58 protein-coding genes (1 of these 58 running past the window's edge) are annotated in these 57671 nt (G+C 44.4%); 24 read left to right on the forward strand and 34 right to left on the reverse strand.

The window, feature by feature from the left end; genetic code table 11:
* Both JKP82_RS05920 and zapE read right to left on the reverse strand, forming a co-directional pair.
* A protein-coding gene (locus tag JKP82_RS05920) for a YebC/PmpR family DNA-binding transcriptional regulator (RefSeq protein WP_159528847.1) crosses the window boundary here: on the reverse strand, positions 1-529 show its 5' portion. The gene continues 194 nt to the left of window position 1, outside the view; 529 of the gene's 723 nt are visible here — the first part of the coding sequence; the start codon lies at positions 527-529; its stop codon lies off the left edge, out of view.
* A 120-nt stretch (positions 530-649) separates the two neighbouring features.
* Positions 650-1747: a cell division protein ZapE gene (gene zapE, locus JKP82_RS05925; RefSeq protein ID WP_159528845.1), complete on the reverse strand. Its 1098-nt coding sequence runs from the start codon at positions 1745-1747 to the stop codon at positions 650-652.
* Between the two features lie 263 nt (positions 1748-2010).
* On the opposite strand from zapE, the gene JKP82_RS05930 reads away from it, so the two are divergent.
* The 3 genes from JKP82_RS05930 to JKP82_RS05940 all read left to right on the forward strand — a co-directional run bounded on the left by JKP82_RS05930 (position 2011) and on the right by JKP82_RS05940 (position 5221).
* Entirely contained in the window at positions 2011-2448 is a 438-nt protein-coding gene (locus JKP82_RS05930) for a ZapG family protein (protein WP_159528843.1), read from the forward strand.
* A gap of 86 nt (positions 2449-2534) precedes the next feature.
* Positions 2535-3896, forward strand: coding sequence for a DegQ family serine endoprotease (locus tag JKP82_RS05935; protein WP_373996586.1), 1362 nt, complete (start codon positions 2535-2537; stop codon positions 3894-3896).
* A gap of 254 nt (positions 3897-4150) precedes the next feature.
* Positions 4151-5221 (forward strand): trypsin-like peptidase domain-containing protein, encoded by a 1071-nt coding sequence (locus tag JKP82_RS05940; RefSeq protein ID WP_159528839.1) that lies wholly within the window; start codon positions 4151-4153, stop codon positions 5219-5221.
* A gap of 150 nt (positions 5222-5371) precedes the next feature.
* Here JKP82_RS05940 and murA read toward each other — a convergent pair whose 3' ends face one another.
* The 7 genes from murA to mlaF form a co-directional block, all read right to left on the reverse strand.
* Positions 5372-6634: a UDP-N-acetylglucosamine 1-carboxyvinyltransferase gene (murA, locus tag JKP82_RS05945; RefSeq protein WP_159528837.1), complete on the reverse strand. Its 1263-nt coding sequence runs from the start codon at positions 6632-6634 to the stop codon at positions 5372-5374.
* A 14-nt stretch (positions 6635-6648) separates the two neighbouring features.
* On the reverse strand, positions 6649-6906 hold the full coding sequence (locus JKP82_RS05950) for a BolA family protein (RefSeq protein ID WP_126872504.1): 258 nt from the start codon (positions 6904-6906) through the stop codon (positions 6649-6651).
* Positions 6907-6950: 44 nt separating this feature from the next.
* Entirely contained in the window at positions 6951-7259 is a 309-nt protein-coding gene (locus JKP82_RS05955; protein ID WP_159528835.1) for an STAS domain-containing protein, read from the reverse strand.
* Complete coding sequence (locus JKP82_RS05960) at positions 7256-7909, reverse strand: MlaC/ttg2D family ABC transporter substrate-binding protein (protein ID WP_373996587.1); 654 nt, start codon at positions 7907-7909, stop codon at positions 7256-7258. The genes JKP82_RS05955 and JKP82_RS05960 overlap by 4 nt, the downstream gene beginning before the upstream one ends.
* Positions 7910-8019: 110 nt before the next feature.
* Positions 8020-8493: an outer membrane lipid asymmetry maintenance protein MlaD gene (mlaD, locus tag JKP82_RS05965; RefSeq protein WP_159528831.1), complete on the reverse strand. Its 474-nt coding sequence runs from the start codon at positions 8491-8493 to the stop codon at positions 8020-8022.
* Between the two features lie 9 nt (positions 8494-8502).
* A complete protein-coding gene (gene mlaE / locus JKP82_RS05970) occupies positions 8503-9279 on the reverse strand; it encodes a lipid asymmetry maintenance ABC transporter permease subunit MlaE (protein ID WP_013785352.1) in 777 nt (258 codons plus the stop codon).
* Entirely contained in the window at positions 9276-10076 is an 801-nt protein-coding gene (mlaF, locus tag JKP82_RS05975; RefSeq protein ID WP_159534367.1) for a phospholipid ABC transporter ATP-binding protein MlaF, read from the reverse strand. The genes mlaE and mlaF overlap by 4 nt, the downstream gene beginning before the upstream one ends.
* Before the next feature lie 416 nt (positions 10077-10492).
* Here mlaF and JKP82_RS05980 point away from each other — a divergent pair, with 416 nt between their 5' ends.
* The 12 genes from JKP82_RS05980 (at position 10493) to mgtE (ending at position 19826) form a co-directional block, all read left to right on the forward strand.
* On the forward strand, positions 10493-11449 hold the full coding sequence (locus JKP82_RS05980) for a calcium/sodium antiporter (protein WP_159534365.1): 957 nt from the start codon (positions 10493-10495) through the stop codon (positions 11447-11449).
* Positions 11449-12423 carry a KpsF/GutQ family sugar-phosphate isomerase gene (locus JKP82_RS05985; protein ID WP_159528829.1) on the forward strand — a complete coding sequence of 325 codons (975 nt, stop codon included), beginning with the start codon at positions 11449-11451 and terminating at the stop codon, positions 12421-12423. Before JKP82_RS05980 ends, JKP82_RS05985 begins: the two co-directional genes overlap by 1 nt.
* A complete protein-coding gene (gene kdsC / locus JKP82_RS05990) occupies positions 12423-12989 on the forward strand; it encodes a 3-deoxy-manno-octulosonate-8-phosphatase KdsC (RefSeq protein ID WP_159528827.1) in 567 nt (188 codons plus the stop codon). The genes JKP82_RS05985 and kdsC overlap by 1 nt, the downstream gene beginning before the upstream one ends.
* Positions 12986-13564: an LPS export ABC transporter periplasmic protein LptC gene (gene lptC, locus JKP82_RS05995; RefSeq protein WP_159528825.1), complete on the forward strand. Its 579-nt coding sequence runs from the start codon at positions 12986-12988 to the stop codon at positions 13562-13564. The genes kdsC and lptC overlap by 4 nt, the downstream gene beginning before the upstream one ends.
* On the forward strand, positions 13533-14096 hold the full coding sequence (gene lptA, locus JKP82_RS06000; protein WP_159528823.1) for a lipopolysaccharide transport periplasmic protein LptA: 564 nt from the start codon (positions 13533-13535) through the stop codon (positions 14094-14096). Before lptC ends, lptA begins: the two co-directional genes overlap by 32 nt.
* Positions 14097-14098: 2 nt before the next feature.
* Entirely contained in the window at positions 14099-14824 is a 726-nt protein-coding gene (gene lptB / locus JKP82_RS06005; RefSeq protein ID WP_057793757.1) for an LPS export ABC transporter ATP-binding protein, read from the forward strand.
* 75 nt (positions 14825-14899) lie between these two features.
* A complete protein-coding gene (locus JKP82_RS06010) occupies positions 14900-16384 on the forward strand; it encodes an RNA polymerase factor sigma-54 (RefSeq protein WP_159528821.1) in 1485 nt (494 codons plus the stop codon).
* Positions 16385-16413: 29 nt separating this feature from the next.
* A complete protein-coding gene (hpf, locus tag JKP82_RS06015) occupies positions 16414-16701 on the forward strand; it encodes a ribosome hibernation promoting factor (protein ID WP_013785361.1) in 288 nt (95 codons plus the stop codon).
* 8 nt (positions 16702-16709) lie between these two features.
* Positions 16710-17153, forward strand: coding sequence for a PTS IIA-like nitrogen regulatory protein PtsN (gene ptsN, locus JKP82_RS06020; protein ID WP_159528819.1), 444 nt, complete (start codon positions 16710-16712; stop codon positions 17151-17153).
* Positions 17154-17191: 38 nt separating this feature from the next.
* Complete coding sequence (gene rapZ / locus JKP82_RS06025) at positions 17192-18037, forward strand: RNase adapter RapZ (protein WP_041453031.1); 846 nt, start codon at positions 17192-17194, stop codon at positions 18035-18037.
* Complete coding sequence (locus tag JKP82_RS06030; RefSeq protein ID WP_013785364.1) at positions 18037-18309, forward strand: HPr family phosphocarrier protein; 273 nt, start codon at positions 18037-18039, stop codon at positions 18307-18309. Before rapZ ends, JKP82_RS06030 begins: the two co-directional genes overlap by 1 nt.
* Positions 18310-18467: 158 nt before the next feature.
* Positions 18468-19826: a magnesium transporter gene (gene mgtE, locus JKP82_RS06035; protein WP_159528817.1), complete on the forward strand. Its 1359-nt coding sequence runs from the start codon at positions 18468-18470 to the stop codon at positions 19824-19826.
* Between the two features lie 37 nt (positions 19827-19863).
* Here the strand turns inward: mgtE and JKP82_RS06040 are convergent, their stop codons facing one another.
* The 10 genes from JKP82_RS06040 to rplM form a co-directional block, all read right to left on the reverse strand.
* The gene (locus JKP82_RS06040; RefSeq protein ID WP_218396219.1) at positions 19864-21882 is read right to left on the reverse strand and encodes a cache domain-containing protein; all 2019 of its coding nucleotides are present in this window, start codon (positions 21880-21882) and stop codon (positions 19864-19866) included.
* A gap of 187 nt (positions 21883-22069) precedes the next feature.
* Positions 22070-22963: an AraC family transcriptional regulator gene (locus JKP82_RS06045; RefSeq protein WP_159528814.1), complete on the reverse strand. Its 894-nt coding sequence runs from the start codon at positions 22961-22963 to the stop codon at positions 22070-22072.
* A gap of 232 nt (positions 22964-23195) precedes the next feature.
* Positions 23196-23549: a tRNA-binding protein gene (locus JKP82_RS06050; protein WP_159528812.1), complete on the reverse strand. Its 354-nt coding sequence runs from the start codon at positions 23547-23549 to the stop codon at positions 23196-23198.
* Between the two features lie 222 nt (positions 23550-23771).
* Positions 23772-24227: a ClpXP protease specificity-enhancing factor gene (locus JKP82_RS06055; protein WP_218396221.1), complete on the reverse strand. Its 456-nt coding sequence runs from the start codon at positions 24225-24227 to the stop codon at positions 23772-23774.
* Positions 24224-24856 carry a stringent starvation protein SspA gene (sspA, locus tag JKP82_RS06060; RefSeq protein ID WP_013785368.1) on the reverse strand — a complete coding sequence of 211 codons (633 nt, stop codon included), beginning with the start codon at positions 24854-24856 and terminating at the stop codon, positions 24224-24226. Before sspA ends, JKP82_RS06055 begins: the two co-directional genes overlap by 4 nt.
* Positions 24857-24965: 109 nt before the next feature.
* Complete coding sequence (locus JKP82_RS06065) at positions 24966-25700, reverse strand: cytochrome c1 (RefSeq protein WP_126872493.1); 735 nt, start codon at positions 25698-25700, stop codon at positions 24966-24968.
* Entirely contained in the window at positions 25700-26962 is a 1263-nt protein-coding gene (locus JKP82_RS06070; protein WP_013785370.1) for a cytochrome b, read from the reverse strand. The genes JKP82_RS06065 and JKP82_RS06070 overlap by 1 nt, the downstream gene beginning before the upstream one ends.
* A gap of 1 nt (position 26963) precedes the next feature.
* The gene (petA, locus tag JKP82_RS06075) at positions 26964-27596 is read right to left on the reverse strand and encodes a ubiquinol-cytochrome c reductase iron-sulfur subunit (RefSeq protein WP_013785371.1); all 633 of its coding nucleotides are present in this window, start codon (positions 27594-27596) and stop codon (positions 26964-26966) included.
* 484 nt (positions 27597-28080) lie between these two features.
* Positions 28081-28473, reverse strand: coding sequence for a 30S ribosomal protein S9 (rpsI, locus tag JKP82_RS06080; protein WP_013785377.1), 393 nt, complete (start codon positions 28471-28473; stop codon positions 28081-28083).
* A gap of 12 nt (positions 28474-28485) precedes the next feature.
* Positions 28486-28914 carry a 50S ribosomal protein L13 gene (gene rplM, locus JKP82_RS06085; protein WP_013785378.1) on the reverse strand — a complete coding sequence of 143 codons (429 nt, stop codon included), beginning with the start codon at positions 28912-28914 and terminating at the stop codon, positions 28486-28488.
* Between the two features lie 286 nt (positions 28915-29200).
* Here rplM and JKP82_RS06090 point away from each other — a divergent pair, with 286 nt between their 5' ends.
* Both JKP82_RS06090 and JKP82_RS06095 read left to right on the forward strand, forming a co-directional pair.
* Positions 29201-30091 (forward strand): transporter substrate-binding domain-containing protein, encoded by an 891-nt coding sequence (locus JKP82_RS06090; protein ID WP_159528808.1) that lies wholly within the window; start codon positions 29201-29203, stop codon positions 30089-30091.
* A gap of 93 nt (positions 30092-30184) precedes the next feature.
* Positions 30185-30829, forward strand: coding sequence for a tetratricopeptide repeat protein (locus tag JKP82_RS06095; RefSeq protein ID WP_218396223.1), 645 nt, complete (start codon positions 30185-30187; stop codon positions 30827-30829).
* A gap of 30 nt (positions 30830-30859) precedes the next feature.
* Here JKP82_RS06095 and mazG read toward each other — a convergent pair whose 3' ends face one another.
* The 11 genes from mazG to djlA all read right to left on the reverse strand — a co-directional run bounded on the left by mazG (position 30860) and on the right by djlA (position 42418).
* Positions 30860-31816, reverse strand: coding sequence for a nucleoside triphosphate pyrophosphohydrolase (gene mazG / locus JKP82_RS06100; protein WP_218396225.1), 957 nt, complete (start codon positions 31814-31816; stop codon positions 30860-30862).
* Entirely contained in the window at positions 31794-33977 is a 2184-nt protein-coding gene (relA, locus tag JKP82_RS06105) for a GTP diphosphokinase (RefSeq protein ID WP_218396227.1), read from the reverse strand. Before relA ends, mazG begins: the two co-directional genes overlap by 23 nt.
* A gap of 12 nt (positions 33978-33989) precedes the next feature.
* The gene (gene rlmD / locus JKP82_RS06110; RefSeq protein ID WP_159528800.1) at positions 33990-35411 is read right to left on the reverse strand and encodes a 23S rRNA (uracil(1939)-C(5))-methyltransferase RlmD; all 1422 of its coding nucleotides are present in this window, start codon (positions 35409-35411) and stop codon (positions 33990-33992) included.
* A 17-nt stretch (positions 35412-35428) separates the two neighbouring features.
* Positions 35429-35806: a holo-ACP synthase gene (acpS, locus tag JKP82_RS06115; RefSeq protein WP_159528798.1), complete on the reverse strand. Its 378-nt coding sequence runs from the start codon at positions 35804-35806 to the stop codon at positions 35429-35431.
* A 54-nt stretch (positions 35807-35860) separates the two neighbouring features.
* On the reverse strand, positions 35861-36598 hold the full coding sequence (gene pdxJ / locus JKP82_RS06120) for a pyridoxine 5'-phosphate synthase (RefSeq protein ID WP_159528796.1): 738 nt from the start codon (positions 36596-36598) through the stop codon (positions 35861-35863).
* A 155-nt stretch (positions 36599-36753) separates the two neighbouring features.
* Positions 36754-37467, reverse strand: a complete 714-nt coding sequence (recO, locus tag JKP82_RS06125) for a DNA repair protein RecO (protein WP_218396229.1) — start codon at positions 37465-37467, stop codon at positions 36754-36756.
* A gap of 84 nt (positions 37468-37551) precedes the next feature.
* Positions 37552-37827, reverse strand: a complete 276-nt coding sequence (locus JKP82_RS06130; protein WP_159528792.1) for a hypothetical protein — start codon at positions 37825-37827, stop codon at positions 37552-37554.
* Between the two features lie 41 nt (positions 37828-37868).
* A complete protein-coding gene (recJ, locus tag JKP82_RS06135) occupies positions 37869-39590 on the reverse strand; it encodes a single-stranded-DNA-specific exonuclease RecJ (protein ID WP_218396287.1) in 1722 nt (573 codons plus the stop codon).
* 138 nt (positions 39591-39728) lie between these two features.
* A complete protein-coding gene (dsbC, locus tag JKP82_RS06140; RefSeq protein ID WP_159528790.1) occupies positions 39729-40451 on the reverse strand; it encodes a bifunctional protein-disulfide isomerase/oxidoreductase DsbC in 723 nt (240 codons plus the stop codon).
* Positions 40452-40634: 183 nt separating this feature from the next.
* Positions 40635-41552: a site-specific tyrosine recombinase XerD gene (xerD, locus tag JKP82_RS06145; protein WP_159528788.1), complete on the reverse strand. Its 918-nt coding sequence runs from the start codon at positions 41550-41552 to the stop codon at positions 40635-40637.
* The gene (gene djlA, locus JKP82_RS06150; protein WP_159528786.1) at positions 41552-42418 is read right to left on the reverse strand and encodes a co-chaperone DjlA; all 867 of its coding nucleotides are present in this window, start codon (positions 42416-42418) and stop codon (positions 41552-41554) included. The genes xerD and djlA overlap by 1 nt, the downstream gene beginning before the upstream one ends.
* 440 nt (positions 42419-42858) lie before the next feature.
* Here djlA and JKP82_RS06155 point away from each other — a divergent pair, with 440 nt between their 5' ends.
* From JKP82_RS06155 to JKP82_RS06185, 7 genes are all read left to right on the forward strand, one after another.
* A complete protein-coding gene (locus JKP82_RS06155) occupies positions 42859-45093 on the forward strand; it encodes an LPS-assembly protein LptD (protein WP_218396231.1) in 2235 nt (744 codons plus the stop codon).
* A 54-nt stretch (positions 45094-45147) separates the two neighbouring features.
* Positions 45148-46434: a peptidylprolyl isomerase SurA gene (gene surA / locus JKP82_RS06160; RefSeq protein ID WP_269748487.1), complete on the forward strand. Its 1287-nt coding sequence runs from the start codon at positions 45148-45150 to the stop codon at positions 46432-46434.
* 15 nt (positions 46435-46449) lie between these two features.
* The gene (pdxA, locus tag JKP82_RS06165) at positions 46450-47433 is read left to right on the forward strand and encodes a 4-hydroxythreonine-4-phosphate dehydrogenase PdxA (protein ID WP_013785394.1); all 984 of its coding nucleotides are present in this window, start codon (positions 46450-46452) and stop codon (positions 47431-47433) included.
* Positions 47430-48257 carry a 16S rRNA (adenine(1518)-N(6)/adenine(1519)-N(6))-dimethyltransferase RsmA gene (gene rsmA / locus JKP82_RS06170; RefSeq protein WP_218396233.1) on the forward strand — a complete coding sequence of 276 codons (828 nt, stop codon included), beginning with the start codon at positions 47430-47432 and terminating at the stop codon, positions 48255-48257. Before pdxA ends, rsmA begins: the two co-directional genes overlap by 4 nt.
* 9 nt (positions 48258-48266) lie before the next feature.
* Positions 48267-48641, forward strand: a complete 375-nt coding sequence (apaG, locus tag JKP82_RS06175; RefSeq protein WP_013785396.1) for a Co2+/Mg2+ efflux facilitator ApaG/CorD — start codon at positions 48267-48269, stop codon at positions 48639-48641.
* 12 nt (positions 48642-48653) lie between these two features.
* Positions 48654-49469 (forward strand): symmetrical bis(5'-nucleosyl)-tetraphosphatase, encoded by an 816-nt coding sequence (locus JKP82_RS06180; RefSeq protein WP_218396235.1) that lies wholly within the window; start codon positions 48654-48656, stop codon positions 49467-49469.
* A gap of 226 nt (positions 49470-49695) precedes the next feature.
* Positions 49696-51720 carry a HAMP domain-containing methyl-accepting chemotaxis protein gene (locus tag JKP82_RS06185; protein ID WP_218396237.1) on the forward strand — a complete coding sequence of 675 codons (2025 nt, stop codon included), beginning with the start codon at positions 49696-49698 and terminating at the stop codon, positions 51718-51720.
* Positions 51721-51819: 99 nt separating this feature from the next.
* On the opposite strand, the gene lysC is transcribed toward JKP82_RS06185, so the two are convergent.
* From lysC to JKP82_RS06205, 4 genes are all read right to left on the reverse strand, one after another.
* Positions 51820-53184: a lysine-sensitive aspartokinase 3 gene (gene lysC, locus JKP82_RS06190; protein WP_218396239.1), complete on the reverse strand. Its 1365-nt coding sequence runs from the start codon at positions 53182-53184 to the stop codon at positions 51820-51822.
* 72 nt (positions 53185-53256) lie between these two features.
* Complete coding sequence (locus JKP82_RS06195) at positions 53257-53706, reverse strand: DUF192 domain-containing protein (protein ID WP_159528772.1); 450 nt, start codon at positions 53704-53706, stop codon at positions 53257-53259.
* A 70-nt stretch (positions 53707-53776) separates the two neighbouring features.
* A complete protein-coding gene (acnB, locus tag JKP82_RS06200; RefSeq protein WP_218396240.1) occupies positions 53777-56389 on the reverse strand; it encodes a bifunctional aconitate hydratase 2/2-methylisocitrate dehydratase in 2613 nt (870 codons plus the stop codon).
* 324 nt (positions 56390-56713) lie between these two features.
* Positions 56714-57634 carry a DNA ligase gene (locus JKP82_RS06205; RefSeq protein ID WP_218396242.1) on the reverse strand — a complete coding sequence of 307 codons (921 nt, stop codon included), beginning with the start codon at positions 57632-57634 and terminating at the stop codon, positions 56714-56716.
* Positions 57635-57671 lie beyond the last annotated feature (37 nt).

The following is a 57671-nucleotide window of genomic DNA, read 5'->3' on the forward strand; positions in this document are numbered from 1 at the left end:
ACTCAGTATGCGGTGCATAAACGGTAATTTTTCCGTTTTCGCCTTCCACTTCAGTCACATCAACATCCGCTTCCATTAAGACTTCCAAAATAGCGTCTTCGTCGTCACCATCAAACTGGAATACGGCTTGATGATCGAACATGTGCGATACCGCACCTTGAGCGCCAAGCTTTGCATTAGTCTTCGTAAAGCAGTTACGTACTTCAGTAATAGTTCTGTTAGCGTTGTCAGAAAGACAATCCACAATTACCATACAGTTGCCCGGGCCAAAGCCTTCATAACGCATTGGTTGGAAGTCTTCACCTGCGCCACCAGCGGCTTTATCAATAGCTTTATCGATAACGTGACCGGGTACTTGGTCTTTTTTCGCTTTTTCCATTAAACGGCGAAGCGAAAGGTTAGTATCTGGATCGGCGCCGCCGTTTTTAGCGCACACGTAAATTTCTTTACCGTACTTAGAATAAACTTTAGTTTTCGCGCCAGCGGTCTTGGCCATGGCGGCTTTTCTTACTTCGAATGCTCTTCCCATCTTAAGATTCTCTTTTTTACAAATGGAGTTCTGCCATCAGTAGCAGAAAAAATTGGGCAAATTCTACCGATTTTATGCCCAACAATACAGTGCCACGGGCACTCTCGCTGTTTTTATTGGTTAAGGTAAGTGCTCAGTAGCTAAGTATTCGTGCGATTGCATTTCACTTAAACGGCTTAAACAGCGCCTAAATTCAAAGTTAAGCACCCCCTCACCGTACAAATTCTCCATCGCAACTTCGGCAGAAATAATCAGCTTTACATGGCGTTCGTAAAATTCATCTACCATGGCAATAAAGCGGCGTGCAACATCATCATTGTGTTGCCCCATTTCTTTTACGTTTGCCACTAACACCGAATGGTAACAACGACTTAGCTCTATATAGTCGCTTTGGCTTCGCGGCCCACCACATAGTGCATTAAACTCTATCATTAACACGCCATCGGCATCTCTAAGCGTGTCTATTTGTCTATTATTAACTTCTATCGTTTCGTTTTCAGAACCCGCTTCAGGCGCCAACTGTACAAAGTAACTATGCAAATTCTTAATCGCATCCCCATCAAGGGGGTAATGATAAATTTCAGCTTGTTCAAGGGTTCGAAGACGATAGTCCACACCGCTATCTACGTTTATTACTCGTGTATTTTGATTTATTAAATCGATAGCAGGCAAAAAGCGTGCTCGCTGAAGGCCATTTTTGTATAAGTCATCCGGTATAATATTTGATGTAGCCACCAACACGATGCCATAACCGAAAAGTTCTTCCATTAGCGTGCCTAAAATCATGGCATCGGTAATGTCTGATACAAAAAACTCATCAAAACAAATCACCTTAGTTTCTTTCGCTAACTTGGCGGCAATCGTTTTTAACGGGTCTTGTGCGTTAGTAAGCTGCTTGAGCTCGTCATGAATGCGGTGCATAAACCGGTGAAAGTGCACGCGCATTTTATTTTCAAATGGCAGGCAATCGTAAAAGGTATCTACCAAGTAGGTTTTCCCTCTGCCTACGCCGCCATAAAAATAAATACCTTGAATGCCTGCGTTCTTTTGACCCTTACCAAACGCCGACTTAAGCTTTACCCGCCACGTATGTTTTTTCTCTGGCTGGGTTAACTCCTCATATAAACGCTGTAATTCTTTAACTGCATTTTCTTGTGCTGCATCGTACTGAAACTCAGGCGACGTCAAATCTGCTTGATATTTTTCCCATGGCGTCATCGCCTATTCCACTCCCGCAAAATGTCAATAGTGGCCGTGGCTGCACCGACCTGCTTGAAATTATCAATTATGACCTTAATTTTAATGGAAATCACGGTAGAATCGTACCTAGTTAATTTGCATAGCTCGTATAAACACAATTAATGCGATCTCTATGCGCTTTTCATACCGGCTCTTGCTATATTCAAGTAATGGTCGAATGCATTAAGTGGCACGTATCAAGGTCTACTTAATGTGAGTAGTACGTTAATTCGGAGAATAGAATGGAACTGTTAGTGTCTCTTGCTTTACTAGTGGTGGGGTTAATCATTGGCTTTTTTATAGGTCGTTTTGTACAAACCAAAACGGGTGGGAATAATGCGGCTCAAACTGAGCAGCAAGTGAAAGAGATATTAGCTCAGCAAGCTCAACATCACATTCATCAAACTCGTCAAAGCCTAGAAGGTATTGAAAGTCAGTGCGAAACGCTGAAGCAACAAATTGAAGAGTACGAAGCACTGCTTTCGCAAAGTAGTGACAATGAAGATGCCAAAGTGCCCTTCTATGGTGAACAGGCAACCTCTTACCTTCGCAACAATTTGAAAAGTTCTGAAAAGTCTAAAGTGAAAAAAGTATCCGACACCCAACCAAAGGATTTTGCAAATTCAGGGTCGGGTCTATTCGTCGGCGGTTCTGAGCAATCTACCGCAGATAAGTCATAACTTAGGAACTTTTTCAGTTATTTCAGAGTCTTTAATTAAATGATTCAATATCGCAATAACCTGAAGGAGTATAAGCGAGCATGAAAGTGTCTTTTCGTCAGTATGTCGTGGCGTCTGCAGTATTAGTAAGTTCTCTTGGCTTTAGCGTGAACTCTTATGCGGCGTTGCCGTTTTTTTCAGATAAAAAGGATGAGGTGCCGTCTCTAGCCCCAATGCTAGAAGAAGCAACACCCGCAGTTGTAAGCATTGCCGTTGAGGGAACCCAAACTTCTCGTCAACAAGTGCCAGAAATGTTTCAGTATTTTTTCGGCGCACCGCAAGAACAGGTTCAAGAGCGACCGTTTAGGGGCCTAGGCTCAGGTGTTATTATTGATGCGGATAAAGGCTATGTGGTAACCAATAATCACGTTGTCGATAATGCCGATGAAATTACTGTCAAGCTTACCGATGGCCGTGAGTTTAAAGCGAAAAAGCTCGGTTCTGATGAACAAAGCGATATTGCATTGTTAAAAATTGATTCCGATAACCTCACTGCATTACCGTTGGCCGATTCAGATGCATTACGAGTGGGTGATTTTGTGGTAGCAATTGGTAACCCCTTTGGTCTGTCACAAACGGTTACGTCAGGAATTGTTAGCGCGCTTGGCCGCTCTGGTTTAAACATTGGTGGCTATGAAGACTTTATTCAAACCGATGCCGCTATTAACCGAGGAAACTCCGGTGGGGCCTTAGTCAGTTTGCGCGGCGAACTCGTCGGTATAAACACCGCAATTTTTGGCCCTAATGGCGGTAACGTGGGAATTGGCTTCGCTATTCCTAGCAATATGATGAAAAGCTTAGTTGATCAAATTGCTGAATATGGTGAAGTTCGCCGTGGCTTACTCGGTATTCTGGGCAGCGATATAGATGCAGGCCTTGCAGAAGCCATGAACGCTGATGTTAATATTGGTGCGTTTGTAAGTGAAGTAACCCCAGACTCCGCTGCTGACAAAGCAGGCATTCAAGCGGGTGATATTATTACTGGTATTAATGGTAGAAACTTGCATAGCTTCCAAGAATTACGAGCTAAAATATCTAGCATGGGCGCGGGTGCTGAAGTTGAACTTACCATCATGCGCAAAGGCAAGAAGATGGATATGGATGTTGTGCTTGGCGATGCCACACAATCAACCGTCACGGCTGCGCAAATTCACCCTGCATTGGAAGGCGCTACATTAACCAATGGCAGTGATGAAGCGGGCAATGCTGGCGTGGTTATCTCTGAACTGGCTAATGGCAGCCCTGCTGCGCGTATTGGCTTGAAGCCTGATGATATTGTTATGGGTGTGAACCGTTTACGTACCCCTTCAGTGGCTGAGTTTAGAGATGCGTTAGATAAAGCAAAAGGGGTTATTGCCCTTAATGTTAAACGTGGAAACTCAACGCTTTACCTATTGATTCGTCAATAGCTGTCATAAAGCTATACATTAAAACAGCGCCTTTAGGCGCTGTTTTTTTATGCGTAATTTACTGAAAGTGTAGGTCTACCGTAAAATGCCTATGCCCAATCGGATTAAAGACGACAGATTGACGGATAAGGTGATATCCTTTAACTTAATCAAATAAAAAATACCATCAACACAAAGCCTTATTTTGCCAACTATCTTGGCTCAAATTTGTGGGCTTAAGTGCTTTGGCATTAAAAACAATGTAAGTGTGGCTTGTGACTGGCAGCTCGATAGTTAATTTCATTATAAAATCAATATTTCTTGGAACAATAGTAGCCTTGCTTCTGTTGTTTTTACTGCCGGATTTACGTCAAGGTAGCGGCCTTACACAAGGACTTTTCACCGAGCCCTCTGTGAGTGCTAGCCGTGAAAGCTATTTTGCCCCCTTAAGCCGCTCTGCCCCTGCGGTAGTGAATATTTATAGTGTCAGTATCGAGAACGACACTGGCTTGTTCCGCAATCAGCCCAGAGAGCGCGCCAGTCTAGGTTCAGGCGTCATCATGACGGAAAACGGCTACATTCTTACTTGTCACCATGTAGTAGAAAATGCTGATAGTATTTATGTTGCGGTGCAAGACGGAAGAATTCTTGAAGCCCAGATTGTTGGTAACGACCCCCTTACCGATTTAGCGGTATTGAAAGTTACAGCAGATAACTTACACATTATTCCCCAAGTTTCTGAGCCAGATATTCACGTAGGTGATGTGGTAATGGCTATCGGTAACCCCTTCGATTTAGGCCAAACGATTACTCAAGGTATTGTGAGTCGCGCTGGACGCAACGGTCTATCTAACTATGTTGATTTTATTCAAACCGATGCCGTGCTGAACCAAGGGAATTCGGGCGGTGCACTGGTTGATAGCAACGGTATATTACTGGGTATTACCAACGCGAATTTCCAAGTACGTGATTCTCGTAATCGTGTTCGTAATGTAGATGGCATTAACTTCGCGGTACCTTACGAGCTCGCCAAGCGCGTGATGGACAAAATTATCAATAACGGCCGTGTTATTCGTGGTCAGTTAGGATTTATTGGTGGTGAGTATCGCAACCGTCCCGGTATTGAAGTAACGGCGGTAGCTAACGGTAGCGCTGCAGATGAAGCTGGCTTGCAACCAGGTGATATAATATTGGCCATTGACGGTATTCGTTTGGAAAGTGCATCCAAAACACTTGATATGATTGCAGAAACCACTCCGGGTACTACCTTAGAGCTGGAAATCAGCCGTGGTGGAAACCCGCTTACTATTCATGCATTAGTTGCTGAGCTGCGTGCCCAAGAATAAAGCGCTGTAGCGCAAGCGAACGCTAACGAGTAAGAGCATTGGTATCGAGCATAAAAAAGCGCCTTATGATAAATAATCATAAGGCGCTTTTTTCATGGGGAGTCGATAAGCCGCAAACTCGCTTAGCTTTTCGCTCTTTATTCCAGATTTCTATTCTTTTACGCGTTCGATGTTGGCACCAAGTGCACCTAACTTTTCTTCAATTGCCTCGTAACCGCGATCCAAATGATAGATACGGTTTACGTGAGTTTCCCCATCAGCAATAAGCCCAGCTATCACAAGGCTTGCAGAGGCACGTAAATCGGTTGCCATTACAGGTGCGCCCTTAAGCGCAGAACTGCCTTTAGACATCGCAGAGTTACCTTCAAGGGCAATTTCAGCGCCCATGCGTTGTAGCTCTGGTACGTGCATAAAGCGGTTTTCAAAGATAGTTTCGGTAATCACACCAGTGCCTTCAGCTACGCAGTTTAGCGTAACGAACTGTGCTTGCATGTCGGTGGGGAATGCAGGGTGTGGCGCGGTTTTAACACGCACAGCTTTAGGCTGCTTTCCTTGCATATCTAGTTCAATCCAGTCTTCACCTAAGGTGATAACCGCACCGGCTTGCTCAAGCTTGTCGATAACCGCATCTAACGTTTCTGGTGCAGCGTGAGTACAACGAATTTTACCGCCAGTTACCGCTGCAGCTACTAGGAACGTTCCTGTTTCGATTCGATCTGGCAGAACACGGTAGTCACAACCATTTAGGGTTTCTACCCCTTCGATAGTAATTTTATCAGTTCCCGCGCCAGAAATAACCGCGCCCATCTGAATAAGACAGTTAGCTAAATCGACAATTTCAGGCTCACGCGCAGCGTTTTCTAACACGGTTGTACCGTCTGCCAACGCAGCTGCCATCATCAAGTTTTCGGTAGCACCAACGCTAACCATGTCCATGAAGATGCGTGCACCTTTCAAGCGACCATCAACTTCAGCGCGAATATACCCTTCATCTACTTCAATTTTAGCGCCCATTTTTTCAAGGCCGGTTAAATGAAGATTAACGGGTCTTGCCCCTATAGCGCAGCCACCAGGAAGCGATACGTTTGCCTTACCTTGCTTTGCAAGCAAAGGGCCAAGCACTAGGATTGAGGCACGCATGGTGCGTACTAACTCGTATGAAGCTGTAATGCTTTGCAGCGTACTTGAGTCTAAGACCACATCGTTCAGTGCAGGTTGCGCTACTTCAACGCCTAACTCTCGTAATAGTGCCACTGTGGTATTAATATCACGCAGTCGAGGTACGTTGGTATAACGACATGGCTGGTCGCTAAGCAAACTGGTCATTAACAATGGTAATGCAGCATTTTTAGCACCGGAAATACGCACGGTTCCCTGTAGTGCAGGGCCTTTCTTTATAACAAGTTTATCCACGAAAAAAGACCCGCTTACTGAGGAATGTGAAACTGGCGCTCACGCTCCCAGTCTTTTACTGAAAAGGTTTTGATGGTAATGGCATGCATAGAACCATCGGCAATCTTATCTGATAAGGGTGCATAAACGGCTTGTTGGCGCTTAACACGGCTCATTTCATTAAATATATCGCCAACGGCGATAATGTTGAAATGAGATCCTTCGCCTTTAACATGAACTTCGTGAAGCTCTAAGGCGTCGGTGAGAATTTTTTCAATTTCGGACAATTCCATAACTTACTTCTTTACCTGCTTGTTCTTTACCTAGCTAATTAGGATCATTCTACTGGTAAAAAGCCATCAACGTCGCTTATTTTAGCCAGTTTACGTAATTTTTCTGGGGGTTCACGCAAGCTAACATTAATCCCCTCACGCTTTCCATCTCTAATTGCGTTTAATATCCACGCTAACCCAGCACTGTCTACTCGCTCAACATCGCCTAAATCTATACAACACATGCCTGCTTTGGCCAAGACGGCGCTTTGCGATGAGGTTAAACTTTCCCAAAAGTTTTTAGTCAGCGTGTCACGATCTAAATGACCATGTACACTGACTTGGGCGTTATCGTTAACCTGAAAAAGGCTCACGCAGCATCTCCGTCGAAATCGATAGGTTCATCTTGGTTTAGCTCAACAGGCTTACCAATCTTATCTCTCATTAATGCAATGACGGCATCAATACCGTCTTGACGAAGAATAGATTCAAACTCACTGCGCTTACTATTTAGCATGCTGATACCTTCAGCTACCATGTCGTATGCTTTCCACTCATTTGTTTTTGAGTCTTTACGTACTTTAAACGCAATTTTAATTTCGGGGCGCTTTGGATCTTGTACTACAGCACGAACCGTCACTGATTTTTTATCATCAAACGACGACTCAGGCTCAAACTGAACCGTTTGGTTATCGTAGTAACCCATCGCAACCGCGTAAGACGTAATTAGGTATTGTCTGAATACGGTTATGTATTCACCCATTTTTTCTTGTGGAACCGATTTGAAGTGCTTGCCTAATACCATGAAAGCAGCAAATTTATAGTCGATATGAGGTACTAGCTCTTCTTCCATAATAGTGCGCAACATTTCAGGGTCCGCTTTAACCGCTTCTTGGTTCGCTTTAATTCTATCGAAGGTTTTAGAAGCAACGCCTTTAACCAACTCATACGGGTTTTGCTCGTTGATTTCTTGAGCTTGTGCCACTCCGACTAAAGAGAGCATCCATACACTCATTATTACCATTAATTTTTTCAATGCTTATCTCCTGAAACTAAATTCTTATTACAACAGACCTGACAATTCCCTTTTTGGTTTCATCAGGTCTTTATTAATTCTAATTAACGTTTGTATTCTTACTCTTCGTCACTCCCGCGACTAAATAAGAATTGTCCTATCAAATCTTCTAAAACCAACGCCGATTTTGTGTCTTGTAAGTAATCGCCGTCTTTGAGGTTTGCGACCCCGTCAAACGAGAACCCAGGCTGGAAGCCTACGTATTGCTCGCCCAGCAGGCCAGAGGTCAGTATGGAAACCGAGCTGGTTTCTGGAAAGCCGTCGTAGCTTTTCAAAATTGACAACTCTACTACGGGCGTGAAGTCTTCTTGATCAAGTGTGATAGAAGTAACACGACCCACGTTTACGCCCCCCACCTTCACCGATGAACGTGCTTTCAAGCCACCGATGTTATCGAACTTAGCGTACAAGGTGTAGGTATCACCATCTCCACCAACCGATTGATTTGCCACTTTCAATGCCAGTAACATCACAGCAGCAATGGTTAATACAACGAACATGCCAACCAATACTTCAGATTTATATTTATTCATGACTTAACCCTACTCAATGCCGAACATAAGGGCGGTAAGCACGAAGTCCAGCCCTAATACTGCTAATGAAGAATACACTACAGTTTCTGTAGTAGCTTTGCTGATCCCTTCCGACGTTGGAATAGAATCGTAACCCTTAAATATGGCTATCCAGGTGACAACCAAGGCAAAAACAAGGCTTTTAATGATGCCGTTTACCACATCTTCGCCCCATTCCACCGTAGACTGCATAATTGACCAATAACTGCCAACATCTACACCTAACCAATCAACGCCCACTAGGTGACCGCCCAGAATACCTACTGCACTGAATATCAGCGCTAGCATTGGCATTGAAATGATGCCCGCCCAAAAGCGAGGCGCGACAATACGCCTTAGCGGGTCAACCGCCATCATCTCTAAACTGCTAATTTGTTCAGTTGCCTTCATTAAGCCAATTTCTGCGGTTAGTGCAGAACCAGCTCTACCAGCAAACAATAATGCGGTAACTACAGGACCAAGCTCACGAAGCAGCGATAACGCCACCATAGGGCCTAAGCTACCTTCAGCGCCGTAATCAACTAAAATAGTATAGCCCTGCAACGCCATTACCATGCCAATAAACAATCCTGACACGATAATAATTAACAAAGACTGAACGCCCACCACATGAACCTGTTTAATGGTAAGCGGAATATTTTTTAATCTAGGAAGGGCAAGTAGCGCTCCCATTAACATGTAGGTAGCTCGGCCAATAGCGGTTAATTTGCCAATGGTCTTAGCGCCTATCGATTGGAAGAACTTCATTTATCCCCTCCGAAAAAGGTATTTTCTATATCCGGAGCAGGGTAATGAAACGGCACTGGGCCATCTGCCTTACCTTTTAAGAACTGCTGAACTAACTCTGAGTCGCTTTCTCTAATTTGCTGCGCGGTTCCTTCACCAATCACCCGCTTGTCTGCCAAAATATAAATATAATCGGCAATAGTGAGCACTTCCGTCACGTCGTGGGTTACCACTACGCTGGTTAAGTTTAGTGCGTCGTTAAGCCCTCTGATTAATTTAACCAGTACACCCATGGAAATCGGATCTTGGCCGGCAAATGGTTCGTCGTACATAATAAGATCTGGGTCTAACGCAATCGCTCTGGCTAATGCTGCTCGACGTGCCATACCACCAGAAAGTTCGCTTGGCATTAATTGCGCTGCACCTCTTAGCCCTACAGCCTGTAGCTTTAATGCGACAGTCGTGGCGATAAGATCTTCTGATAATTTGGTATGTTCACGTAGTGGAAACGCCACATTGTCAAAAACCGTCATGTCCGTGAACAAAGCTCCGCTTTGAAAAAGCATGCTCATTCGACGACGTGCTCGATAAAGTTCTTTACGGCTCATGGCAACGATAGAGTCACCATCAAACTGTATATCACCTTCATCTGGCGTTAATTGCCCGCCTATAAGGCGCAGTAAGGTGGTCTTCCCTATACCACTGGGGCCCATAACGGCCGTAATTTTTCCTTTCGGAATGCTCAGCGTAATACCGTCATAGATAACACGGTCTGCGCGTCGAAAGGTTAGGTTGTCTATCTCGACTAAATGGTCCATAGCGATTTTATTTATCGACCCTTGAATAATTAGTGATACCAGCAAAGCAAGTAATGACAAACATTACTCACTTCCTATAGATGTAAGGTTTAAGCTACTTAAGTCGCCTTTAACGCTATATTGTTTTCCATAACTGCTAAGGCAAGTTCTATGCCTTCGAGTACATTAAATCGATAAAGTTTACTGAGCAGTGTAATTTAGTGTCATTGTACGCTTTTTCAAGCGCGGCACAAAAGCAAAACGTTACAAGTTATGTTCGATTTATACGAATTTACAAAATTCGAATGATTTTCAATCAGCAAGCCTGATAAAAGGGACACTTAATACCACCTTTACTAAAATAAGCGATAGTTCCCATAGGCAAATGGCATTGTTTTTGCGACAATCTTGTGAAATTCCTAACTATGCTGGTTGTTGTGTTTTTAAACGTAGTCATTTTTTTAGTTGGACTGATTGTACTTAGCTGGAGTGCAGACCGTTTTGTTTACGGTGCATCAGCGTTTGCCAAGAATATTGGTATGGCGCCCATGATGATAGGCTTAACCATTGTCGCAATGGGGTCGTCTGCGCCTGAAATCGTGGTATCAGCCGCGGCGTCTATTAACGGTAATATGAATACCGCTGTAGGTAATGCGTTAGGCTCGAATATTACTAATATTGCCCTTGTGCTTGGTATTACTGCGCTAGTTAAACCACTCCTTGTTGCCTCCTCTACGTTAAAGCGTGAACTCCCTGCCCTGCTTTTTATTACCATCATTGCTGTTGCTTTTCTTTTCGATGGCGAGCTTACTCATCTGGAAGGCATCATCCTTATTAGCCTCTTCGTGATTGTTTTAGGCTTAATGGGTTGGTTGTCTATGAAAGTAGATAAAGAAGACCCGTTAGTGAGCGAGACCACAGATGAAATCCCCAACGATGTACCCACCTCCTCTGCTCTTTTCTGGATTGTAGTTGGCCTAATACTGTTACCGTTAAGTGCACACTTCTTAGTGGGTTCAGCAGTAGAAATAGCCAAATACCTAGGTATGTCAGATTTAGTTATCGGCCTAACCATCATTGCTTTAGGCACAAGCTTGCCCGAACTGGCTGCCAGTATTGCTGGTGTGCTTAAAGGCGAAGACGACTTGGCCTTGGGGAATATTATTGGTTCCAATATTTTCAATTTACTTGCCGTATTAGGCATGCCTGGCTTAATAGCCCCTGGCGCATTAGACCCTGATGTTTATAACCGCGATATGTTCGTTGTGCTCGGGTTAACCCTATTACTGTTCCTGTTTAGTTTCACCTTAATGGGTAATCGACGAATAAGCCGAAGAAATGGCGGCTTATTGATTGCTTGCTTTATTGGTTATCAATTTTGGCTTTTTGCGTAATGTCACAAGAAAATAGCTTCATCACTTCAGCAAAGCGTGTCATAGAAATAGAAGCGCAGGCAATATCAGCGCTTTCATCTCGCATGGACGAAGACTTTGTTACTGCATGCACCTTGTTGCAAAATTGCGCGGGCAAGGTGGTGGTGTGCGGCATGGGTAAATCTGGGCATATCGGGCATAAGATTGCTGCAACGCTTGCCAGTACCGGAACACCATCGTTTTTCATGCACCCTGGCGAAGCCAACCATGGCGACTTAGGCATGCTGAGTAAAGGTGATGTGCTACTCGCTATTTCCAACTCTGGTGAAACCGCAGAGCTGGTTAATTTACTGCCTATCGTAAAGCGTTTGAGCGTGCCTGTTATTGCGATGACGAACAGCGTAACCAGTTCATTAGGCCAACACGCAGACGTGGTATTGAATATCAGTGTTGAAAAAGAAGCCTGCTCTTTAGGCTTAGCACCTACCTCTAGCACTACCGCCACCTTGGTAATGGGTGACGCCCTTGCCGTAGCGCTACTTGATCGCAAAGGTTTCACCTCCGACGACTTTGCGCTTTCTCACCCAGGTGGCAGCTTAGGCAGAAAATTACTGCTTAAAGTGAGTGACATCATGCTAACGGGCAGCGAATTACCCTTGGTAGACGAAAACGCCCTCGTTGCAGAAGCACTATTAGAAATCTCCAAGAAAGGCTTGGGTATGACAGGGGTTATCGATAGCCACGGCATATTGATTGGAATTTTCACCGATGGTGATTTACGCCGTATTTTAGATGCACGTATAGACTTGCATACCGCTACGGTTACACAGGTTATGACCAAGGGCGGCAAAACAACCATGCCAGAGCAGCTCGCCGTCGAAGCGCTAAACTTAATGGAAACTCATAAGATAAGCGCGCTTATGGTAACGGATGAAACCCGCAAGCCCGTGGGCGCGTTCAACATGCATATGCTACTTAAAGCGGGAGTTTTATAATGAGAGACACCCAATCAACCGTAAATACACTCTATACCGCTATGTCAGAGGCTTTGTATTTATCGCTGAAGCACGTTCGCTTATTAGTGTGTGATGTAGATGGCGTGTTTTCAGATGGCCGTATTTACCTCGGTAATGCTGGCGAAGAATTAAAAGCATTTCATACCCGCGATGGCTACGGCGTTAAAGCCCTTGTGAATTCTGGGGTAGAGGTAGCAGTCATTACTGGCAGGCGCTCTGCCATTGTCGAAAATAGAATGGAAGCGCTGAATGTTGCGCACATCGTACAGGGTGAAGAAAATAAATCTGACGCACTTGCTGAACTGATGGCTCGCTTATCACTTAAACCCGAGCACGTGGCGGTGGTAGGTGACGATATGCCAGATACGGGCATGTACCCCCACGCAAGCGTAAAAATTGCAGTAAAAGACGCACATCCTACGGTTGCACAACAAGCAAATTGGATCACTACTTTGCCAGGCGGCTTTGGTGCAGTACGCGAAATATGTGACACCCTGCTTCAAGCAAACGATAAGCTTCACGGTATTCAAGGTGCTAGCGTATGAAGGTATTAGGCTTTGACCGGTTAGGCTTAAGTATTTCGGTGTTATTTATATTGGCATCCGCCATGTATATTCCGATTTGGATGGAAGAAGATCCTACCCAGCAAACTGACCAAGGATTGGATGCATTAAAGCCCGCGTACAAAGCAAAAAACTTAACGACCACCTTATATAATCAAGACGGCCAATTAAATCACAAAGTATTTGCGGCATCGATGGAACATTACGACCAATTGGGCTTTGTTTTATTCCAAAAGCCCAGATATACATTATATACCGACGACGCACAGTCACCGTGGGAAGTCACCGCAACAGAAGGTACTTTGTACAATAACGAATTGATACAGCTAGAAAATAATGTCGTTATTGAAAACCAAAGTGTCGATGACTTTGTAAGGACAATACGTACAGCGTTTATAGAGATAAACCTGTACACTAAGCAAATGACATCTGATCAGCCCGTGGAAATACGTGGCTTACAATATGTGATTAACAGCAATGGGTTTAACGCCAACTTGCGTACCCAGGAATACGAGTTAATAGACCATGTACAAACCATTTATTCGCCTAGCCACTAAAGCATTAGCGACCAGCCTCGCTGTTAGCCTTTTCTCTACTGTGGCTTTAGCGGCTGAAAGCGACTTCAACAAACCGATTAAAGTTGACTCTAAATCGCAATTTGTTGACGGTAAAAACAAAACTTCATTGTTTAAAGATGATGTACGAATTACCCAAGGTTCTTTGGTGATAAATGCCGATGAAGTTGAGGTTATTGCCAGCGAAGGAGATGGACGAGAGATATTTGTTGCTCGCGGCAAACCTGCCAGCTACTCGCAAAAATTAGAAGATGGCGCCCCCGTTACCGCCAAAGCCAACGAAATACGCTATGAAGTGGTAAATCGAACTATTTCTTTACAAGGGAATGCAGAGCTACAGCAAGATACCAGCAAAGTACAAGGCGACAAGATTACTTTCGACATGGTCACGGAACAATTGCTTGCAACAGGCGGCGAAGACGGTGAAGGTGGTAGAGTAACTACGGTATTTACGCCTGAGGCAATACGTAAAGCGTCATCGAATAACGAAGGCGATAAGGCGGACGGCAACTAATCATGGCAACGTTGAGCGCACAGAGTCTTGCAAAGGCGTATAAAGCCCGTCAAGTGGTTCGCGATGTAAGCTTATCAGTTTCGACTGGGCAAATCGTTGGATTACTCGGCCCCAATGGTGCCGGTAAAACCACAACTTTTTACATGATTGTAGGCTTAGTACCCCTTGATAAGGGCAAAATCAGTATTGATGACAGCGAATTAACCCATGAGCCCATGCACGAGCGTGCACGACGCGGAATTGGGTATTTACCGCAAGAGGCCTCAATTTTTAGAAAATTGACGGTGTTTGAGAACATCATGGCTATCTTACAGACCCGTAAAGGGTTGAGTTCAGCGGAACAAGAACAAGAAGCCGATGCGCTACTTGATGAATTTAATATCAACCATATACGTAATAGTACGGGTATGAGTTTATCCGGTGGTGAACGTCGCCGGGTAGAAATCGCGCGAGCATTAGCCGCTGATCCGCAATTTATTTTGCTTGATGAGCCATTTGCTGGTGTTGATCCTATATCGGTTAATGATATAAAGAAGATCATTCAACATCTTCGTGACAGAGGAATTGGAATCCTCATCACCGATCACAACGTAAGAGAAACACTGGATGTGTGTGAGAAAGCGTATATTGTGAGCCAAGGCGAACTCATCGCGCAAGGGACAGCAGAACAAGTTTTAAGTAATCAGAAAGTAAGGGATGTATACCTAGGAGAACAATTCAGGCTATAGTTACTGTAACCGAATTGTCATTTTCAGTTTTAAGCACGGGTATATTCACAACAAGAGTTTAAAAATAAGACGTAGATGAAACCATCTTTACAGCTAAAGTTCAGTCAACAACTTACCATGACACCGCAGTTGCAGCAGGCAATCAAGCTGCTGCAGTTGTCTACGCTCGACCTGCAACAAGAGATTCAGGAAGCACTAGACTCAAACCCACTTTTGGAAGTTGAAGAAGGCGGCGATGACCATCCTGTTGAGAAAAACAACATGGACGGCGACGACCCTTCTGTAGAAGCTGCTCCTACTGCATCTAGCGATTCGTTAGAAGCAGGTGACGCGCTTGAAAAGAACGACCTTCCCGATGAACTGCCAATCGACAGTACGTGGGATGAGTATTACTCGGCCTCTTCTGCTCCCGCCCCTGGTCCATCAAATAATGATGACGACCAACTGTTTCAGGGTGAAACCACCGACAATATTCAAGACCACTTGCTATGGCAAATGCGGTTAACCCCGTTTTCGGATACCGACCGCGCCATTGCTACCGCCATTATCGACTCAATCGATGAATCTGGTTACCTGAACGTCCCCATCGAACAGATTTTAGAATCAGTGAATTCTGACGACGTAGAAGAATTGGTGGAAATGGACGAAGTTGAATGTGTACTCAAACGTATTCAAATGTTCGACCCTATCGGTTCAGGTTCGCGTACACCGCAAGAATGTTTGCTTGTACAGCTTCGCCAGTTCTCAGACGATACGCCATGGCTTGCAGAAGCAAGACAACTTATCAATGAGTACTCGGACCTACTTAGCAGCAAAGACTACCGTACGTTAATGCGCAAGAGCCGTTTGAAAGAAGATCAACTTCGCGAAGCCATGCGCTTACTGCAAACGTTGAATCCTCGTCCAGGTAGTGCATTAATTACCAAAGAACCGGAATACGTTATTCCTGATGTTTCGGTAAACAAGAAGAATGGCCGCTGGGTGGTAGAACTTAACCCCGATAGCTTGCCAAAGTTAAGCGTAAATCAGCAATATGCCGCTATGAGCAGACGCTCTAAAAACAGCAGCGATTCGCAATTTATTCGCTCACATATGCAAGAAGCCAAATGGTTTATAAAAAGCCTTGAATCAAGGAACGACACCTTGATGAAAGTAGCAAACTGTATTGTGCAGCAACAAATGGGCTTTTTCGAGCACGGCCCAGAAATGATGAAACCAATGGTGCTAAATGATGTCGCAGAAATGGTAGATATGCATGAATCCACCATCTCACGTGTCACCACGCAAAAATATATGCATACCCCACGTGGCATATTTGAGTTGAAATATTTCTTCTCTAGTCACGTAGCAACGGAATCTGGTGGTGAGTGTTCATCTACCGCTATTCGCGCACTAATTAAAAAGCTTGTGGCTGCGGAAACGCCCAGCAAGCCATTAAGCGATAGCAAGATTGCTCAATTGTTGGCCGAACAAGGCATCAAAGTTGCCCGGCGGACAATAGCAAAATACCGGGAATCATTATCGATTCCGCCGTCAAACCAACGCAAAAGCCTTATTTAAAGGCCTTGATAATTTAAGGAAGACGAAATATGCAAATCAACCTTACCGGTCATCATGTCGAAATTACTGATTCTTTGCGTAGCTATGTCGATACTAAGTTCAGCAAACTAGAGCGTCACTTTGATCACATATCTAATGTGCATGTCATCCTGAACGTCGAAAAACTTAATCAAAAAGCCGAAGCCACCATGCACCTCAGCGGAGCAGAAGTGTTTGCTTCATCACATAACACCGACATGTATGCGGCGATAGACAGCATGATCGACAAGCTCGACAGGCAAGTTATCAAGCATAAGGAAAAGCTGAAAAAGCACTAAATATTAGTATGGAAATTCAAGCCATAGTAAGTTTGGACCGCACCGAGTGTGCGGTTCAATGTAACAGTAAAAAACGTATTCTAGAGATTATTAGCGACATTGCTGCTAAAAATAATCCCGACATCGATCAGGCCACAGTGTTAAATAGCCTACTCGCCCGTGAACGAATGGGAAGTACGGGTATTGGCAATGGTATTGCATTGCCTCACGGTCGATTACCGGGCTTAGAACACGTTATCGCCATTATTGTAACCAGCAACCCTGCCATCGATTTTGATGCGCTTGACGATCAGCCCGTAGATATATTCTTTGCCCTGTTAGTGCCTGAAGAGAAAACAGAAGGTCACTTACAAACACTTGCTACCGTTGCGGGAAAACTAAGTGATAAAGAAACGGTGAAAGCCATTAGGCGGGCCTCCACCAGTGACGACATTATTACGGCTTTAAGCTAATAAAGCACAGCACCATATTTTAAAAGGGAGAAATGCAGGTGAAACTGATTATTATCAGTGGTCGATCCGGTTCGGGAAAATCAGTTGCACTACGTGCCCTTGAAGATTTAGGCTACTATTGCGTAGATAATATTCCGGTTAACCTTCTCCCTACCCTTACTCATACCGTGGTTGATGAATATGACCAAGTCGCGGTAAGTATCGATGTAAGGAATCTGCCAAAAAATCCAGCGGACTTGGTAGAGATTTTAGATTACCTACCCTCGTCTTGGTCTATGACCATTGTGTATATTGACGCCAGCGACGATGTGTTGGTGAAACGTTTCAGCGAAACCCGCCGATTGCATCCGCTAGCTAAGCTCAACAAATCTTTATCTGAATCGATAAAAGCCGAATCAGACTTACTTGCGCCTATTGTTGAGCGCGCCGATTTGTATATTGATACGGATAAGCTCACAATTCATCAACTCGCAGAGCTTATTCGCGAGCGAATTCTAGGTAAGAAAAGCTCTCGGCTAGTATTGGTCTTTGAATCGTTTGGCTTTAAACACGGCATCCCCAAAGACGCCGACTATGTATTTGACGCCCGCTTTCTCCCCAACCCACATTGGGAGCCCGATTTAAAACACTTAACTGGCTTAGATGCCCCCGTAGAAGTATTTTTAGGTTCCCAGCCTGTTGTAACCAAATTCATTTGGCAAATTCAGAACTTGATAACCACATGGTTACCTCACTTAGAACGCAATAACCGTAGTTATGTCACCATTGCGATTGGTTGTACCGGCGGTCAGCACCGCTCAGTATTTATTGCTCAATCGTTAGCGAAAACCTTTGGCGAAATGCATCCCGATGTACAAATTCGCCACCGCGAGTTAAATCAGTAATGACCATCGAAAAAACACTTACCATAGTCAATAAATTGGGCTTACACGCCCGCGCTGCCACACAGTTGGTTCAGTTAGCCAATCAATTTGATGCAAAAATAGTGTTGGTGAAAGGCGATAAGAAAGCCGATGCTAACAGTGTGCTGGGCTTAATGATGCTGGAAAGCCACCAAGGTGAACAGGTGAACGTTGTGGTTGAAGGTAATGATGCCGAAGCAGCATTAAACGCCATTGAAACGTTAATTGAAGGCCGTTTCAACGAAGACGAGTAATGCTGCACTCGCCTGTGTTACGATTTTCGGTATAAAGCCGCCTATAATTTCACCACATAGCCCGTAATTGTCTGTCGTTACTGCGCTTTTGTCATGACAGCGTCATGGCAATTGCGATATCCTACCGTTATAGAAAATTCCATTTTTAGGCGAAAGCAGTGGCAGAAGCACTGGTCTCAAAATACGTACAAAGCCAACTTCGGGCACTTAATGGCGCGTTAAATAACGGCCAATTTGTTTCTGTACGTAAGCTGCTGCTGGAATTACCCCCTTCTGATGTTGCACATATTCTCGAATCTAGCCCAAGCCGCACCCGAGATGAACTGTGGGAGCTTATTGATGGTGATTTCCACGGTGATATTCTAGAAGAACTCTCTGACGACGTACGTAACGGTATCATCACCAAAATGCTGCCTGCAAACGTCGTAGACGCGTTAGAAGAAATGGATACCGATGACTTAGCGGTTACCCTTAGCAGCCTTCCAGAACCAGTGCTGCAAGACATTCTAGAATCAATGGATGCACAAGACAGACTTCGTGCAGAGCAAGCATTGTCTTACGGTGAAGAGACAGCCGGCTTCATCATGAACACCGACACGATAACCCTTCGCCCTGATGTGACCATTGATGTAGTACTTCGTTATATTCGCCTTAAAGGCGAATTACCTAAAAACACCGATACCTTTTATGTAGTAAACCGTACTGATAATTTAGTCGGTATCGTACCGGTAACGCGATTACTCACCGCTGAGACTGAAGCCAAAGTATCAGATGTCATGGATGAAGAATCTGAAGCGATTCCTGTGCATATGCCAGATGATGAAGTGGCGAGCTTATTCGAACGCTATAACTGGCTATCAGCCCCTGTCGTTGACGAGAAAAACCGCCTAGTAGGGCGTATCACCATAGATGATGTGGTAGATATTATTCGTGAAGATGCCGAGCACTCTATGATGAGTATGGCGGGTTTAGATGATGACGAAGACACTTTTGCCCCTGTGCTTCAAAGTACCAAACGACGCTCTGTATGGTTGGCAGTAAACCTGGTTACCGCGCTAATGGCAGCCATGGTAAGCGACTTGTTTGAGGCCACACTGAGCCAATTAGCCGTACTCGCCATACTGAACACCATAGTACCAAGTATGGGCGGCGTAGCGGGTAACCAAACCCTTACGCTTGTTATTCGTGGTATGGCACTGGGTCACGTAAACGCCAGCAACTCCCGATGGTTAATAAGCAAAGAAATATCTATTGGCTTCTTAAATGGGGCCATTTGGGCAATATTAATTGCTTCGGTAATAGCTCTTTGGAAACAAGACTACATGCTAGGCATCATTATCGCCTTCGCCATGTTGGTTAACATGATAGCCGCAGCGCTAGCAGGCGCTACTTTGCCGCTCATCATGAAACGTTTGAAAATAGACCCTGCACTAGCAGGAAGCGTAATACTCACAACCATCACTGACGTGGTGGGTATATTTGCATTTTTAGGTACTGCGACCCTGTTTTTAATGTAATACCGTGACAATCGCCTACGAGTTGTTCTAAAGCTATTTAGCTTGGCATCATGATGAATGCCACCACATCATTTTGATAATCACCGGTTGTTTTATACTCTCTATACCCTTTAGACACGGCAACACCTATTGCGTATTTCTTACCTTGGTAATTTGTAATTCGAGAGTCTTTTTCGCCAGTTTTTAAGCCTAAAAGTGTGTCGTCTATCTCGATAACCTCTCCCACCTGCTGAGGGCTACCTTCTGTAGCAGAAATAATCATCCCATCACGCTGACAAAACATGCCAAAACAACCCGTTACAGTATACCCGCTTTCATCTTTAGGTAGCGAGTCGTTTAACATTTCAGTGAATTGTGGCTCACTGTCAAACACAATTCCTATACCGCCAACCACATTATTTCGTTCTACACTAGTGATTGACGCGTTGTAGATGTAGGTGTACTTATCATCATACTGCGCGCTAGGAACAAATTTCGACACCGAATATTTTTGTGAATCAGCACACTTTAACGCATCGAAAGCACCACTATGAGTATCAACTTTTTCTCCCACAACCGATGTATGTTTGTTGTTGGATACCGCGATAATAATGCCATTTTTGTCATAAACATATAAATTGGCATAGACAGTGTATAGGTCATTAATGTATCGAAGAATATTTGCAATTTCTTGTTGAGCATCAGGCACAATAGTTGGAAGTTGCAAATACTGACGGAATACTGTGGTAAGCGCCCACCAACGACAATCGTTCGCTCTTTCGTATAGATTTCTGTCCATAATGTCTACCGCTAAGCTAGCGCAAAACCTCACGTCAGCAAGCCGTGCGCTCAACACAGTAGATTGTAGGTTATCGATAGAATCAGAAAAAATTAACGCTATGCTCTCGCCGGTTAATCTTATCTCAGATAATACAGGCATGAATTCAACAGCATTCTTACGTGCCGCAGCAATAATGCCATTCAAGACGACTAAACTCAGATCGTCATTAATTAACATGGATGTTTTAAATATTTGCTTTAAATCATCAGAAAAGAGTTGAGAATTGAGTAACTGACAAGCGTCAGTTTGAAGCTGCCCTTTTTCATTTGAATGCTTAAAGGCATCATTTAATGGCGTCATGGCAACGCCTTGCCATGATAAACCTTTGAACCCCTGGTATCCCTTAGTTTCGGAGGTGGTAGCTATAAAGCTTTTGTGTTTTATAGTGACTAAGTCAGGAGATCCACACTTAGGTATTGTTTCCCCAACTTTGAATTTCTGTGAATGGCTGGTCGCCATGACTTCTCTGTTTTCAGACACAATCATGATGCTGCTAGCGGCACGTTCAGATTGCAAATTGCTAAAAATTGACTGCATTTCGTCGTCAAACTTAAAGCACAAACAAAGAATTCCTACTGTTCTCGCACCCGTGTCGTTACTATCTTTTATTACACAGGAATAAATCAAAGAATTGCGCTTGTGAGGCTGCAAATCTGAATAGCGAAAGGTTTCTATATAGTCGTCTTTCGATGATAACGTTTTTGAAACTAGCGGATCTTCGCTAAATTCAATTGGGCTATCAATATCCAAATTGGCCTTTACCCGCCCCTGCGTATCCAGAAGAATAATCTCATCATATACGCTATATTTTTTTACGTACTCTTCTAAGCGGTGATGAATTTTTTTAGTGTCTTCGGACTTTCTTTCGTTATCGAGCAAGAATGCTCGGATATCATCATCAGTAGCCAAAAAGCCCACATCGGCAGTACGTTCAAACAAATTTCTGATCAGAATATCGATGGCCACTTGAGATTTGTTATGATCATCAGCCAAACGCTTTAACAAATGCTCTTTCATCAGGTTCTGAATCAGCCGTCCCTGTAATTCAGAGAATTTCTGTTTTGTGCTAAGCATTTCTTCTAAAATGCTATCAGACACATTATGGCTATTGATTTTACCTATAAGCGAAATTTTACCCCACCAATGGTTTAAGTCATCAAACCTATCGTTGTAGCTGTTGATGAGAGGAATTGCCGCTTGTAATTTTTCTCGGTTCTTTAAAAGTAATTGTTCCACTACTGCACTGCCTATTATTTTTATTTTCTGACAAATAGTTGTTGTGCTTGAAGAACGAAATTTCTTTTACAATATTGTGGTTAGTCGTAGATTTCGCGTTTGACTTTACAAGGTGTAATGCACTTTTTTACCTTCCCAGTATATTTGGGACAATGCAATACAATCGGCTTACACCTTTAGTTTAATATTACAGCAATCCTGCAGGTATCTGCCTATCGTGGCTCCATTGCTTAGGTGACTGCCCATACAACCGTTTAAACTCTCGGCTAAACTGGGATGAGCTTACGTAACCCACATCCATAGCGGCTTCATTCACATTCATACCGCTAACAATCTTCATTGCAGCCGTATTTAGCCGCATAGACTTTATAAATTGAATTGGCGACATGCTCGTTGCTTGTTTGAACTTACGATGAAATACCGCCCGACTCATACCCACTTGTGATGCCATATCCTCTATGGTGACCGTTTCACTTAAACGGGTTGATAGGTAGTCGATTGCACGAGCAATCTCATTGCCTACCCCAAACGCTCGCCTTGCAGATTCGCCGGCGCCACCTTTCAATATGGCGTAATAGACTTCGCGAAGGCGACTTTCGCCAAGTACAACGGTATCTGCTCCATTTTGGCTTAACTGCAATAATCGCAGTAGTGCTTCAGCAAATTCACTATCCCAATCAGACAGCGTAATACTAGGCGGAAGTACTGCTCCCCTAGCTTTTCGCTGTATACCGCCAGCGCGCTCTACATCCATGGTAAGTTCTGTCATCACGCGAGTATCAAGGGAAATGAACACACCAAGCAGAGGATTGTCAGGCGACGCACTAGGCGTACCCGCCTCTACAGGCATAGAAATACTGCAGCACATGTATTGGTCTGTGCCATAAACATAAGACTTGCCGTCTACTATCGCCTCTTTGGTACCACTGACAATCGCCACTACTGTGGGCTCATATACCGCAGGCGCACAACGAACCCCTTCGGTCACTCTAAATAGCTGCACACCTTTAACACCAGTTTCAAATAGGCCGTCTTCGGTAAGGCTATTTTCGATGAGCATTTTAATTTCTTTTTTAGACATACCAATCAAACCAGTTGGACAATAAATTTATATAAATCGAAAACGAGACAAATAGGCAATTAATTACCCAGCATACCTGTCATAAAATACGTCATATGAGTGCTATAGTTTATCTAACGCCTAATGAGATGAACATATAAATATGAAGTTCAAAAACTTTTCTAACTTGTTAGTTGGGGCACTATTGTGGATGGATATAAACTATCGACACTCAAACTGCTTTATACCGCTGTCAGCCCGCTCTGGTGCCATTAGGCATTGGTGTTTCAGGCATGGCCAAACAAGGCGTTAATTTATCGGCAAAGCCAATATCAAACAACATGCCCTGAGACACTTCACCCGCCATTTTTTGCTCAGGTAAATTAACGACAAACAGCGCTTGCTTGCCCTGAATCTCGAAGGGATTTTCACGTTCTTTTTTAATACCCGCAAGAATAGAACGTTGATGATCACCAAAATCGACTGTGAGCTTCATCAGCTTTTTAGACTTTTCTACGTCAGCAACTTGAGTAATGGTGCCTACACGAATATCCAGTTTCTCGACATCATTGAACTCAATAAGCGCTTTAATTGGGGCGTTTTGCATAGCTTCTCTCACAAATGTTAAATAAGCATCGTACACATAGGCAAAGTAACAGAAAAGTAGCTTCAAACACCAAGGGCTATCGGTTTAGTTCACGTAATTTTATTTAATTAGTAAAGAATCCGGACGCAATGAACGTAAGAAGTATAACGAGGTAGATATGATAAGAAGATAGAACAAAATAATAAGCTGACTTCCTGCCTAGGCAGCAGGAAGTCAGAATGCTTATTTAATCACTTTTAAGGTAGGCTTTCCCTTTTTAGGGGGAACGGGTGCATCTGTAATATCAGACGCGTCTGCGTCTTCAATAGATGCTGGCCCAGTGGTTTGAGGTTCAGATGGCTTACTTGTTTTGGCCATCTCCTCTTCGGTAGCAAACACAGTACCGGCACCATTTTCGCGCGCATAAATCGCCATAATAGCTTCGCTAGGCATGCTTAATCTTCTAGGTTGGCCACCGAAACGAGCTTGAAAAGAAAGCCCGGTTAAGTCCAACGAAAAGTTAACACACGCACTAGGCGACACGTTTAAAACGATTTGCCCGTCCTTAACAAACTCTAAAGGCACTTCCACCATTTCATTCGTTGCATCAACAACAATGTATGGGGTGAGATCGTTGTCCACTATCCATTCGTAAAAGGCCCTTAAAAGGTAGGGCTGATTAGACGTCATAGATGTCATAGTGGATTGTGGATCTCGCGCTCTTGATCGGTTAGCGATGCTTTAAATGAACTGCGAGAGAAGATACGGTTCATGTAGGCATTAATTTCTTTACTACCTGCGCCATTAAGCTCAATACCTAAAGCAGGTAAGCGCCATAATAACGGAGCAAGATAACAATCAACTAAGCTGAATTCTTCGCTCATGAAGTAAGGTAATTCACCAAATACAGGTGCTAATGCAAGTAACGCTTCACGTAAATCGTTGCGCGCAGCTTCAACGTTCCCTTCACCACGGAAGATACGAGCTGCTAACGAATACCAGTCTTGCTCGATGCGGTGCATCATAAGACGGCTTTGGCCACGAGATACCGGATAAACTGGCATAAGTGGTGGATGCGGGAAACGCTCATCAAGGTATTCCATGATGATATGCGATTTATAAAGCACCAGTTCACGATCAACAAGAGTTGGAACGGTTCCGTAAGGGTTTAACTCCAACAGATCCTCTGACAGATTGCTAGGATCTGTGTAGCTTATTTCAACACCCACACCTTTTTCTGCCAACACAATACGCACCTGATGGCTGTAAATATCAATTGTGTCAGAGAACAACGTCATAATAGAACGTTTATTCGCGGCTACGGCCATTCAATTTCCTCCGTCGAGAAACTAGTTATGCCCGCTAAATCGGGCGAAATTCAAATACTAAAAAAGGGGGCGAGAAGCCCCCTTTGCTATTATACATAATTCTGTGCGATTAGTGCACTTCTCGCCAGTATTCTTTCTTCAGCAAGTAAACAAATACAAACAGTACGGCAATGAAGATAAGAACCCATTTACCAATACGGTGTGAATCTAGCTTAGCTGGCTCACCGGTATACTCTAAGAAGTTAACAATATCAGCAACAGCTTGGTCGTACTCATCTGGAGACATTGAACCTGTACCATCAGATTTAATACCTACATATTGTTCAACCATTTCGCCGTCGACCATAACTTCTTCGTGCATTTCAGTTGGTGTACCTTGCAAAGGTTGAAGCACATGCGGCATACCCACTTCTGGGAATACTTTATTGTTAACACCAAATGGACGGCTCTCATCTACGTAGAAAGAACGTAGATAAGTGTAAATCCAATCTTCACCACGAACTCGAGCTACAAGGGTTAAGTCTGGTGGCGCAGCACCAAACCAACCTGCCGCTGCATCTTCAGGCATTGCACGAGTAATGTAGTCAGCAACCTTTTCGCCCGTAAACTGAAGGTTTTCTTGACCTAACTCGTCAGGAATACCTAAATCGGCAAACGTACGCTGATAACGCTGATACTTCATTGAGTGACAGCCTAAGCAGTAGTTCATGAACAACTGCGCACCACGTTGCAACGAGGCCTTATCGGTTAGGTCGATAGGTGCCTTATCAAGGTGCACACTACCACCAGCGGCTAACGCTACACCCGGTAGAAAAAATGCTAAAAAGCACATCAATTTTTTCATTAGGCAATCCTCTCTGGCACAGGCTTAGTTTTCTCGTTACGGCTGTATAGGAACAACAACACGAAGAAACCAAAGTACATAACAGTCGCGATTTGCGACGCAACAATCTTCCAGTTTTCTTGAGGTGTAGCACCTAAGTAACCTAAGAAAACGAATACAATTGCGAACACAATAAGGTTTACTGTGTGTAAACCACAACGATAGCGCCACGATTTAACACGACCGCGATCTATCCATGGTAAAGCGAACAAGGCTGCAATAGCACCAAACATAGCAAGTACACCAATTAGCTTATCAGGTACGGCCTTTAGAATGGCGTAGAACGGCGTGAAGTACCAAACAGGGAAGATATGTTCAGGTGTTTTCAACGGGTTCGCAATTTCGAAGTTAGGATGCTCAAGGAACTTACCGCCCATTTCAGGTGCGAAGAACAAGATATAAGTGAACAAGGCTAAGAAAATACAGAACGCGACTAAGTCTTTCAGCACCATGTGCGGGAAGAATGGCAAGATGTCATCAGCGATATCGTACTTGCTTGTGTAGTACTCATGGATTTGGAATTTAGTCTTTTCTGACTCAGGTAACGAGCCTTTCTTATGCTTAATCGCAATACCGTCTGGGTTGTTTGAACCCACTTCGTGAAGCGCAATAATGTGTAAGAATACTAAAATAACAATAACCAACGGCAATGCAATAACGTGCAATGCGAAGAATCGGTTTAGGGTAGCACCCGAGATTACATAGTCACCTTGTAGCCAGATAACTAAGTCTGGACCTACAACTGGAATTGCACCAAATAGCGATACAATTACCTGTGCACCCCAGTAAGACATTTGTCCCCAAGGCAATACATAACCCATGAAGGCTTCAGCCATTAGTGCAAGGTAGATAAACATACCAAACACCCAAAGCAATTCACGAGGCTTTTGGTAAGAACCGTAAATCATGCCACGGAACATATGCAGATATACCACAATAAAGAACGCTGAAGCGCCTGTACTATGCATATAGCGGATAATCCATCCGTAATCAATTTCACGCATGATGTATTCAACAGACGCGAACGCACCTTCAGAAGTCGGTACGAAGTTCATTGTTAACCAGATTCCAGTAATAATTTGGTTAACTAAAACGATGGTAGCCAAGAATCCAAACACGTACCAAAAGTTCATGTTCTTAGGCGCTGGGTATTGGATGGCGTGCATATTCGCCACACGCATAATTGGAATACGCGCTTCAATCCACTCTAAAAAAGCATTCATATTACACAGCCTCCGCTTCTGAGCCGAGGATGATGTTTGTGTCATCTACGAACTGGTAAGGCGGAACAACAAGGTTCAACGGCGCAGGTACGTTTTGGAATACACGACCAGCCATATCAAACTTAGAACCGTGACATGGGCAGAAGAAACCGTCTGGAACCCCTTCAACCACCTCTTCGAAAGCGCCATCTTTAAGGTGCTGCGGTGAGCAACCTAGATGCGTACAAATACCGACTAAGATAAGGTACTCTTCTTTCATAGAACGGAAACGGTTCTGGGCAAACGTGGGTTGTTGCTCTGCTTCAGAGTTAGGATCTTTCAGTTTATCTTCGTGAGTGCTCAATTCTTCAAGAATTTCAGGAGTACGACGAACAATCCATACAGGCTTGCTTCGCCACATCACACGCACTAGCTGTCCAGGTTCAATCCCGCTGATATCTACTTCAACGTCAGCACCGGCCGCTTTCGCTTTGGCACTTGGATTCCAGGACGCAATAAAAGGCACTGCCGCTCCAACAACACCTACACCACCAACTACCGACGTGGCAACGGTCAAGAACCGACGACGGGTGTTGTTTTCTGGCTGGTTATCATTGTGTGCAGACTCTGTTGCATCTACAGATACATTGCTCATCCACATTTCTCCAGGTTCGGATAATTATGATGTATAACCCTAACTTTTACTGGTTTTATCACGTTAGGATCGTCCATCATATGGCTTGTCATGAAGTTAACTCAAAGGCACTTATGTGCTCATTCGAGAATTCACTAAAGTTTCGTCAAATTTCGACCGCAAATGATAAAAGAAAAGCCCTTATAAACACAAGGTTTTACTGGTATTTAAGCAATAAATTAATCTGAGGCCACTGTTAAGAATTAGTGAGTGATTGGAATAAAATCAAGAATTTGACCGAAATTCGGCCAAATCAGCGCCTTTATTAAAACATTGTTAGCTTTATGTTGAAATGAAGCGGGAAAATTTAGAATACTAATTTACTAGGTAGATGAGCGCCGTTGAAAGAATAATTACGTGACGCACTGAAGGAAGTAGATTTTCAAGCAGAAAATAAAAAACCCGGCATAAGCCGGGTTTTTTGCACAATATATAAAACGTAGAATTAACGTTTTGAGAATTGTGGACGCTTACGTGCTTTGTGTAGACCCACTTTCTTACGTTCAACTTGACGAGCGTCACGAGTAACGAAGCCAGCTTTACGTAGTGCAGGACGTAACGTCTCATCATACTCCATAAGAGCACGAGTGATGCCGTGACGAATTGCGCCAGCTTGACCGTTAGAACCACCACCTTTAACAGTGACGTATAGGTCAAACTTTTCCAACATTTCAACAAGTTCTAGAGGTTGACGAACAACCATGCACTCAGTCTCGCGACCAAAGTACTCGTCTAGAGCACGTTTGTTTACTTGAATGTTACCTGAGCCTGGACGCAGGAACACACGAGCGGTAGAACTTTTGCGGCGGCCGGTGCCGTAGTATTGAGTATCTGCCATGTCGATTGCCCCTTAGATGTCCAAAACTTGTGGTTGCTGTGCTGCGTGCTTATGTTCAGCACCAGCGTAAACTTTCATTTTACGGAACATTGCACGGCCTAGAGGACCTTTTGGCAGCATTCCTTTCACTGCTTTCTCAATAACCATTTCTGGTTTGAAAGCTAGCAGCTTTTCAAAGTTAGTTTCTTTCAGACCACCTGGATAGCCACTGTGTGCATAATAGATTTTGTTCAATGCTTTACGGCCAGTAACCGTAATTTTGTCAGCATTGATAACTACAATGTAATCACCAGTGTCCACGTGAGGTGTGTACTCTGGCTTATGCTTACCACGAAGGCGCAATGCGATTTCTGAAGCCAAACGGCCTAGAGTTTTGTCTGTGGCGTCAACCACGTACCAGTCACGTTGTACCGTTTCTGGCTTTGCAACAAAAGTTTTCATTTAAATATCACCCGAATAATATCGTCGTTACTGATTTCTGAACACCAGAAATCACCATAAAATCAACACAAAGACCCCTTCGAGCCGGTCGATTCTTCCACCTTCCCAAAGGTGGGCGTAACTGGGCAGGGCGCGAATTATACAGGTTTTGATGAAAATGCGAACCCCTAATTTGCAATTAGGGGGAGTTTTCTGCACAAAGTTTCTACGGAAACAGTGACAAGCTTAGTTAATTCCGTTAATTTCAAAGGGCAAACCATTTTAGAAGAGAATAAACAGGAAAATAATGCGCTTATCGGCTGTTTTTTTAGTTGTGGTTCAACTTCTGGCAAGTGTTTATGCTAAAGCCGAATCTGGTAACGTCACTCTCACACGGGCATTTGCCGATGACGATTATGGTTTTTATCAGCAGAAAGTACTTGAGGCTGTATTGTCTGCAACCCCCGAATATGGAAACACGCAGATTTCCTTGCACCCCCACCCTATGTCACAAAGTCGACAAGTAGTATCCCTACTACAGGGTGATGCAGATGTAATGTGGAGCGTGACTAATGCTGAACGTGAGAAATTATTAACCCCCATTAAACTCCCCCTTCTAAAAGGGTTGGCTGGGTACCGAGTATTTGTGATTGCAAACGATGCCCAACATAACTTCGCACAGACATTAACCACCGATGAGCTTAAAACCCGCACCTTGGTGCAGGGGAACGATTGGCCTGACTTGCACGTACTCAAATCAAATGGATTTAATGCGGCAGGCGAAGAATGGAGTTTATGGTTTACATCAATGTACACCATGGTAGAAAAAGGCATGGTGGATGGTTTCCCTCGAAATGTTATTGAGGTAAATGGAGACTTAGCGCGTCATGCAGACAAGCCTATTACTATCGATAAAAATCACCTTCTTGTTTATCCCAACTATGAATACTTCTTCGTACGTCCGGACGATGCTGCTTTAGCAAAAAGAATTCGTATTGGCCTGTCACGGCTGATAGAAAACGGCACACTTGAAGCCATATTTAATCAATTCGAAGCTCATAAACTCGCCCTTTCATTGGCAGACGAGCCTCATCGAACCAGGCACTCACTACAGAACCATTTTCTACCCTATGTGCTTGATTACGCGCGATGGGATTTAGAGAAAGAGAAAGCCATTAAGGCCCTTACAAGCGAATAAACAACCAGCGTCACCGTTTTTCTTGTTTTATACACCGTATTACTGGTAAAACACTCGCTCAAAATACTACTTATAATCAATTAGGAACCCACAATGCGCAGTATACGTGGACTTATCACCTTTTGTATCTCTCTTATGGTTTATGCAAACCTTACCTTTGCCGACAATAGTCGTACATTGCTTAATATCCAGCAGCAATGGGCGTCAATCAATTATGACGTTGACAGTAGTGAGAAAGAGAAAGCCTTTTTAGCGCTCATCGCCGACGCTGAAGCCTTTGTTGCGTCATCTAGTAACAATGCCGAAGCCCTCACGTGGCTAGCCATTACACAATCTAGTGCAGCGAAAGCAAAAGGCGGCCTAGGGGCGCTCGATTTCGCCAAAGCAGCTAGATCAAACCTTGAAAAAGCATTGCAGCAGGATGAACAAGTATTAGAAGGTACTGCGTTAATCGTATTAGCGGCACTCTATCACAATGTACCTGGCTGGCCGGTTGCCTTTGGCAGTGACAAAAAAGCAGCGCGCTTGTTTAAAAAGGCGCTAGCGCTTTACCCAAACAGTATGGATGCACATTACTTTTACGCAGAATACTTGTTTGATGATGGTGAGTATGAAGAGGCGGCTCGGCATTTGACGTTAGCCAAAAGCGCCCCTGAAAAACCAAACCGCCCTATTGCGGACAAAGGCCGAAGATCGGAGATAGAAATATTAGAAGCCAAGGTAGCGAAAAAGCTTTAACGGCTAAGCTTTAGTAAGACCGGTAAAGCGTTATGAATTAGCAGTGGTGATTTTTGCTTGCTGCCATAGTGCTTCCATCTCATCAAGCGTCATATTAGCTAATGGTGAGCCCTTACTCTCGGGCTCGCCTTCTATTATAGACAAATTTTCTGAGTCTATTTTATGGGCTGATTCTGCTTTGAAGGCTAAAGACTCTACCACTTTAAAACGTTTGGCGAATTTGTTACTAGCGTTACGTAACGCCGTATCTGCATCGACTTTACAATGTCTTGCCAAATTAACCATAGCAAACAACGCATCGCCAATTTCTTCTTCTAAGGCTTGCTGATTCAGGGTTTCGGCGTCAAGTTCTTGTTGAATTTCTTCAACTTCTTCTCGCACTTTATCTAAAACAGGCGCAACGTCTGGCCAATCAAAACCCACCTTTGCACAGGCTTTTTGTAATTTTTGGGCATACATTAATGCCGGCATTCCCACTGGCACATCATCAAGTAGACTCGGGAAAGTCGGTTCATTATCTTTACTCGGCGATGTAGAAGTCAGTTTTTGCTTTAAAGCCCGTTGCCTTGAATTCTCATGCTTTAACGCTTTTTCTTGCGCTTTTATACTGTCCCACTGTGCAGTTAAGCCTTCCTCGCTGCTTGGCTGCGCTGAGGTATTGCCAAATACGTGTGGATGACGACGGGTCATTTTGTCGCTAATGCTTTTCGCAACATCATTAAAGGTGAAGTTGCCTTCTTCCTCTGCAATGCGGGAGTAGAACACCACTTGAAACAACAAATCCCCAAGTTCATCACGAATATCTGAAGGCTCCCCTTTCGCAATGGCATCAGCCACTTCGTAAGCTTCTTCAATAGTATACCGAGTTAAGCTGTCCATGGTTTGCTGAACATCCCACGGGCACCCAGACTTAGGGTCTCGAAGCTTCGCCATTATCTCTTGAAGTCGTTTTACCTCAGGCAACTCAGAATTGTTTGCGTTTTGCATCCGTAATGCCTTTTAATTGACGTAATCGTGCGAGCACTTTTGATAAGGTATCTAAGTCTTGTACTTCAATTGAAATGGTAATTAGCGCCGTTTGTCTGTGTTTATCACTTAAACTATTCACACCCAGTAATGGCACGTTTTCATTTGCCAGCACGGTAGTGATATCACGCAGTAAACCGGTTCTGTCGTGGCAGAAGATATCGACTGAGGTTTCAAAACCTACTTTAAGTTCTTGTGACCAGTTCACCTCAATTTGACGTTCTGGGTGCTGCTCAAGCAAATGCTGCAACTGATCGCAGCTTTCTTTATGTACGCTTACTCCACGCCCTTGCGTGATATACCCCATAATGGGCTCACCCGGAACGGGTTTACAGCAATTGGCCAACTGGCTCATCAAGTGGCCAACCCCTTGTACAACAACTGCGTCTTTCTTGCCTGCGCCCTTAGCCGTACGCTTTGTTTTTACTTTAGGGCTAATTTCAGGCTCTTCTGGCTCTGGTTCTTGTAAGAAGTGAATGAAGTTAATAACTTGCATCACTCTCACATCACCTGTGCCTATTGCCGCATAAAGATCATCAGCACTATGACCGTTAAACTTCTCGTACACTTCACTGGCTATTTTGGTGGGCAAGTGGGCGCGATGCAGTTCGCGCTCTAGCAGCTCTTTACCTGCGGTTAGGTTTTTATCCCTATCTTGCTTTTTAAAGTACGAATGAATAGTGGCACGGGCGCGAGATGAGTGCACATAGCCCAAGCCTGGATGCATCCAATCGCGGCTAGGATTTAGCTCTTTACCGGTGAGCACTTCCACTTGGTCGCCACTATGCAGCTGATAAGTAAAAGGCACAATTCGCCCATTGGCTTTCGCCCCAATACAGCGATGCCCTACATTGCTGTGAATATAGTAGGCAAAGTCGAGTGGCGTAGCACCTTGAGGCAAGTCGATAACATCGCCTTTCGGGGTAAACACATACACGCGATCATCAAACACCTGACTGCGCAACTCTTCCACCATATCGCCAGATTCGGCCACTTCTTCCTGCCAAGCAAGAATACGGCGAAGCCAATTGATACGCTCATCGTAACCCGATTGTTTGCCGGTACTGCCTTCTTTGTACTTCCAATGCGCAGCAACGCCTAACTCGGCGTCTTGATGCATTTTGTGTGTACGAATTTGAATTTCTACAGGCTTTCCTTCAGGGCCCACAATAACGGTATGAATAGACTGATAGCCGTTAGATTTGGGGGTGGCAATATAATCGTCGAATTCGTTGGGTAAATGCTTGTAGCTAGCGTGCACGGTGCCAAGCGCGGCATAACAATCTTGTAACCGCTCGGCAATAACCCGCACGGCACGTATATCGAAAAGTTGTTCGAAGGTTAAGCGCTTTTTCTGCATTTTTTTCCAAATGCTGAAAATGTGTTTTGGCCTACCATACACATCGGCGCGAATGTTTTCGCTATTCATTAATGTTTGAAGATCATCAACGATGCCATCGATATAATCGGCTCTCTCTCGACGTTTACCATCTAGTTGCTTGGCGATTTGTTTGTAGGTGATAGGGTGCAGATAGCGAAAGGCTAAATCTTCCAGCTCCCACTTTAATTGACCAATACCTAAACGGTTAGCCAAAGGGGCATAAATGCTGGCACACTCGCGGGCCACCATCACCCGCGTTTCTTCATCCGCTTTTTTCGCTTGTTGAAGCGCGCAAATACGTTCTGCCATTTTAATCACTACAGCGCGAACGTCTTCAACCATAGCAAGCAGCATACGACGAATACTATCAATATGTTGTTCATCGGATTTTTCGTTGAAAGGCGAACCATTGGCTTTTCTAGCGTGCAAAGTTTTAATGGCGTCCATACGCCTTACACCCACAACTAAGTCACGAATTTCACCATCAAATTCTTGTTCAATATCAGCTTCGGTTAAACAATGTTGCTCGCAGTAGGGAAAGACCAATGCCGCTTGTAGCGTAGCGTCATCCATATTGAGTTGACAAAGAATTTCGACCATTTCTTGGCCGACGAGAAGGCGCTCTGGCATTGAGGATACACTGCGCAGTTTATCTTTCGTTTCATCACTTAAATCGAGGCTGTCTAACCATACCTCAAAAGGAGGTCTATCGGCTGCATGTACTTTTCTTGTTGTCACCATAACCGCTGCTCGCTATTGCTGTTGGCGTGTAAATAGCGCCATCGTTTCCATATGATGGGTAAAGGGGAACATTTCAATTACACCCGCTTTTTGCATTTGATAACCTCCATCTATCAGAACACGCGCATCCCGCGAAAAAGTGTTCGGGTTGCAAGAAACATACACTATCGTATTTGGTGTAGCGCGGACCAGTGCATGACAAACTGTCAATGCCCCCTCACGAGACGGGTCAAGTAGTACTTTATCGAACCCACCCGCTAACGCTTTATCTACTGATTTCTCGTCAGCTAAGTCAAGCTGCATCCAGTCAACATTGGAAATGCCCTGTTTGAGGGCGTTACTTTTGGCACGCTGCACCATTTCAGCAACCCCTTCCACCGCCCTTACCGTAGCGCCGCTGTTGGCAATGGGCAAGGTGAAATTACCTAAACCACTGAACCAATCGGCGATGCGCTCACCGGCTTTTGGTGCCAACCATGACAAAGCTTGCGCCACCATTTTTGTATTTACTTCTGCGTTCACCTGAACAAAATCATTAGGCCCTGGTTGCAAATAAAAGCCGTCTACTGTGTTACAGGTGATTGGCGCTACTTCATGCAATTGGGTAAAATCGCCATTACCGTCTTCGATGGTCATATTCACGTTTTGTTCCGCAGCAAACTGGGAAAGCGATGCAATAAAGTCGTTGGCTAATGAACGGGTATGTTTCACTGTAACTTGCACCGTATTCTCACCCGCCAATAAGCTGATGTGCCCGACAAGACGAGCGCTAGCAAAGCCTGCAATGGCAGATTTAAGTGGCGCGATAAGCTGACTTAGTGATTCAACCAAAACCGGGCAACCACCAATATCAACAATGTTTTTGCCCGCGTTTTCTCGAAAACCGAGTTTTATTTTCTCTGGGTTTCTTGCATCAATCGCTAGGCGGGCCTTACGACGATATCTAGGCCTACCACCGCTGATAGGCGCTTGCCATGCCCCGTCGTTAAAATCGAGTTTACGCTGAAACATGCTTTTAAGGGCATCGTCTCGTAGTGCGAGGGCTTCATGGGGATCTACGTGCTGAAGCTGGCAACCACCGCACTGATTTGCCACCGCACAAAATGGCTTTTGGCGATGGTCTGAGGGGGTATTCACCTTAGTGACTTTTGCGTTAACAATCTGCTTGTTGCTTGAAAGCGCTTTTATTTGTACGGTTTCACCAGGTAAAGCACCATCTACGAAATATAAGGTTTCACCCCGAGCAACGCCCTGCCCCTGCCAATCCATACCATCAATGGTTACCACTTCATTAGCAGCATTAATGTCATCAACCGAGGGCCATGATTGTTTAGTTTTTACAATGTGCTGCTTTTCACCTGAGCCTGCACCGCGCACCCGCCCTTTTACGTTGCTTTTGTTTTTGCCCTTGCTAGGTTTATAAAATATGGCCACGTGGTGCTCCCGTTACATTAATTTTCAAGAATAACGGTAGCAACCGCATAGTGAGTTTCATCGGAAATGCTTATTACACTAGAGGTAATGGCTCGCTGCTTACATAGCATGGCAACCTCTCCAGTAAAGTGAAGTTCTGGCGCCCCTAAAGCATTGTTGCGCACTTCGATATGTTGCCAACTGACGCCGTTACCAATACCTGTACCCAACGCCTTCACCGTTGCCTCTTTGGCGGCAAAACGCTTCGCTAAGTAGCGCACTGGCTCATTGCTGGCAACATAAAGGGTAAGTTCGTAAGGCGTAAGCACACGTTTCGCGAGGCGCTCTGTGGTCGCATCGCTTTTCTTCAAACGTGCAATTTCAATAATGTCTGTGCCTAATCCAGCTATGGCCACTAGGTATTCTCTTTGTTGTTGCTTGCGTTGACGTGCTGCTGTCGAGATTCGAACTTACACGCCGCTTCGTGCTTCTAGCATAAGTTGACGCATATCAGCCACTGCAGTGGCAAGGCCATCAAACGCCGCCCGTGCAATAATCGCATGGCCAATATTCAACTCGATAAGTTGAGGGATAGCCGCAATCGGTTTGACATTATGGTAATGCAAACCATGACCAGCATTCACTTTTAGCCCTAGTTTATCGGCATATTCAATGCCTTCCACTAACCGAGCTAACTCTTCGCCAAGCTCTGCTTCGCCGGTTGCTTCAGCATACTGCCCAGTATGAATTTCAATATAAGGCGCACCGCATTCCACAGCAGCATCTATTTGCTTTTTATCTGCATCAATAAACAAAGACACTAAAATGTTCGCAGCTGCTAAACGCTCACAGGCTTGTTTCATCACGGGTAAATTGCCCGCTACGTCAAGGCCGCCCTCAGTGGTTAGCTCTTCACGTTTTTCGGGCACTAAGCAACAAAACACCGGTTTTACTTCTTCGGCAATAGAGAGCATTTCATCGGTAACCGCCATCTCTAAGTTTAGGCGGGTATTGATAGTTTGCGCCAAAATGCGAACATCTCTGTCTTTTATATGGCGACGATCTTCGCGCAAGTGAACGGTAATACCGTCTGCTCCAGCGCGTTCTGCAACATCAGCAGCATGCACAGGATCGGGGTAGTTGGTGCCACGGGCATTTCGAAGTGTGGCAATGTGATCGATGTTAACGCCAAGAAGAAGTGTACTCATTAACAGATACCTATAGTAGAACAAGTATTTGGCAATCAGCGATTAATAGAAGTTTCGCCTATTGCCTGTCTAAAATTGATTGAACCTCATTGTAACAAACTTTCGAACTGTCACGTGGTAAAAAGCGCCATTAAATATGCGTAACACTTATCATTTTAATGTTTTCGCACCACAAATAACTCTCTACTTTTTAGCGGTTTATCGCCAACTAGCGGCTTGAGTAAATCGCGGCATAAGACTTTTGCCACCCGTTTGCTCATGGGTGTAAATTCACCTTGAGCTAATGCAAGTAGCGCACTACCCGGCAATCCCTTGCGCGTATAGCCATTTGGCACATCGTCTGGCAGTGCACAAAAGCCAAATTCCGGCTGAAGCACATAGTGTTTTTCAGCCTCGATAGGCATTTCATATTCTACATCTTCAGTGAAATCAGGCAGTAATCCCATTTCATCTAGAAGTGACAGTTCAAACTTTCGCAGGGTAACTTCAATATCCTCATCGCGGAAAAGCGCCATTAGTGCCTGCTCATAAGCTTCAAACACCGCGTCACTGGCAAGGCCAGCAGGCATTATTCGGTTAGTGAGCTCATTGAGGTACATGGCACAAAATAATGGCGTGCCCGCTAAATTAATAGAAGGTGCGGTACTTTCAACGTGCCGCAAATTTTTCAAATCAGATTTACCAGCAAGTTGAAGCTTGAGGGCTTGAAAAGGTTGAAGCAGGCTTTTCTTATCAGATTTACTGTTGCGTACACCTTTTGCCACGGCACTCACTTTACCGTGTTCTAAGGTAAAGAAATCGACGATATAACTGGTCTCCCGATAGGCTCGGCGATGCAACACAAAAGCAGTCAACCAGTCGTTGTTCATTCATCTTCCCGTGTTTTTTTCAGCAGTTCTGGTATTTAATTTTAGTGAAGGTAGCGTTCTTGCACATTTAGCTGACTAAAGGGCTTAGCTTCGTTTAATGCGTACCACTTTCATGGTTTCAAACTCAATACCTGCCACCTCTTCTACCTGACGGTAGTAAGTAATATTAACCCGCGCCCCTTTCAAGCTTTGATACTGCTTTTTGCGGCGGTAGATAAATGGCACGTCAATACCTTCAAGCATTACCGTATGACGTATCCAGTCTTCTTCTTCACGTTGAACGTGAGACACCACCTTCATATTATCAGACTGATTTAACTGGCCGTGCTTGCTGATTAATTTGTCAGTCTCTGATTTCATATTATTTACCTTGCACCGCGTTATATTCTGGTGTGTGGGCTTTATGCGCTTTCTAGCTGCTCAACAATAAGCTGTACCGACTCTTGGCCGCGAAATACGTTAACATCTAATCGGTAGGCAATGCGTACTTGTTTTACCATGGCATTCGGCCACACTTTAATATCAATATTAAAGGCAATGGCATCCACTTCGCCAACCGAAGGCTCTCGTAGTACCAACTTCAAGTGTTTTTCACCCACCAGTCGTTGTTGCACTACTTGAAACTCGCCATCAAATAATGGCGATTCAAAGCCCTGCCCAAACGGGCCAGCTTGCCTAAGCAAATGCGCAAAAGGCAATGACAGCTCTTGACCTGTCAGGCTGCCATCAGACAATAACACTTGATTACCATCAAGCTTATCCATGTGCTGCTTTGCAATGTCAACAAAGGCGTGTTCAAAAGCCGCTAAGTTAGCAACGGGCAAACTTAACCCTGCTGCCATCGCGTGGCCACCAAACTTGTCAATAACGCCCGGGAAACGCGTATTCACTTCATCGAGTACATCGCGAATATGTACCCCAGGAATAGAGCGAGCTGAGCCTTTTATTGTCATATCATCTTGATGAGCGAAAGCGATAACGGGTTTCAAATACTTTTCTTTTAAACGCCCCGCCACAATACCAATAACACCTTGGTGAAAATCGGCTTGATACACCACCAACGCGGCAGGAATATCACCTTCAGTGAGAGACATTTTTTCGAGCACTTGTTCCGCTTGTGCCTTCATACCCGTTTCTATTTCTCGGCGTTCACGGTTAAGTGCATCTAGTTCCGAGGCAATCATGCGGGCTTGCATCGTGTCGTTTTCCAAGAGGCAGGCAATGCCTTGAGACATATCGTCCAGCCTGCCAGCGGCATTTAAACGGGGGCCAATAACAAAACCTAAATCGGTTGAAGTAAGGTGAGCACAATCACGATTAGCCACTTCAACCAATGCTTTAATACCCGGTCTGCATTTACCTGCACGAATACGCTGCAGGCCTTGATGTACCAAAATTCGGTTGTTTTTATCTAAAACCACCACGTCGGCCACCGTACCTACGGCTACAATATCTAGTAACGATGCCAAATTAGGCGCTGGAAGATTTTTTTTAGTAAACCAATTACGTTGTTGTAGTTCGGTTTTAAGCGCTAACATGATGTAAAACGCCACACCTACCCCAGCTAAGTTTTTAGAAGGGAAAGTACAACCGGGTTGATTTGGGTTCACAATAGCATCGGCGGGGGGAAGATCGTCCCCAGGTAAATGGTGATCGGTTACAATAACATCTATACCTAACGCTTTTGCATGGGTAACCCCTTCAATACAGGCAATGCCGTTATCAACCGTAATAATAACGTCGGCACCCTGTTGCTTGGCGATATCCACAATAGGCACGCTAAGGCCGTAACCAAAATCAAAGCGATTTGGCACTAGATAATCAACCTTAGTAAACCCCATCATTTGCAATGAATGGATACACACTGCAATACTGGTGGCGCCGTCGGCATCGAAGTCACCCACAATGATGAGCGTTTTTTCTTGCTCAATAGTGTCAGCCAGAATACTTGCCGCACCGGCCATGCCTTTTAGCTCATTGAAATGGGTAAGGCCCTTCAGCCCATTTTCTAATTCACTAACATCTTGCACGTTTCTACCGCGATAAATACGGTCTATTACAGGGTGCAAAGTAGAAGCAAGAGGGGCGTCACCAGTTTCACGGCGCACTACAGGCAATATCATCGACATTCATCACTACGGTTAATTAGAGGGCAATAATACCCAAGGGAATGAGGTAGGTAAAATCAGAACATAAAAAAACGCACCTAGCCTAAGCATTAACTTTTGCTATGGTGCGTTTTAGAAAAATTGAAATTGGCGCTATTCGGCTTGTTCAATAGCCTGTGCAATCATACCTGCAGGTTGATACCCAGGTATTAGCGAGCCATCTGGCAACACGATGTTAGGCGTACCATTTACACCCAATTTTTGCCCTAACAAATATTGCTCTGCAACGTTATTAGCACATTTAGCGGTTGCCACATCGTTGCCCGATTTTGCGTCAGTTAATGCTTTTTGCGGGTTCACTGCACACCATACCGACACCATATCTTGGTAATTCTGGCTGTCTAAACCAGCACGAGGAAAGGCTAAGTAATTTACGGTAATACCCATGTCGTTTAAGTCGCCGACTTCTTTATGAAGCTTTCGGCAGTAACCACAGGTGGTATCGGTGAAAACACTGATCACATGCTTCTCGTTTTTAGCTTTAAACGTAATCGCCGATGGAGCCATCTCTTTAACGCCTTCAATACGAAGACTCGAATAAGCGACTTCGGTTTCATTACGCATGCCTTCATCAATATTGAGAATACGCGCCTGAACCAAATATTTAGCATCATCACTAACATAGAAGAAACCGCGATTGGTAGATACTTGTACCAAGCCTGGAATGGGTGAGTCGGCAAGAGAGTCAACCTCTAGCCCCAGCATATTAGTCAGCTTACTTTTAATTGCCGTTTCGTCAGCTGCGCTTGCGACATTCGCGAAAAGGCTCGTAGTGAACACCAATGCAACCAATAAGCTAAATTTTACTACTTTCACTATATTTACTCCGACAGCAACCATGCTTTCAAAATATTAAAATGGGATATAACTAAGACCGCTCATGCATGAGAAAAATTTCATTTACGCATTTCACTAAAGCGATATTTAGCAAGTATTTAACGTAATGCTATCACACCACTCGCTGGGTAACACTGAAGTTTGCCTTACCAATTAGTGGAGTTATCCCCGAGGGTGATGGCTGTGAATGAGCGTTTGTAAGCGCTCTGTCGCCACATGCGTATAGATTTGGGTCGTCGACAAGTCGCTGTGCCCCAACAACATCTGCACAACACGCAAATCGGCACCATGATTGAGTAGATGTGTGGCAAAGGCATGACGCAAGGTGTGTGGAGACAGGTGCTGTTCAATGTTGGCTTTCACAGCATAATATTTAATACGATGCCAAAAAGTTTGCCGCGTCATTTTTTGACCACGTTTACTCAAGTAGACATAGTCTGATTGCTTAGTCGCGAGTACAGGGCGGGCAGTCTTAATGTAAGTTAACAGCCATTCTATAGCGTCTTCGCCAAGTGGCACTAACCTGTCTTTGTTACCTTTCCCGGTAACCCGAACCACGCCTTGCTGCAAACTTACCTCGCTCATTTGTAAACCGATAAGCTCACTAACTCGCAACCCTGTAGCATAAAGCACTTCCAGCATGCTTTTATCACGACATTCTATTGGGTCTTCTACTATCGGGGCTGCGAGTAAATCTTCGACTTGGCGTTCACTTAACGAGGCAGGCAAAGATTTTGGTAGTTTGGGGTTTGATAAGGAAGATATAGGGTTATCTACCCGTATTTGCTTACCGATTAAATACGTATAAAAGGCCCGTAATGCACTCATTGCACGTTGTGTGCTTCGTGCTGAGAGTCCCTTGTCGTGGCGGTAAGCCAAGTAGTCTTGCATCATTTCGGTGGTCAGTACCGCTATGTCTTTAATGCCTTGGTTATTACAGAATATAGCCAGTTTAGTTAGGTCGGTACGATAGCTTTGTTGAGTATGATCAGACAGCCCCTTCTCAAGCCAAAGCATGTCTATGAAGCCATCGATATGCGCCTGACTCACGGCAGGCACATAGGTAAGATCACGCTTCATTAAAAGCCACGCATTTGTTTTATAAGCTCGTAGGCAGACTGAATATCTTGGGTCTTTTTCTTCGCCATTTCCATGGCTTGTTCAGGCAATCCTTTAGATACAAGCTTATCGGGATGATGCTCTGCCATACGTTTTCGGTAAGCACGTTTAATGGTTTTTTCATCATCAGACCCAGTAACGCCCAAAATACGATAAGCATCATCAAGAGATTGTTTTTCAGTATAGGCGCTTTGTTGCGAAGAACGCTGCTGGCCATTGGAGCCTTGTCCATTGGGGCCACTTTGTCCGCCTCGCTGCCTAAAGCGTATTTCAGCTTCAAACATGGAAATCAGATAATCGAGATCTCGGCGCCTAAAACCCAGTGGCTTCGCTACTTTTTCTAGTACCACATACTCTTCTTGCGTTAACTTACCATCGGCAAATGCCGCTTGAATCAATATTTCCAAGAAAACTTGTAATATATCTCTGCGACCATGGCTGGCCTCGTACAACCCTTTCAACGTATCAGTAATAGGGAAGTCTCTGGCTTTACCTTCACGAAACGCTTCTTGCGCTTCTTTGCGCGCATCACCGGTTAACTTCATGTCATCCATCAGCGCTGTGGCGATTTGAATTTCACGGCTTGTTACTTTGCCATCGGACTTCGCTAAATGACCCAGCGCCGAGAACAAGCTATGAAAGAATACCGCTTGTTGCTTCATGCTATTTTGATCGGTAAAGAAGCGGCCGAATCCGCCAAGTTGATTAAAGTCTTGGCTGTAAGCCTTATCAAAGAAATGCCCTACGATTAGCCCTAAAATAGCACCGGGGATTTTTAAAAACATAAACCCAAAAAGTACACCAAGGATTTTCCCCCACACGGCCATGTCTGCATTCTCCTGTAATCAATAGCGCATTGTTGATGATGATTTGCACCTAGCCAACGCCTGAAATCGTTGTTTAAGCACTATGATCTGCAAGCCCTATAAGGCTATAAAAATAACGTCATCATTAGAAGTAGGTATAGCTTGACGCTTTTCAAGCTAAAAACTCGTCTATTCACTTCATTAATTGAGTATTTTTTTATCCAATAAGTCAGTAAATATGCGGTAAATCACTATTTAGATAAAGAGAAATACGATTTTTTTAATCCAATGGTTGGTAAATACAACAGAAGTGCTTAGAATTGACGGCGAATTACATTGCGTTAACTGCCAACGCTACTAGGTTGGCGTATTATTAACTCTATGCAGAACTATATGTGCGCCTTAAGGTCACATCATTATAGTGTAAGCAACGAATAACAAAACAGGCCATTCACCACCGCATGAAAAAGACCTGCGCCATGCTTGTTTCCGCGACTTTGTCTACTCACGTCGCGTTTGCACAGGAAGCTAATCCAGAATCAGTCTCACCGCTAGCCTTTTGCTCGGTGGAGCCCATTGTCTTTAAAAGCTCTGCACTTATGCCTAAGGGGCATGTAAAGGTGGAAGCCAACCGAACTGAAATCATCGAAAATAAAGTGGCACTGTTTTCAGGTAATGTTGATATTACGTCTGATAGCGCCATCATTAGTGCGTCTCAAGCACAAGTCAATGGCAATGGTGAAGACGTACTGGCAAAAGGCGATGTGCATTTTCGCGATGCACAGTTAAGCGTAGAAAGTGATGCGGTGTCGCTTCGTTCAAAAGAAGAACGCTTAGAAATGCAAAATACCCGTTATCAATTGACCGGGTTTGTTGGACAAGGTGCTGCCGAAGACATATTGGTTGATACCAATGAAGGTATTATTTTACAGGAAGTGAGTTTTACTACCTGCCCTGAAGGCCATGAAGATTGGATGATTCGGGCAAGTGAGATCAGTATTGAAAAAGGCACAGCATGGGGTAAAGCGAAACATACTCGGTTCTATATTGCGGATGTTCCTGTTTTCTACCTTCCTTATTTTGCATTCCCTGTAAGTAATGAACGTCAAACGGGCTTATTGTTTCCAGAGATAACAAGCTCTAGCAATGCAGGTATTGATTACACTCAGCCGTTCTATTGGAATATAGCCCCTAATTTTGACATGACCATTTCGCCTCGGGTGATGACCCAGCGTGGTGTTCAGCTAAATACAGAGTTTCGTTACCTAACTGAAAAAAGTGAAGGAACGGCTTACGTCGAGTACTTGCCAAGTGACAGTGATATTGACGGCTCACCCGATCGATACTTCTACCGTTTACAGCACCAAGGGCAACTTAATGAAAATTGGGTGTTGGGAGTAGACTTCAACGGATTAAGCGATGATAACTATATTGTCGATTTAGGCTCTGATTATTATAACAGCGCAGATACACACCTTTACCGTACCGTAAGCCTGGGTTATTACACCCGTGATTTAACGGTAAATATGCAAATAAAAGACTTCGAAATATTGGGTGATACCGCCGATAGTTACCGTGCGTTACCAGAAGTTAAGATTGATTATCGCACGCCTTTTGGTCGCTATTTCGAATTTAGTGTGAACTCTGAACTAGCGTATTTTGATAACACTTCCGAAACCGCACCAACAGCAACCCGCTTTCATGTAGCCCCTACCCTTGCTATGCCTATTCGTGCTGCATGGGGTGAATTTGTTGCTGAAACCACCGTGTTGCAAACTGTCTATAAACAAGAAAATATTCAAGATACTGACTTAGAAGAAAATGTAGAGCGTACTTTAGGTCAAGCTCGCCTATTCGGGGCGCTGTATTTCGAAAAAGATTCTTCATGGTTTGGTAAAGATACCGCCATGACGTTAGAACCTAAAATTCAGTATCTTTACACCTCGTATGAAGACCAAACAGCGATTGGGCTGTATGACTCAACGCCTCTGTTAACCGACGTTGAAGGGTTATTCAGAGGACAAGAATTTACCGGATTGGATAGAATTTCAGATAACAACCAAGTTACCCTCGGCATAACCAGCCGAATATTGGATAAAAACAATAGGGAACAATTTGTACTTAGCTTGGGTCAGATATTCTACCTTGAAGATAACAAGGTCATTGCCGCGACTAAAAATCAAGACCGTTCGGCGCTAGCCGCTGAGATGGACTGGCGGTTTAACAAAAACTGGTACGCCCATTCTGATATTCAAGTGACCACCGACACCGACAAAGTTGACTTAAGCAGTGTTGGCTTAGAATATCGACAAGATGCAAAGCGATTTATTCAGTTAAGTCATCGATATGTTCGTGATTTAAGTGGTGAAACCATTGACCAAGTGGGAATATCGGCGAGTTGGCCGATTGCTGAAAACTGGCAATGGGTGGGTCGAACTTACCGTGACATTGAGCGCGACCGCAGTATTGAGACTTATGCAGGTATCCAGTATGAATCCTGCTGCTGGGCAATACGATTAGTGGCAGAAAGAAGTTTAAGTAACCGCTACGATTCATCGGGAGAGCAATCTACCGACGATTTCGATACTGGTGTGTCATTACAATTTATATTCAAAGGTATCGGTACGTCTGGTACACAAAGAAGCATGTTACAAGATGGCATGTTTGGCTATCGTCAGCCATATAGTTTAAATTAATCCGTTGTAGCGTAGGGAGTAGCCCTACGTTAAGCATTAACCAATAATAAAAGAGTGAGTATGAAGTTCATAATCCGGGCCTTGTTAGTCAGTGCAGTGTTGTCGTTTAGCAGCTACGCGCAAGAAGTAATGCTTGACCGCGTAGCGGTTATTGTCGATCAGGGTGTTGTACTTCAAAGTGAAGTAGATGCACTGATGAATGACGTTAAACGTAACGCAGAGGCAAATGGGCAAGACCTTCCTTCTGACCGCGCACTGCGTACTCAAGCCATTGAGCGTTTGATCACCAAGAGTCTTCAGTTGCAGATGGCACAAAGAATGGGTATACAAATAAGCGACCCACAGCTTGAACAAACCATTGCAAATATTGCTGCAAACCAAAATACCACGGTCGATGAATTACGCAGACAATTGCGTTTAGAAGGCATCGCTTATGAAGATTACCGTGAAGATATACGCGAAGAAATCGTGATGGGTGAAGTCCGTCGCGCGAATGTTCGTCGCCGTATTTATATTACCGATCAAGAAAGAGAAACCCTTATTGAACTCATGGAACAACAAGGTGCAGAACAAGAAGAATACCGTCTAGGCCACATTCTTGTTGGTTTCCCATCTGATCCTTCTGACGACCAAATCAATGCAGCAAGAGAGCGAGCAGACAAAGTACTTTCTCTATTAAATTCTGGGTCAGATTTTGCTAAAATAGCTATCGCATCATCATCAGGTAACGAAGCGTTAGAAGGTGGTGACATGGGTTGGCTGAACATTAACGCTATGCCTACCTTGTTTGCTGAAGCGATTCAGGGTAAAGCAAAAGACGAGCTAGTCGGCCCTATCCGAAGTGGTGCTGGTTTTCATATCTTGAAAGTATTAGATACTCGAGGCATTGAAAAAGTCACTATTGAAGAGGTTAACTCTCGTCATATTCTCGTTAAGCCTTCAATCATACTTAGTGAAGACAAAGCAAAAGCGATGCTAGTTAAGTTCAGAACTCAACTTGAAGCGGGTGAAGTTGAATTTGAAGAGCTCGCTAAAGAACATTCAGAAGATCCAGGTTCAGCCCTTAAAGGCGGCGAACTTGGTTGGTCAGATCCAAACAACTACGTACCAGCTTTTAAAGACGCCCTTGCGCAATTATCAGCCGGTGAATACAGCGACCCAGTACGTTCAGTACACGGTTGGCACTTAATCCAATTAATCGATAGACGTGTAGACGACGCAACAGAGCGCCGCAAAGAAGACAAAGCGTATCAGCTTATTTTCAATAGAAAGTTTGCAGAAGAAACGGAAAACTGGTTACGTGAAATGCGCGACGCTGCCTACATTGAAGTTATCGAGTAATATATAGAAGCATAAATGACACCGATAAAAATTGCAGTAACACCAGGTGAGCCCGCCGGTATTGGGCCAGACTTAATCATAAAGCTGGCTCAAGAATCATGGCAGGCTCAGTTAGTAGTATTCGCCGATGGCGAAATATTAGAGACCAGAGCGAAAGCACTTGGTTTACCGCTTACATTGCTTCCTTATGATGCATCAAACCCGCAGGTTCAGCCCGCGGGTTCGCTGTTTATTAAGCAAATAGATAAAGCCGCCGATGTGGTTGCCGGAACCCTAGATAGCGAGAACGGTTTATACGTAGTAGAAACCCTTCGACAAGCATGCCAAGCAAACATGGAAGGTGACTTTCATGCGGTAGTCACCGGGCCGGTGCACAAGGGCATTATCAATAAAGCTGGCGTATCTTTTAGTGGCCATACCGAGTTTTTTGCTTATCAGTCCAATACGATTGATGTTGTCATGTTGTTGGCAACAGAAGGCTTAAATGTCGCACTAGCAACTACTCATATTCCTTTAGAATATGTGTCTCGCGCCATTACTAAAGAACGCCTTCACAAAGTGCTCCATATTATTAACACCGACTTTAAACTAAAATTTGGTGTTCGCAATCCGCATATTTACGTGTGTGGGCTTAACCCCCATGCAGGTGAAGATGGACATATTGGCACAGAAGAAATTCAAACCATTATTCCGGCGCTAAACGAGTTACGTGAAGAAGGGCTAAATATTACCGGGCCACTTCCTGCCGATACTATATTTCAGCCTAAATATCTGGAAGATGCAGACGTTGTGCTAGCGATGTACCACGACCAAGGCCTTCCCGTGCTAAAATATAAAGGGTTTGGTGCTTCGGTTAACATTACCCTTGGCCTCCCATTTATAAGAACATCCGTCGATCACGGTACTGCACTCGATTTAGCAGGCCATGGTAATGCCGATCCTGGCAGTTTCAGAAAAGCATTGGAAAAAGCCATTGAGCTTGCACATCATCAACAATGAGTAAAACACATTTAGGCCACACGGCCAGAAAACGCTTCGGACAAAACTTCCTACACGACGATTATGTGATTGGACAAATCGTGTCGGCCATTAATCCGCAACACGAACAAAACTTGGTTGAAATAGGCCCCGGATTAGGCGCGCTCACCGATCCAGTTTGCGATGAAGTTGAAGCACTTACCGTTATCGAGCTTGACCGAGATTTGGCTAAGCGTTTACGAGAACATCCGTTTAACGGCGATAAGCTAACTGTTATTGAACAAGACGCGATGACCATGGATTTCACTGAGCTGGCTAAAACTATGCACGTGAAAGATAAAGGGTTGCGCGTTTTTGGTAACTTACCGTATAACATTTCAACACCGCTTATGTTTCACCTGTTCTCTCACGCAGCGTGCGTAGATGACATGCACTTCATGCTACAAAAAGAAGTGGTGAACCGTTTAGCCGCAGGGCATGGCTCTAAAAGCTATGGTCGATTATCGGTAATGGCGCAATATTATTGTAAAGTTATGCCGGTACTCAATGTACCACCAGGTGCCTTTAAGCCACCCCCGAAAGTTGATTCTGCGGTAGTACGTCTAATCCCACATAAAACACCGCCAGTGGATGTGGTATCAGTGGCTACCCTTGAGCGAGTATGCGCACAGGCGTTCAATCAACGTCGCAAAACAATACGAAATTCGCTGAAAGAAAGTCTTACTGAAGCACAAATCAGCGCGCTGGGTATAAACCCAACCGTAAGGGCTGAAGTACTATCCTTGCAGGATTTCGCCACATTAGCGAATGCAGTATCAGCGTTAGAAGAAGCACAAGAAAATTAAAGTTAGCTTATGAATGAGTCTGAAATTAAGGTGCGGGTGAAAACCCGTCACCTGCCCGAGCACCTCCCCTCTGATTCGCCACAATTTGCGTTCGCTTATCACGTGACCATTGTGAATGACAGCCAAGAAACGGTTCAACTTATTAATCGTTACTGGCAAATTACCGATGCTAACGGTAAAACATCAGAGGTGAGCGGCTCAGGTGTTGTTGGAAAACAGCCTATATTAAAACCAGGCGAAGATTTTGACTATACCAGTGGGGCTGTACTTGATACCCCTGTAGGTAATATGCAAGGCTATTACGAAATGGAGCGTGAAAACGGGGAACGTTTTCGAGTTCCGATTGAAGTATTCCGTTTAGCGGTTCCCAACATTCTTCACTGATTTTTGAGATTTATGACTTATCGCAACACCTTCGTCGTGGGTGATATTCAAGGCTGTTATCGCGGGCTACAGCAACTGCTGGAGAAAGCCGAATTCTCTGCGGATAAAGATAAACTCTTCGCCGTTGGCGACCTAGTTGCCAGAGGCGAAGACTCGTTAAGCACCTTAAGGTTTCTAAAAAGCTTAGGTAGCAGTTTCGAGACAGTGCTAGGAAATCACGACCTTCACTTGCTGGCGGTAGCGAACAACATTCGCAAACCTAAGAAAGCTGATAACCTTGAGCCTTTACTTAATGCTCCCGACTTAAAAGCACTACTCGATTGGCTTCGTCAATTTCCCTTAGCTAAAAAAATTAATGCTAACCATACCATCGTACATGCCGGTCTCTACCCACATTGGAGTACTGACACCCTCGTCAGCTTAAGCGATGAAGTTAGCAAACAGTTACAAGCGAAGCACTATACTGACTTTTTAAAAAACATGTACGGCAACACACCGGTCACGTGGTCTGATAAACTTGAAGGTGTACCACGAACCCGCTTTATTGTGAACGCATGCACTAGAATGCGCTTTCTAAACGCAGATAATAGTTTAGAGTTTGAGACCAAAACCCACCCTGCTCAAGCTTCGAAATCGGTTACGCCTTGGTTCAAGATAGACAATGCTCACCTCCAGGCGCAAGAACAGGTTCTTTTCGGTCATTGGGCTGCACTAAACAGCGAGACGCAAGATAATCGTTTTGTCGCGCTAGATACCGGGTATGTTTGGGGTCAAGAAATGACCATGCTGGATATCAATACAGGTAAACTCATCAGAGTACATGCGTAATTTGCTTAATTGATGCAGCAGACTACTAAATCGCATATTCTTGTGCTTTACTTGTTAACTTAATGGCTTACCTGCCGATACTTTGGTTATATACGTTAGTCTATAATCCCATTACCGTTCATGTTATACATTTTAATACCTTCCTCTAGGGCATTGGGGTGTATTTTGGACGTAGTGCGGGGTAGTATCGTCACGCAAAAAAATAAAAAATAGTCTAGGAGTTTCAATGAAGATTACAGTAGCCACTCGCGTAATCGGCGGTTTTGTAGCAATTACTTGTCTACTGATTGTCATTAGCGTTGTTTCGTTGTTCAACCTCAATTCCATCGGTTCAGCAACCGAAGAGGTAAATGACATAGCGCTTCCTACAGTAGCGGGTAGTAACGCCCTAAAAGCGAACTTCCTAAACATGGGTAGATTGACGTTCGAAGCCTATATTGAAGAAGATTTATCGGGTCTTCAAGAAAAGCGCACAGCATTCAATAAAAGCCGAGATATGTTCGAAGCTGAATATAAAAAGCTTGCCAGTGCAGTTGCCGACGAACCTGAACTTCAACGTAAATTGAATAGCATTCGTGCCTCCTATGACAATTACATAAAGAATGTTGAAGCGGTTTATCTGAATCACCAAAAATTTATGGACATTCGCAACACCATTGACGATCGACTAGGTGACGCTGAAGATAACGCTGACGATGCATCTACTTACTTACTAGACTTCTCTGACCTAGATACAGTGCAAAGCGATCCTAACCTTAGACGCGCAGCCGACATTGGTAGTCAACTAGAAACCTCACTACTCTCTCTACTTACCGTTTCATATGAATACGTAAAGACCGAAACTATCGTACGCTCACAAACCCTAGGTAACGAAGTTGACTTGGTGGTAGACAAGGTTGCTACTTTGCTTAGTGATATGGGCCAAGCAGCTGGACAGCGAGATCAATCTGGTACCCTTAGCGATATTAATGAATTGGTAAACGGTGCCCTAAACGCTATTAAAGCCAGTGACGGCGTTATGGCGCTGCATGTAGAAAGACTAGAGCGCAGAAATGATTCTGAAAGTGCGCTGAATGCGTCAGATAAAAATATTGCGAACGGTATTGTGGAACTTGAGCAGCTTCTCGCCCTTGCAGATGCCAAAGCAAAAGACATCGAAAACCAAGTTAACAGCGCTATCACTACAGGTAATATTATTATTAGTGCAGTGGTTATTCTCTCTATCGCGATAGCTATCATTATTGGTTACATAACAGTACGCGCGATTACTCGCCCGCTTTACCGCGTGAACGAATTACTTACCGTGGCATCATCTGGAGACTTAACACATCGCCTAGACGATTCTGCTCAAGATGAGTTTGGCTTATTAGCTAAAAACTGTAATAACCTAATTGGCAACCTCAAAGAGCTGATTTCAGGAATTAATACCCGTGCAGAGCAACTTGCCGCGGCATCAGAACAAACCTCAGCCGTTACCGCGCAAACCACGCATTCAATTCAAGATCAAAAGTCACAAATTGGTCAAGTGGCAACGGCCACTACAGAAATGCATTCTACCTCGCAATTGGTAGTGCAAAACGCTGAAGATACACTGAGTCAAATTCGCCATGCTGACGCAGAAGCTGAAAATGTACGTCAAATCTCGCTTGAGAATAAACGTATTATCGAAATTCTTGCAAAAGACGTACAAGACGCAGCAGATGTTATTAACAAACTTCATCAAGACAGCGCCAGCATCGGTGGCATTCTTGATGTTATCCGCGGCGTGGCCGACCAAACTAACCTTCTAGCCTTGAATGCGGCCATTGAAGCTGCACGTGCGGGTGAGCAAGGTAGAGGCTTTGCGGTAGTTGCTGATGAAGTACGTACGCTAGCGAGCCGTACGCAACAGTCTACGCAAGAAATTAACGCTATGATTGAGGTGCTTCAAGCGGGTGCTGAACGCGCGGTATCGGTAATGAATCAAGGTAAAGAGCAGACCGTAGCGTGTGTCGAGCAAACGGAAAAAGCGACTCAGGCGCTTGATATTATTTCTGAAGCTGTACATAAAGCCCACGACGTAAGTTCTCAAATTGAACAATCAGCACGTGAGCAAAATACCGTGTCTCAAGAAATTAGCGAGAAGCTTGAAACTATCGTTAATATTGCTGAAGAAACTACGTCGGGTGCTCAGCAAACCTCTGACTCTAGCCACGAAGTGGCAAGGCTTGCTGAAGAACTACAGCAATCTATCCGTCAGTTTAAGGTATAACACCACATTGGGTATTTAGTGTCATTGAATACTCTACGTTAAATGAAAAAGGGAAGGTTAACACCTTCCCTTTTTTGTATATGAAAAACACATAACACGCTACTCAAAGAGCGCTTTATGTAAATCCTTCACTATTTTATCGCTGTCTGTTTCATTCACTAGGAATGAAAGGTTGTGCGGGTTAGCACCGAAACAAATCATGCGTAAGTTAAAGTCAGATACCGCAGCAAAAATCTTGCTAGACACCCCAATTGCGGTTTGCATGTGGTTACCCACCACCGTGACTAAGTCGTAACCGTTCTCTACTTTCACATCACAGATAGTTTCAAGTTCTGCAATGGTTTCTTTATTTAAGCGCTGTGCCACTGAATTGGCAGGATTATCTAAGGTAAACGACACCGAGATTTCTGATGTAGTCACCAAGTCCACACTTAGCTTGTGCTTAGCAATAATGGCAAAAACCTGCTGTAGGAAGCCCTGTGCGTACATCATCTTAGGTGTTTTCACTGTTACCATAACTTGGTCTTTACGGCGAGTAATGGCACGATAAGGTGGCTCTTCCACGCAATCTCGAACAATCCAAGTACCGCCTTTTTCTGGCTCTTTACTTGAACCTACAAACACTTTAATGTTTTTACGAAGGGCTGGTTCCATGGTGGCAGGATGCAGTACCTTAGCACCAAAGGTCGCCATCTCAGCCGCTTCCTCAAAACTAAGCTCTGGCAATGGGCGAGCCGCAGCAGTAATACGTGGGTCGGTGGTATAAACCCCTATCACATCGGTCCATATTTCACAGGCATCGGCATCTAAGGCTTCAGCAATAAGCGCAGCCGTAAAGTCAGAACCGCCACGCCCCAATGTAGTAGTGCGACCTTCATCATCGGCGCCCACAAACCCTTGTGTAACCACAATGGCATTTTCAATTTCAGGGGCCAGCAATTGCTTTGCCAAAGCTTCAATAGTGTCTATCTGTGGCACTGCTTCACCAAATTCACTGTCGGTGCGCAAGACTTTGCGTACATCGAAGTTCATGGTAGTCACATTTTGTTCGGCTACTTTTTGTTCGGCTAAGACTGCACTGAACATCAATGACGACATGCGCTCACCCATAGAAAGCAACTGATCTTTCAAATCGTTTCTATGTAAAATCTCTTCGTGGAATGCTAGCGATTTCATTTCATCTAGCAAATCATTTAGCTTGCTTTCAACCGAGCTCTTATCTGCAAGCTTGTTGAGAATGGCAAGTTCAATATCAACAATAGATTGGCAAGTAGATTCTATTTGCTCTTGGGTAAGTGGGCTGTGCGCTAAATTCACCAGGTGGTTTGTCACCCCTGCTGATGCGCTGACTACCACGATACGGGTCGCACTGTTTGAGGCAACAATTCGCGCACAGTTTTGCATCACTTCATAGTTCGCAACACTGGTTCCGCCGAACTTGGCGATGGTTAAAGCATTTGCCACGATTTTACTCCGAATTTCTTTTACCGAGCATACTGCTCGATACCGACCGGCGAATTAATTATTCGCACCGGTTTAACGATTAATTTCTATCTGGTCACCCACACTTATATTGTGTGAAGCGAACCACCCTTGGTTCATTTCTAGCGCGTAGAGTACCTCTTTAGTTGCCTGCACTGACGTTAGGTCGTGAGGCTCTAGAGGTTTTATATCTGTAATTACGCCATTTCTGTCGATATAGGCGACATCTAAAGCAACATTGGTATTCTTCATCCACATGCTGGCGTATCGCGGCGATGCAAATTTAAAGAACATTCCACAGTCATCACACAGTGATTCTCTGAACATTAACCCTTGAGCACGTTGTTCAAAAGAATGCGCGTATTCCATTTGGTAAAGTTTTCCATCAATCGTTAAAGTAACTTGATCAAACTTTACGCTAGGTTCCATTTGCGCGCTGGCATTTAAAGCGCCATACCCTAGAAGCACAAAAAGCGCGATTGCGATGACAGTAGTTTTAGCCATTAGACATTCCTTTTACCCATAAAAAAAGCCGGACACTTACGGCGCCCGGCTTTGTAGTTTATACACTAAATCAGGCAACATTCAACGTTGGAATGATATTGGCCTTTGCCTCTTCCTCTGCCTTCTTGAAACTTGGCATTTTATCGAAGTTTAAGTAACGGAATACTTCAGACGACATGGAGTTAATTTTGCTCGCATATTCCATGTATTCTTCTGCCGTGGGAATACGGCCAACGATAGCACCTACCGCCGCTAATTCAGCCGACGTAAGGTACACATTCGCCCCGTCACCTAAACGGTTAGGAAAGTTACGAGTAGATGTAGACAGTACTGTGGTGCCCGCATCTACACGGGCTTGGTTACCCATACACAATGAACACCCGGGCATTTCTGTACGCACGCCCACTCGCCCATAAATGTTGTAGTAGCCTTCTTCCATCAACTGAGCCTTGTCCATTTTCGTGGGTGGCGACATCCACAAACGGGTAGGTAGGGTTTTATTGAACTGCTCAAGTAACTTACCGGCCGCTCTAAAGTGACCAATGTTTGTCATACATGAACCAATAAAGACCTCATCTACGTTCTCACCAGCTACTTCTGATAAGGTTTTCGCATCATCAGGATCGTTAGGGCAACAAACGATAGGCTCCTTAATATCGCTAAGGTCTATCTCGATAATTTCTTTGTACTCAGCATCTGCATCGGCGCGCATAAGTTCAGGGTTGGCCAACCACTCTTCCATCTTCTGAGCACGGCGTTCAAGCGTACGTGGGTCACCGTAACCTTCGTTAATCATCCAACGAAGCATAGTGATGTTTGAGTTCAGGTATTCAGCAATAGACTCTTCTGAAAGGTTAATACTGCAGCCCGCCGCAGAACGCTCTGCCGATGCATCAGATAATTCAAATGCTTGCTCTACCGTTAGGTGTTCCAGCCCTTCAATTTCAAGTACGCGACCAGAGAACGCATTAATTTTGCCTTTCTTCTCTACGGTAAGTAAGCCTTGCTTAATACCGTATAACGGAATGGCGTGTACTAAATCACGCAGGGTAATGCCCGGCTGCATTTCGCCTTTAAAACGAACCAGAATGGATTCAGGCATATCAAGGGGCATCACACCGGTTGCTGCAGCAAAAGCCACTAAGCCAGACCCTGCTGGGAATGAAATGCCCAATGGGAAACGGGTGTGTGAATCGCCACCGGTACCTACTGTGTCTGGCAACAACATGCGGTTTAACCAGCTGTGAATAATGCCGTCGCCGGGGCGAAGGGATACTCCGCCTCGGTTCATCATGAAGTCTGGCAAGGTATGCTGAGTTTCAATATCAACAGGCTTAGGGTATGCCGCGGTATGACAAAACGACTGCATGGTTAAGTCGGCAGTGAAACCAAGACAGGCTAAGTCTTTTAGCTCATCTCGCGTCATAGGGCCTGTAGTATCTTGCGAACCAACAGTGGTCATCTTAGGTTCGCAATAGGTGCCGGGGCGAATGCCTTCTACGCCACATGCTTTACCTACCATCTTCTGGGCAAGAGTGTAGCCCTTACCGGTATCGGCAGGTTGTTCTGGCGTGCGGAACAAATCTGTTGCGCCTAAACCTAATGTTTCTCGTGCTTTTTCAGTGAGCGCGCGGCCAATAATAAGGTTGATTCGACCACCAGCGCGTACTTCATCTAAAATGACTTTAGATTTGTATTCGTACTCAGCTAACACTTCACCTGTTTCATGGTTGGTAATTTTGCCTTCAAACGGGTAGATGTCGATAACATCGCCCATATTCATTTTTTCTACATCAGCTTCAAAAACCAAGGCCCCAGCGTCTTCCATAGTATTGAAGAAAATGGGTGCTACTTTGCTGCCAATACATACACCGCCGCCGCGCTTATTTGGCACGCCAGGTAAATCTTCACCAAAGAACCACAGCACTGAGTTGGTGGCCGATTTACGTGAAGAGCCGGTTCCTACCACATCTCCTACAAAGGCAACGGGATAACCTTGGTTTTTTACATCTTCGATTTGCTTCATTGGGCCTTTAACACCATGCTCTTCTGGCTCTAAGCCATCACGGGTCATCTTATAAGCGGCTAAGGCGTGAAGAGGAATGTCTGGGCGCGACCACGCATCTGGGGCGGGAGACAAGTCGTCGGTATTGGTTTCACCGGTTACTTTAAATACAGAGTAAGTGATTTTATCGTCCATTAATTTACGCGAGGTAAACCACTCACCTTCTGCCCACGACTTAATAATGTCAGTGGCAAATTCATTTCCGGCTTTGTGTTTTTCTTCAACATCATGGTAGGCGTCAAACATAAGCAGCGTGTGCTTAAGTTCTTTAGCCGCTAGTGGCGCTAGGCCCTCATCGTCGAGAAGCTCAACTAATGTCACGATGTTGTAGCCACCATGCATGTTGCCTAGAAGCTCAATGGCCTTTTCTTTTGAAATTAACGAGCAGCTGTCCTCGCCTTTAACGATAGCACTTAGGAAACCGGCTTTAACGTAAGCGGCCTCATCTACGCCAGGTGGAACACGTTCAGACAACAATTCTAATAGGTTGTCTGCTTCGCCTTCTGGTGGATTTTTAATTAACTCAACCAAGCCTGCTACCTGTTCAGCATTTAGCGGCTTAGGAGGGATCCCTTCAACAGCACGTTCTTCTACGTGTTTGCGATAGTCTTGTAACACGATGTCTTCCTCTCGGTTTAGCTTGCGCAATGGGAATAACGGTCTTGTACGGTCTTGACGCAAGGTCTGATTAAAAATACTTCATAAGTATAACGATTAACCTGCCTAAATTAAATTTTTGAGGCTTTTTATTCGTTTATAGTCGCCATTCAGCGCGCTTAATATTGAACGATTAAAGCTATTAAAAACTCTATAATTAAACCCTAAAAGCAATCGTATTTGTTGGGTGTTATTGCTTCATAGGATTATTTCCTGTCATCATTGAAATGGAGGCGATAATCGTGGAACACAAGCTCGGTTTGAACACCACTGGGGGATAACATCTTATAAATCGGGAAGGTCTTTGTCTGGGCGTACATGCCTAAAGCTTGCAAATCGGGGGATCCCCTTCTTTGTTACGCCAAAGTATTTGTAGGTGATCCAACTGTTCTTTGGTGGCGGATATCGGCGCTGTTTCATACTAAACCCCGTGCCGATTTTAAATTGTACACCCTCGGGCGTTTCTACAATAAGCGAGCCCATCATGCCGGCGAACTTCCCCTTCCCTTTTACATAGCCAATCACTTTGGCTTCAGCATCGTTAAACCGTTTCGCTTTTAATAACTGATTACTACGCCCGTCCTGATAAAAGGCCGCTTTATGATGTAGCATTAGGCCTTCACCGCCCTTTGCGGTTACCTCATCTATTTTCGCTTCAAGAAGCCGCTGATTGCTCAGTGTAAACTGCGGGATCATAGTTAAACTATTGCTATTTGCTTGCTTTACCAGTGCCTCCATCGTAGACAAGCGTGTGGCAAACGGGACATGACTGACGGGCATATCAAACAGCATCATCTTCACCGCCCTCCAGCGTTCATCAGGCGTATGACTAAGTACAATAGAAGCGATAGCTTCAAAACTGCTTCGCTGAGTCCATAACTCTCCATCAAGGGCTACATCAGGCCAGTTCTTGGTAAACCACTCAGGTGCGTGAATTTTATTACCGTTTCGGGTAAGAAGCTGCGTGCCCGTCCACCGGGCACGCACCCCATCTAACTTTTCGCTAACGAAATACTCAGCAATATTGATGTAGTCATTTGCCTTGTAGGTCGTTGCCGTTTGAATAGGCGTTACACCCTGCTCGGGCACGCGTTTAATGAGATTAGGCATTGCGTGAGTGACAGGGGTGGCAACGGGAGTGGCAAATGAAACTGGAGGCAAGCTTATCGCGAGTAGCGCCAGTGAGATAACATGTTTAATATTCATTTTGGCATTCTTGTTAAAAAACAAAAAAGCTTACGCT

It is taken from the genome of Alteromonas lipotrueae (assembly GCF_019249215.1).
Taxonomy (GTDB): Bacteria; Pseudomonadota; Gammaproteobacteria; order Enterobacterales; family Alteromonadaceae; genus Alteromonas; species Alteromonas lipotrueae.

What these genes read in the sequence shown, in the direction of transcription:
- sspA (WP_013785368.1), bottom strand. Translation starts at nt 24,856, where the DNA reads ATGGCCGTAGCCGCGAATAAACGTTCTATTATGACGTTGTTCTCTGAC.
- recO (WP_218396229.1), bottom strand. Translation starts at nt 37,467, where the DNA reads ATGAACAACGACTGGTTGACTGCTTTTGTGTTGCATCGCCGAGCCTAT.
- JKP82_RS05985 (WP_159528829.1), top strand. Translation starts at nt 11,449, where the DNA reads ATGTCACAAGAAAATAGCTTCATCACTTCAGCAAAGCGTGTCATAGAA.
- kdsC (WP_159528827.1), top strand. Translation starts at nt 12,423, where the DNA reads ATGAGAGACACCCAATCAACCGTAAATACACTCTATACCGCTATGTCA.
- rplM (WP_013785378.1), bottom strand. Translation starts at nt 28,914, where the DNA reads ATGAAAACTTTTGTTGCAAAGCCAGAAACGGTACAACGTGACTGGTAC.
- JKP82_RS06065 (WP_126872493.1), bottom strand. Translation starts at nt 25,700, where the DNA reads ATGAAAAAATTGATGTGCTTTTTAGCATTTTTTCTACCGGGTGTAGCG.
- JKP82_RS06155 (WP_218396231.1), top strand. Translation starts at nt 42,859, where the DNA reads ATGAAAAAGACCTGCGCCATGCTTGTTTCCGCGACTTTGTCTACTCAC.
- hpf (WP_013785361.1), top strand. Translation starts at nt 16,414, where the DNA reads ATGCAAATCAACCTTACCGGTCATCATGTCGAAATTACTGATTCTTTG.
- djlA (WP_159528786.1), bottom strand. Translation starts at nt 42,418, where the DNA reads ATGGCCGTGTGGGGGAAAATCCTTGGTGTACTTTTTGGGTTTATGTTT.
- recJ (WP_218396287.1), bottom strand. Translation starts at nt 39,590, where the DNA reads ATGATATTGCCTGTAGTGCGCCGTGAAACTGGTGACGCCCCTCTTGCT.
- rsmA (WP_218396233.1), top strand. Translation starts at nt 47,430, where the DNA reads ATGAGTAAAACACATTTAGGCCACACGGCCAGAAAACGCTTCGGACAA.
- mlaD (WP_159528831.1), bottom strand. Translation starts at nt 8,493, where the DNA reads ATGAATAAATATAAATCTGAAGTATTGGTTGGCATGTTCGTTGTATTA.
- JKP82_RS06055 (WP_218396221.1), bottom strand. Translation starts at nt 24,227, where the DNA reads ATGACATCTATGACGTCTAATCAGCCCTACCTTTTAAGGGCCTTTTAC.
- JKP82_RS06205 (WP_218396242.1), bottom strand. Translation starts at nt 57,634, where the DNA reads ATGAATATTAAACATGTTATCTCACTGGCGCTACTCGCGATAAGCTTG.
- pdxA (WP_013785394.1), top strand. Translation starts at nt 46,450, where the DNA reads ATGACACCGATAAAAATTGCAGTAACACCAGGTGAGCCCGCCGGTATT.
- JKP82_RS06180 (WP_218396235.1), top strand. Translation starts at nt 48,654, where the DNA reads ATGACTTATCGCAACACCTTCGTCGTGGGTGATATTCAAGGCTGTTAT.
- apaG (WP_013785396.1), top strand. Translation starts at nt 48,267, where the DNA reads ATGAATGAGTCTGAAATTAAGGTGCGGGTGAAAACCCGTCACCTGCCC.
- mlaE (WP_013785352.1), bottom strand. Translation starts at nt 9,279, where the DNA reads ATGAAGTTCTTCCAATCGATAGGCGCTAAGACCATTGGCAAATTAACC.
- JKP82_RS05950 (WP_126872504.1), bottom strand. Translation starts at nt 6,906, where the DNA reads ATGGAATTGTCCGAAATTGAAAAAATTCTCACCGACGCCTTAGAGCTT.
- lptC (WP_159528825.1), top strand. Translation starts at nt 12,986, where the DNA reads ATGAAGGTATTAGGCTTTGACCGGTTAGGCTTAAGTATTTCGGTGTTA.
- JKP82_RS06050 (WP_159528812.1), bottom strand. Translation starts at nt 23,549, where the DNA reads ATGCAAAACGCCCCAATTAAAGCGCTTATTGAGTTCAATGATGTCGAG.
- JKP82_RS06030 (WP_013785364.1), top strand. Translation starts at nt 18,037, where the DNA reads ATGACCATCGAAAAAACACTTACCATAGTCAATAAATTGGGCTTACAC.
- pdxJ (WP_159528796.1), bottom strand. Translation starts at nt 36,598, where the DNA reads ATGAGTACACTTCTTCTTGGCGTTAACATCGATCACATTGCCACACTT.
- JKP82_RS05960 (WP_373996587.1), bottom strand. Translation starts at nt 7,909, where the DNA reads ATGGTAATAATGAGTGTATGGATGCTCTCTTTAGTCGGAGTGGCACAA.
- JKP82_RS06045 (WP_159528814.1), bottom strand. Translation starts at nt 22,963, where the DNA reads ATGTCTAAAAAAGAAATTAAAATGCTCATCGAAAATAGCCTTACCGAA.
- zapE (WP_159528845.1), bottom strand. Translation starts at nt 1,747, where the DNA reads ATGACGCCATGGGAAAAATATCAAGCAGATTTGACGTCGCCTGAGTTT.
- xerD (WP_159528788.1), bottom strand. Translation starts at nt 41,552, where the DNA reads ATGAAGCGTGATCTTACCTATGTGCCTGCCGTGAGTCAGGCGCATATC.
- JKP82_RS06095 (WP_218396223.1), top strand. Translation starts at nt 30,185, where the DNA reads ATGCGCAGTATACGTGGACTTATCACCTTTTGTATCTCTCTTATGGTT.
- JKP82_RS06090 (WP_159528808.1), top strand. Translation starts at nt 29,201, where the DNA reads ATGCGCTTATCGGCTGTTTTTTTAGTTGTGGTTCAACTTCTGGCAAGT.
- JKP82_RS06010 (WP_159528821.1), top strand. Translation starts at nt 14,900, where the DNA reads ATGAAACCATCTTTACAGCTAAAGTTCAGTCAACAACTTACCATGACA.
- mlaF (WP_159534367.1), bottom strand. Translation starts at nt 10,076, where the DNA reads ATGGACCATTTAGTCGAGATAGACAACCTAACCTTTCGACGCGCAGAC.
- lptB (WP_057793757.1), top strand. Translation starts at nt 14,099, where the DNA reads ATGGCAACGTTGAGCGCACAGAGTCTTGCAAAGGCGTATAAAGCCCGT.
- lptA (WP_159528823.1), top strand. Translation starts at nt 13,533, where the DNA reads ATGTACAAACCATTTATTCGCCTAGCCACTAAAGCATTAGCGACCAGC.
- ptsN (WP_159528819.1), top strand. Translation starts at nt 16,710, where the DNA reads ATGGAAATTCAAGCCATAGTAAGTTTGGACCGCACCGAGTGTGCGGTT.
- JKP82_RS06185 (WP_218396237.1), top strand. Translation starts at nt 49,696, where the DNA reads ATGAAGATTACAGTAGCCACTCGCGTAATCGGCGGTTTTGTAGCAATT.
- mazG (WP_218396225.1), bottom strand. Translation starts at nt 31,816, where the DNA reads ATGCAAAACGCAAACAATTCTGAGTTGCCTGAGGTAAAACGACTTCAA.
- JKP82_RS06070 (WP_013785370.1), bottom strand. Translation starts at nt 26,962, where the DNA reads ATGAATGCTTTTTTAGAGTGGATTGAAGCGCGTATTCCAATTATGCGT.
- rpsI (WP_013785377.1), bottom strand. Translation starts at nt 28,473, where the DNA reads ATGGCAGATACTCAATACTACGGCACCGGCCGCCGCAAAAGTTCTACC.
- JKP82_RS05930 (WP_159528843.1), top strand. Translation starts at nt 2,011, where the DNA reads ATGGAACTGTTAGTGTCTCTTGCTTTACTAGTGGTGGGGTTAATCATT.
- petA (WP_013785371.1), bottom strand. Translation starts at nt 27,596, where the DNA reads ATGAGCAATGTATCTGTAGATGCAACAGAGTCTGCACACAATGATAAC.
- JKP82_RS06130 (WP_159528792.1), bottom strand. Translation starts at nt 37,827, where the DNA reads ATGAAATCAGAGACTGACAAATTAATCAGCAAGCACGGCCAGTTAAAT.
- JKP82_RS06195 (WP_159528772.1), bottom strand. Translation starts at nt 53,706, where the DNA reads ATGGCTAAAACTACTGTCATCGCAATCGCGCTTTTTGTGCTTCTAGGG.
- relA (WP_218396227.1), bottom strand. Translation starts at nt 33,977, where the DNA reads ATGGTGACAACAAGAAAAGTACATGCAGCCGATAGACCTCCTTTTGAG.